At 40.0% G+C, this 57,671-nt stretch carries 55 protein-coding genes and 1 pseudogene (1 of these 56 only partly in view); 11 read left to right on the plus strand and 45 right to left on the minus strand.

Annotation, left to right across the window (positions count from 1 at the left end; genetic code table 11):
• The 3 genes from ctaD to cyoE all read right to left on the minus strand — a co-directional run.
• On the minus strand, positions 1-717 hold the 5' end (the start) of the coding sequence (gene ctaD / locus FZF09_RS05045) for a cytochrome c oxidase subunit I (protein WP_158735495.1). The gene continues 1,155 nt to the left of window position 1, outside the view; 717 of the gene's 1,872 nt are visible here — the first part of the coding sequence; the start codon lies at positions 715-717; its stop codon lies beyond the left edge, outside the window.
• Positions 718-743: 26 nt separating this feature from the next.
• On the minus strand, positions 744-1,832 hold the full coding sequence (gene coxB / locus FZF09_RS05050; RefSeq protein ID WP_158735496.1) for a cytochrome c oxidase subunit II: 1,089 nt from the start codon (positions 1,830-1,832) through the stop codon (positions 744-746).
• A gap of 179 nt (positions 1,833-2,011) precedes the next feature.
• Positions 2,012-2,944 (minus strand): heme o synthase, encoded by a 933-nt coding sequence (gene cyoE / locus FZF09_RS05055; RefSeq protein WP_158735497.1) that lies wholly within the window; start codon positions 2,942-2,944, stop codon positions 2,012-2,014.
• 363 nt (positions 2,945-3,307) lie between these two features.
• Between cyoE and FZF09_RS05060 the strand changes: the two genes are divergently transcribed.
• Positions 3,308-4,219, plus strand: a complete 912-nt coding sequence (locus tag FZF09_RS05060; RefSeq protein WP_158735498.1) for a COX15/CtaA family protein — start codon at positions 3,308-3,310, stop codon at positions 4,217-4,219.
• Between the two features lie 97 nt (positions 4,220-4,316).
• On the opposite strand, the gene FZF09_RS05065 is transcribed toward FZF09_RS05060, so the two are convergent.
• The 4 genes from FZF09_RS05065 to glsA all read right to left on the minus strand — a co-directional run bounded on the left by FZF09_RS05065 (position 4,317) and on the right by glsA (position 10,899).
• Positions 4,317-5,483, minus strand: coding sequence for a GNAT family N-acetyltransferase (locus FZF09_RS05065; protein ID WP_158735499.1), 1,167 nt, complete (start codon positions 5,481-5,483; stop codon positions 4,317-4,319).
• A 183-nt stretch (positions 5,484-5,666) separates the two neighbouring features.
• Positions 5,667-9,116, minus strand: coding sequence for a pyruvate carboxylase (gene pyc, locus FZF09_RS05070; RefSeq protein WP_158735500.1), 3,450 nt, complete (start codon positions 9,114-9,116; stop codon positions 5,667-5,669).
• 475 nt (positions 9,117-9,591) lie between these two features.
• Positions 9,592-9,858 (minus strand): Fpa/YlaN family protein, encoded by a 267-nt coding sequence (locus FZF09_RS05075; protein ID WP_091583199.1) that lies wholly within the window; start codon positions 9,856-9,858, stop codon positions 9,592-9,594.
• A 105-nt stretch (positions 9,859-9,963) separates the two neighbouring features.
• On the minus strand, positions 9,964-10,899 hold the full coding sequence (gene glsA, locus FZF09_RS05080) for a glutaminase A (protein WP_158735501.1): 936 nt from the start codon (positions 10,897-10,899) through the stop codon (positions 9,964-9,966).
• Between the two features lie 257 nt (positions 10,900-11,156).
• Between glsA and FZF09_RS05085 the strand changes: the two genes are divergently transcribed.
• On the plus strand, positions 11,157-11,666 hold the full coding sequence (locus tag FZF09_RS05085; protein WP_158735502.1) for an RNA-binding protein: 510 nt from the start codon (positions 11,157-11,159) through the stop codon (positions 11,664-11,666).
• Positions 11,667-11,936: 270 nt separating this feature from the next.
• Here the strand turns inward: FZF09_RS05085 and FZF09_RS05090 are convergent, their stop codons facing one another.
• Positions 11,937-13,265, minus strand: a complete 1,329-nt coding sequence (locus FZF09_RS05090; protein ID WP_158735503.1) for a PhoH family protein — start codon at positions 13,263-13,265, stop codon at positions 11,937-11,939.
• A 237-nt stretch (positions 13,266-13,502) separates the two neighbouring features.
• Entirely contained in the window at positions 13,503-13,958 is a 456-nt protein-coding gene (locus tag FZF09_RS05095) for a pyridoxamine 5'-phosphate oxidase family protein (protein ID WP_158735504.1), read from the minus strand.
• 223 nt (positions 13,959-14,181) lie between these two features.
• Between FZF09_RS05095 and FZF09_RS05100 the strand changes: the two genes are divergently transcribed.
• On the plus strand, positions 14,182-14,379 hold the full coding sequence (locus tag FZF09_RS05100) for a YlaI family protein (protein ID WP_158735505.1): 198 nt from the start codon (positions 14,182-14,184) through the stop codon (positions 14,377-14,379).
• Positions 14,380-14,488: 109 nt separating this feature from the next.
• Here the strand turns inward: FZF09_RS05100 and FZF09_RS05105 are convergent, their stop codons facing one another.
• The 18 genes and pseudogenes from FZF09_RS05105 to typA all read right to left on the minus strand — a co-directional run bounded on the left by FZF09_RS05105 (position 14,489) and on the right by typA (position 33,915).
• Positions 14,489-15,463 (minus strand): phosphotriesterase family protein, encoded by a 975-nt coding sequence (locus FZF09_RS05105; protein ID WP_158735506.1) that lies wholly within the window; start codon positions 15,461-15,463, stop codon positions 14,489-14,491.
• Positions 15,464-15,474: 11 nt separating this feature from the next.
• Complete coding sequence (locus FZF09_RS05110) at positions 15,475-17,142, minus strand: long-chain-fatty-acid--CoA ligase (RefSeq protein ID WP_158735507.1); 1,668 nt, start codon at positions 17,140-17,142, stop codon at positions 15,475-15,477.
• A 20-nt stretch (positions 17,143-17,162) separates the two neighbouring features.
• Positions 17,163-18,818, minus strand: coding sequence for a class I adenylate-forming enzyme family protein (locus tag FZF09_RS05115; protein WP_158735508.1), 1,656 nt, complete (start codon positions 18,816-18,818; stop codon positions 17,163-17,165).
• Positions 18,819-18,877: 59 nt separating this feature from the next.
• Entirely contained in the window at positions 18,878-19,045 is a 168-nt protein-coding gene (locus FZF09_RS05120; protein ID WP_158735509.1) for a hypothetical protein, read from the minus strand.
• 309 nt (positions 19,046-19,354) lie between these two features.
• Positions 19,355-20,338, minus strand: coding sequence for a quinone oxidoreductase family protein (locus FZF09_RS05125; RefSeq protein ID WP_158735510.1), 984 nt, complete (start codon positions 20,336-20,338; stop codon positions 19,355-19,357).
• Positions 20,339-20,354: 16 nt separating this feature from the next.
• Positions 20,355-21,131, minus strand: coding sequence for an enoyl-CoA hydratase/isomerase family protein (locus FZF09_RS05130; RefSeq protein WP_158735511.1), 777 nt, complete (start codon positions 21,129-21,131; stop codon positions 20,355-20,357).
• A gap of 15 nt (positions 21,132-21,146) precedes the next feature.
• Positions 21,147-22,844, minus strand: a complete 1,698-nt coding sequence (locus FZF09_RS05135; RefSeq protein WP_158735688.1) for an acyl-CoA dehydrogenase family protein — start codon at positions 22,842-22,844, stop codon at positions 21,147-21,149.
• 37 nt (positions 22,845-22,881) lie between these two features.
• Positions 22,882-23,622 carry a 2-phosphosulfolactate phosphatase gene (locus FZF09_RS05140; RefSeq protein WP_158735512.1) on the minus strand — a complete coding sequence of 247 codons (741 nt, stop codon included), beginning with the start codon at positions 23,620-23,622 and terminating at the stop codon, positions 22,882-22,884.
• Positions 23,623-24,091: 469 nt separating this feature from the next.
• On the minus strand, positions 24,092-24,511 hold the full coding sequence (locus tag FZF09_RS05145) for an acyl-CoA thioesterase (protein ID WP_158735513.1): 420 nt from the start codon (positions 24,509-24,511) through the stop codon (positions 24,092-24,094).
• Positions 24,512-24,607: 96 nt separating this feature from the next.
• A complete protein-coding gene (locus FZF09_RS05150) occupies positions 24,608-25,387 on the minus strand; it encodes an enoyl-CoA hydratase/isomerase family protein (RefSeq protein ID WP_199256751.1) in 780 nt (259 codons plus the stop codon).
• On the minus strand, positions 25,387-26,271 hold the full coding sequence (locus tag FZF09_RS05155) for a 3-hydroxyacyl-CoA dehydrogenase family protein (protein ID WP_158735514.1): 885 nt from the start codon (positions 26,269-26,271) through the stop codon (positions 25,387-25,389). The genes FZF09_RS05150 and FZF09_RS05155 overlap by 1 nt, the downstream gene beginning before the upstream one ends.
• Positions 26,272-26,323: 52 nt before the next feature.
• The gene (locus FZF09_RS05160) at positions 26,324-26,902 is read right to left on the minus strand and encodes a TetR/AcrR family transcriptional regulator (RefSeq protein WP_158735515.1); all 579 of its coding nucleotides are present in this window, start codon (positions 26,900-26,902) and stop codon (positions 26,324-26,326) included.
• Positions 26,903-26,988: 86 nt separating this feature from the next.
• The gene (locus FZF09_RS05165) at positions 26,989-28,599 is read right to left on the minus strand and encodes a long-chain-fatty-acid--CoA ligase (RefSeq protein ID WP_158735516.1); all 1,611 of its coding nucleotides are present in this window, start codon (positions 28,597-28,599) and stop codon (positions 26,989-26,991) included.
• A gap of 86 nt (positions 28,600-28,685) precedes the next feature.
• Positions 28,686-29,266: pseudogene (locus tag FZF09_RS23305) on the minus strand (SDR family NAD(P)-dependent oxidoreductase).
• A 76-nt stretch (positions 29,267-29,342) separates the two neighbouring features.
• Positions 29,343-30,119 carry an SDR family oxidoreductase gene (locus tag FZF09_RS05180; protein ID WP_233269403.1) on the minus strand — a complete coding sequence of 259 codons (777 nt, stop codon included), beginning with the start codon at positions 30,117-30,119 and terminating at the stop codon, positions 29,343-29,345.
• A 32-nt stretch (positions 30,120-30,151) separates the two neighbouring features.
• On the minus strand, positions 30,152-31,390 hold the full coding sequence (locus FZF09_RS05185) for an acyl-CoA dehydrogenase (protein WP_158735518.1): 1,239 nt from the start codon (positions 31,388-31,390) through the stop codon (positions 30,152-30,154).
• Positions 31,391-31,664: 274 nt separating this feature from the next.
• Positions 31,665-32,021 (minus strand): YlaH-like family protein, encoded by a 357-nt coding sequence (locus FZF09_RS05190; protein WP_158735519.1) that lies wholly within the window; start codon positions 32,019-32,021, stop codon positions 31,665-31,667.
• A 55-nt stretch (positions 32,022-32,076) separates the two neighbouring features.
• Positions 32,077-33,915, minus strand: coding sequence for a translational GTPase TypA (typA, locus tag FZF09_RS05195; protein WP_370514424.1), 1,839 nt, complete (start codon positions 33,913-33,915; stop codon positions 32,077-32,079).
• A gap of 157 nt (positions 33,916-34,072) precedes the next feature.
• On the opposite strand from typA, the gene FZF09_RS05200 reads away from it, so the two are divergent.
• Positions 34,073-34,249 (plus strand): DUF5325 family protein, encoded by a 177-nt coding sequence (locus FZF09_RS05200; RefSeq protein ID WP_158735520.1) that lies wholly within the window; start codon positions 34,073-34,075, stop codon positions 34,247-34,249.
• 77 nt (positions 34,250-34,326) lie between these two features.
• On the opposite strand, the gene FZF09_RS05205 is transcribed toward FZF09_RS05200, so the two are convergent.
• On the minus strand, positions 34,327-35,136 hold the full coding sequence (locus FZF09_RS05205) for an inositol monophosphatase family protein (protein ID WP_158735521.1): 810 nt from the start codon (positions 35,134-35,136) through the stop codon (positions 34,327-34,329).
• A gap of 1,065 nt (positions 35,137-36,201) precedes the next feature.
• On the opposite strand from FZF09_RS05205, the gene FZF09_RS05210 reads away from it, so the two are divergent.
• A complete protein-coding gene (locus tag FZF09_RS05210; protein ID WP_158735522.1) occupies positions 36,202-37,239 on the plus strand; it encodes a DUF3231 family protein in 1,038 nt (345 codons plus the stop codon).
• Between the two features lie 132 nt (positions 37,240-37,371).
• Here FZF09_RS05210 and FZF09_RS05215 read toward each other — a convergent pair whose 3' ends face one another.
• Both FZF09_RS05215 and FZF09_RS05220 read right to left on the minus strand, forming a co-directional pair.
• Complete coding sequence (locus tag FZF09_RS05215) at positions 37,372-37,536, minus strand: hypothetical protein (RefSeq protein WP_158735523.1); 165 nt, start codon at positions 37,534-37,536, stop codon at positions 37,372-37,374.
• A 104-nt stretch (positions 37,537-37,640) separates the two neighbouring features.
• Positions 37,641-37,829 carry a hypothetical protein gene (locus FZF09_RS05220; protein ID WP_091582649.1) on the minus strand — a complete coding sequence of 63 codons (189 nt, stop codon included), beginning with the start codon at positions 37,827-37,829 and terminating at the stop codon, positions 37,641-37,643.
• A 279-nt stretch (positions 37,830-38,108) separates the two neighbouring features.
• Here FZF09_RS05220 and FZF09_RS05225 point away from each other — a divergent pair, with 279 nt between their 5' ends.
• Complete coding sequence (locus FZF09_RS05225) at positions 38,109-38,741, plus strand: YktB family protein (RefSeq protein WP_158735524.1); 633 nt, start codon at positions 38,109-38,111, stop codon at positions 38,739-38,741.
• Between the two features lie 185 nt (positions 38,742-38,926).
• Here the strand turns inward: FZF09_RS05225 and FZF09_RS05230 are convergent, their stop codons facing one another.
• From FZF09_RS05230 to FZF09_RS05260, 7 genes are all read right to left on the minus strand, one after another.
• Positions 38,927-39,202, minus strand: a complete 276-nt coding sequence (locus tag FZF09_RS05230; protein WP_370514425.1) for a UPF0223 family protein — start codon at positions 39,200-39,202, stop codon at positions 38,927-38,929.
• A gap of 15 nt (positions 39,203-39,217) precedes the next feature.
• Complete coding sequence (locus FZF09_RS05235; protein ID WP_158735693.1) at positions 39,218-40,174, minus strand: NAD(P)H-dependent flavin oxidoreductase; 957 nt, start codon at positions 40,172-40,174, stop codon at positions 39,218-39,220.
• 70 nt (positions 40,175-40,244) lie between these two features.
• Positions 40,245-40,454, minus strand: a complete 210-nt coding sequence (locus tag FZF09_RS05240; protein ID WP_158735525.1) for a hypothetical protein — start codon at positions 40,452-40,454, stop codon at positions 40,245-40,247.
• Positions 40,455-40,543: 89 nt separating this feature from the next.
• Positions 40,544-40,657: a GapA-binding peptide SR1P gene (locus FZF09_RS05245; RefSeq protein ID WP_091582641.1), complete on the minus strand. Its 114-nt coding sequence runs from the start codon at positions 40,655-40,657 to the stop codon at positions 40,544-40,546.
• A gap of 25 nt (positions 40,658-40,682) precedes the next feature.
• The gene (locus tag FZF09_RS05250) at positions 40,683-40,910 is read right to left on the minus strand and encodes a hypothetical protein (protein WP_158735526.1); all 228 of its coding nucleotides are present in this window, start codon (positions 40,908-40,910) and stop codon (positions 40,683-40,685) included.
• Positions 40,911-41,002: 92 nt separating this feature from the next.
• Positions 41,003-41,440 (minus strand): hypothetical protein, encoded by a 438-nt coding sequence (locus FZF09_RS05255; RefSeq protein WP_158735527.1) that lies wholly within the window; start codon positions 41,438-41,440, stop codon positions 41,003-41,005.
• A 21-nt stretch (positions 41,441-41,461) separates the two neighbouring features.
• Positions 41,462-42,298, minus strand: a complete 837-nt coding sequence (locus FZF09_RS05260; RefSeq protein WP_158735528.1) for a polysaccharide deacetylase family protein — start codon at positions 42,296-42,298, stop codon at positions 41,462-41,464.
• A gap of 610 nt (positions 42,299-42,908) precedes the next feature.
• Between FZF09_RS05260 and FZF09_RS05265 the strand changes: the two genes are divergently transcribed.
• Positions 42,909-44,513: a glycine betaine uptake BCCT transporter gene (locus tag FZF09_RS05265; protein WP_158735529.1), complete on the plus strand. Its 1,605-nt coding sequence runs from the start codon at positions 42,909-42,911 to the stop codon at positions 44,511-44,513.
• Between the two features lie 553 nt (positions 44,514-45,066).
• Here the strand turns inward: FZF09_RS05265 and lpdA are convergent.
• The 5 genes from lpdA to FZF09_RS05290 form a co-directional block, all read right to left on the minus strand.
• On the minus strand, positions 45,067-46,482 hold the full coding sequence (gene lpdA / locus FZF09_RS05270) for a dihydrolipoyl dehydrogenase (protein ID WP_158735530.1): 1,416 nt from the start codon (positions 46,480-46,482) through the stop codon (positions 45,067-45,069).
• A 2-nt stretch (positions 46,483-46,484) separates the two neighbouring features.
• Positions 46,485-47,771: a dihydrolipoamide acetyltransferase family protein gene (locus tag FZF09_RS05275; protein ID WP_158735531.1), complete on the minus strand. Its 1,287-nt coding sequence runs from the start codon at positions 47,769-47,771 to the stop codon at positions 46,485-46,487.
• Between the two features lie 118 nt (positions 47,772-47,889).
• Positions 47,890-48,867 carry an alpha-ketoacid dehydrogenase subunit beta gene (locus tag FZF09_RS05280; RefSeq protein WP_158735532.1) on the minus strand — a complete coding sequence of 326 codons (978 nt, stop codon included), beginning with the start codon at positions 48,865-48,867 and terminating at the stop codon, positions 47,890-47,892.
• Positions 48,868-48,870: 3 nt separating this feature from the next.
• Complete coding sequence (gene pdhA, locus FZF09_RS05285; protein WP_158735694.1) at positions 48,871-49,914, minus strand: pyruvate dehydrogenase (acetyl-transferring) E1 component subunit alpha; 1,044 nt, start codon at positions 49,912-49,914, stop codon at positions 48,871-48,873.
• 737 nt (positions 49,915-50,651) lie between these two features.
• Positions 50,652-51,353: a YkyA family protein gene (locus FZF09_RS05290; RefSeq protein WP_158735533.1), complete on the minus strand. Its 702-nt coding sequence runs from the start codon at positions 51,351-51,353 to the stop codon at positions 50,652-50,654.
• 523 nt (positions 51,354-51,876) lie between these two features.
• Between FZF09_RS05290 and FZF09_RS05295 the strand changes: the two genes are divergently transcribed.
• Together FZF09_RS05295 and def are read left to right on the plus strand one after the other, a co-directional pair.
• Entirely contained in the window at positions 51,877-51,996 is a 120-nt protein-coding gene (locus FZF09_RS05295; RefSeq protein WP_158735695.1) for a YjcZ family sporulation protein, read from the plus strand.
• A gap of 272 nt (positions 51,997-52,268) precedes the next feature.
• Positions 52,269-52,814: a peptide deformylase gene (gene def / locus FZF09_RS05300; protein ID WP_158735534.1), complete on the plus strand. Its 546-nt coding sequence runs from the start codon at positions 52,269-52,271 to the stop codon at positions 52,812-52,814.
• A 144-nt stretch (positions 52,815-52,958) separates the two neighbouring features.
• On the opposite strand, the gene FZF09_RS05305 is transcribed toward def, so the two are convergent.
• The gene (locus FZF09_RS05305; RefSeq protein WP_158735535.1) at positions 52,959-53,735 is read right to left on the minus strand and encodes a Cof-type HAD-IIB family hydrolase; all 777 of its coding nucleotides are present in this window, start codon (positions 53,733-53,735) and stop codon (positions 52,959-52,961) included.
• Between the two features lie 510 nt (positions 53,736-54,245).
• Between FZF09_RS05305 and FZF09_RS05310 the strand changes: the two genes are divergently transcribed.
• Both FZF09_RS05310 and rnjA read left to right on the plus strand, forming a co-directional pair.
• Positions 54,246-54,455 carry a DNA-dependent RNA polymerase subunit epsilon gene (locus tag FZF09_RS05310; RefSeq protein WP_091582609.1) on the plus strand — a complete coding sequence of 70 codons (210 nt, stop codon included), beginning with the start codon at positions 54,246-54,248 and terminating at the stop codon, positions 54,453-54,455.
• Between the two features lie 3 nt (positions 54,456-54,458).
• Positions 54,459-56,126: a ribonuclease J1 gene (gene rnjA / locus FZF09_RS05315; protein WP_158735536.1), complete on the plus strand. Its 1,668-nt coding sequence runs from the start codon at positions 54,459-54,461 to the stop codon at positions 56,124-56,126.
• Between the two features lie 48 nt (positions 56,127-56,174).
• On the opposite strand, the gene FZF09_RS05320 is transcribed toward rnjA, so the two are convergent.
• Positions 56,175-56,840 (minus strand): potassium channel family protein, encoded by a 666-nt coding sequence (locus FZF09_RS05320; RefSeq protein WP_158735537.1) that lies wholly within the window; start codon positions 56,838-56,840, stop codon positions 56,175-56,177.
• 81 nt (positions 56,841-56,921) lie between these two features.
• Positions 56,922-57,617 (minus strand): peptidoglycan recognition protein family protein, encoded by a 696-nt coding sequence (locus FZF09_RS05325; RefSeq protein ID WP_158735538.1) that lies wholly within the window; start codon positions 57,615-57,617, stop codon positions 56,922-56,924.
• Positions 57,618-57,671: the final 54 nt, after the last annotated feature.

Consider the following 57,671-nt stretch of genomic DNA (forward strand, 5'->3'; position numbering starts at 1 on the left):
CCAAAGAACAGCGTTTCCTCCCATATCTGGAATGAAAAATTGTCCGCCAAAAATTCGATCGAGCATTAAAAGTGCCAGACCTGCTGCAAGCGGCGTAAAAGCAAATACAATAAGGATCGATACAACAAGGCCTGTCCAGCAGAACAATGGCATTCTCATCATTGTCATACCTGGAGCGCGCATATTAATGATCGTTACAATAAAGTTAATGGCTGATACCAGCGTACCGATACCACTTACCTGGAGGCCTAATACATAGAAATCCAAGCCAAGGTCAGCATATTCTCCGCTTGATAGCGGTACATACGCAGTCCAGCCTGCATCAGGGCCTCCTCCAAAAAACCAGCTTACGCTTAACAAAAGGCCCCCAAAGAAGAAAATCCAAAAACCGAGAGCGTTAACAAAAGGAAATGCCACATCCCTAGCCCCGATTTGTAATGGAATAACAAAGTTCATAAACGCAAAAATCAGCGGAGTTGCTGCTAAAAACAGCATAATCGTCCCATGCATTGTAATTAACTCATTAAATGTCTGTCCGGTAAGAAAATCATTTTCAGCTGACATCAACTGTATTCTCATAAACAAAGCCATCATACCTGCTTTTACGAAAAACAGCGTGCCCGCGATCAAATATAATACCGCCAGCTTTTTATGGTCGACAGTAGTCAGCCAATCCCATAAAACACTTTTATCTTTAGTAGCTGTTGCAGTTGCCACGTGGTTTACCTCCTTTTTAAATTATTTTACTCTTCATCTTCCACGCTAAGAGTATTTAGGTATTCGATAATTGCTTCCATATCCTCGTCGCTCATATCTGGATATGGCTGCATGTTATTACCTTGCTTGAACGATTGTGGATCACGGATCCATTCTTCTAGATTTTCATTATTAAAATCAATTACACCTGCAATATAATCGCGGTCTGCAAAGTTCGTAAGTGTCGGTCCTTGTGCAGAACCTTGTCCTTCTACAGCATGACAGCCAATACAGCCCTGATCTTCAAATACTTGTCGCCCTTCGGCTGCTACAGAATTTTCCTCTGGTGCTTCTTCCTCTTGAGACATACTATCAACCCATGCATCATACTCGTCACGTTCCAAAGCTACAACTTTGAAATCCATTAGAGCGTGAGAAGGTCCACAGAGTTCAGCACATTTCCCTTTATAAACTCCTGGCTCGTCTGCTTGTAACCATAGGCTGTTCTCAACCCCTGGAATAGTATCAATTTTTCCGCCGAGCGCCGGCACCCAAAATGAGTGGATAACATCGTTACCGGTTACATTAAACCAAACCTTTTCCCCAACAGGAATATAGACTTCATTTCCAGCTGTAAATCCTTCTGGATAATCAAATTGCCACCAGTATTGATGTCCCGTTACATCGATGACAACAGCATCCTCACCTTCTGCTGCAGCGTCGGCTGCTTCTTCTGCTTCTTCACCTTCTTCTTCGCCGCTTGATCCTGCAGCTTCCGGAGCTTCCTCAGCTAAATAATATGTACCTGCAATGGTTGGCACAGCAAGAATAACAAGCAATATAATTGGAATAATGGTCCACGTTAATTCCAGTGTCTTACTGCCTTCCACCTGTTTTGGAATCTCATCATCGCCAGGTTTTCTGCGGAACTTTACCACAGCAATAAAGAATAAGGTAAAAACAACAATGATAACTAAAGCCATCACATACAAGCTCAAAATCATATTGTCAAAAATCCATTGAGCCTGCGGGCCATAAGGATCTAATGCTGTTAACCTATCCTCTCCGCACCCTGCCAGAAATAAAAGCATTGCGGACAAAGGAAGGAAACGCAATAAGCCTTTGCGTCCTTTCATAAAGCCATCAAACCTCTCTTTCAAGTAAAATAGTTACAAAATTTATCTTGTATTTATAGTCATTCTCCCTCTCAACCTTTTTTATGAGAAATTGCATTCACAGGACATTTTCAAAAGTAGTATGTCCTGTGAATACAGTAATTCGTCTTAAAGAGGTGAAATGCACCTTGCAGCGACTTTTACATGTGGACAATGACCATAAGTACAAACAGTATGGTTAGGTAATTCAAGGAATACACAAACATTAAACGGGCCCATTTAATATCATCTTTCATTTTGAATCCAGCGAACCCTAAAAGCAGCCAGCCCAAACCTAAAGCAGCTGCTGCAATCGTATATACTAGGCCAAATTCATACAACAATAGTGAAATTGGCAGAAGTGTTCCTACATATAAAACGATTTGCCTTTTTGTCATAGCAAAACCAGCCACAACCGGAAGCATGGGAATTCCTGCTGCCTTATATTCATGAGAGCGCTTCATAGCTAACGCTAAAAAGTGCGGCGGCTGCCAGATAAACATAATAGAAAACAACAGCCAAGCATAAATATGAAGTCCAGGATCAACTGCTGCCCAGCCGATCAACGGCGGAACAGCACCAGAAATGCTCCCAGCGACTGTATTTAAGGTAGACACCCTTTTAAGCCACATCGTATATATCATCACATAAACAACCAAACCGATAATGGCAATAATCGCAGCAACCATTTCCACTGCTGCAAGCATCATAATCCCGACAGCAGACTGTATTAATCCTGCTACCAGAACATTTGTCGGTTTGATATTTCCTGTGACAGTCGGCCTTTCTTTTGTACGCTCCATTAAATGATCGATGTCACGATCAATATAATTATTAAGCGTACACCCCCCTGCCATAACCAAACCAGCACCAATGATTGTCAAAATAAGAATATGCAGATTTTGAACCAATGGAAAACCTGTATATACAGAAGCAAGAAACAGACCTGTAAACGCAGTGATTAAATTTGAAGTTACGATGCCCATTTTAGCAAGGGTTACGTAATCTTTCCAGGATTTCCCCCCAGAAACCGCTCTAGTCTCTTCTGTTTCTATTACTTTTGTAGATTCTATGGCCGTGTTCGTCTTACTCAAACCTTTCACCCCCTTCAAATCTGGCGGTTGCAGACAATCAACATGTCTTTATGAAGAAAGCAAATATATCGACAGCATTTTTCTTGATTCTTCATCAATAAAAAGATTGTACCACATAACCGCATTGTGAGAGAAACTCATTCAATTTTCTTCTCCAATATCATACTACAGACATTATAGCTTAAAATCATTTTTGTTTCATTAGTTTCACAAGTTTCACACTTTCTTCACATTTGTCCATTTCCTTTGAATGTTCATTTTTCTAAAATTGACTTTTTTCGTAGTTTTTCTTTACGATTAGAGTGTTATTGATCCAAAAGTTATTATTTACCGTCTAGAAACTAGACGGGGAGGTGAAAGTGCATGAAAAATAAAGGATTAAAAATATTTGGCATCATCACATCTATTGGTATGTTAATCGTACTCTTGCAAGGTGCACTTGTTACAAAGACTGGCTCAGCTGAAGGATGCGGAGCAACCTGGCCGCTATGTTTTGGAGAAGTAATTCCTGAATCTCCTGCACTTGAAACGATTATAGAATACAGTCACCGGCTTTGGTCCGGATTAATGGGCCTATTCGTTATTATTTTGGCTGTATGGTCCTGGAAAAAGCTTTCACATCTACGCGAAACAAAATTTATGGCGCTTATGGCCGTGTTATTTATTATGTTTCAAGGACTAATGGGAGCCGGCGCTGTTATTTGGGGTAATTCGGATATTGTTTTGGCCCTTCATTTCGGTATTTCAACCATTTCATTTGCCGCGGTTGTTTTATTAACCGTTCTTGCTTTTGAAAACGATCGGCACCATGTTTTGGCACCAATTGTGTCAAAAGGATACAGGACCTATCTCTTTTTTGTGCTGATTTATTGTTACGCTGTTATTTATACAGGAGCATATGTCAAACATACAGAAGCGACGTATGTTTGCGGAGGTTTTCCGTTATGTAACAATGAACTTATTCCAAACATGAACGGCGGATTAGGTTTTGAAATTGGTGTTCATTTTGCGCATCGCGTTTTCGCAAGTCTGTTAGTGATTTTCCTTGTTATTTTGCTAATTTGGACATTGAAGCGATTCCACACGTATAAAAGTTTAGTTTGGACGAGTATTTTAGCTAACCTTCTCGTCTTTATCCAAGTAGCAGCCGGGATATCAGTCTTATATTCCGATAACTACTTAACTCCTGCCTTATTCCATGCCCTTACAGTAACTGTTTTATTTACTATCTTAGGGTACATGGCAATGATTATTACCAGAAACAAAACTTCTTAATCACACAAAAGCAGAGCTTTCCCAATCATGGGAAGCTCCTTTTTTGCTTATGGATAGGATTATATAGCTTTTTGCATGGCAGAAAGTCGGGTTTTTTCTAAAAAAAATCATAAATAAAAGGGGGATTAGTTACTACACTTTGTTTCAGCTTTTGAAATTCTGTCTTGTTCCCTGTAATTTTGCCAGTATCAAAAGCTATATCAACAGGTAAATACCCTAAAAAAACAGCGGCTGCGGTGCGAATGGACATAGAAAGGGCGTTTTCTCCATTTTCTTTTTTTGTCAATTCATTTTTATTTGGGGCAGAGGTGACGCGAAATATACCGTCATTCCAATTACAATTTTCATCTCTTATGTGTAACGTAAGAGAATTTCCTTCTTCCAGCTTTAATGGATATTGTATTAAAAATCCTTTTATATCAATAATTCGTGCCATGAAATAACTGTTTCTTGTTTCAGTTATTTTAGGGTCCGGTAAAAAATAGCGAGTGGGATCATCAATCGGTGGTTTTACATCTGCTTCGTTTATCATCGAGTCATGATTGGCAATAAATCTCCAAATTTGTTGTCTTGTTTCTTCATCTGTTGAAGCGTACTCATGCACAGTCATTTTTTTGTTTTTGACATTATAAATAATGTATCCTTTTTCTTCTCCGTCGCTATTAGAGTAAACAGCAATTTGTGCTTTTTTTATTTTACGGTGGACATAACGCCACCAATTCTCATCGCGCTCAACAGCTCCATTATACCTGTGTGCAAAGGTGTGATATATATTGTTAAGAATCGGCCAATCATCAATAGTAATACGGTCGAAGCTGCCATTTTCGATACCGCCTTTTTCTGGAAGCTGTTCTCTTTTTAAATGCCATGTAAGTGAATCTGAAAACAACTCCCATCCGAACTTACGATAAAATCCAATGGAAAAAGGAAATAAAAAAGAAAGCTGATGCCCTCTTTCGTACATATCTTTTAAAGATTCTTCCAATAGCTTCCTCACAAGACCGTTTCTTCTTGCTTCTGGCCAGGTAGCTACCCCGGAAACTCCCCCCATCTTCATTTTCCTGCCTCCTACAAATACATTGGCTGGCAGTATGTGAAGCTTTGACAGTAACCTGTTTTCTTCTGCAGCAATCCATGTATTCTCCGGTGTCATGACGCGTTCCATGTTGATTCTGTCTTCCTCAGTCATTTCAAATTGAAAGGCAAATTGATTAAGTTCAAGGCTCTGTTCAAGCTCTGTTTCTTTTATTTTTCGAATTTCCATAGCAAGCAGTCTCCTTTAAAGATGTAAGTCTTTTTAGACCCACCCATACCATTCTAAACCATTATGAATTTTCCTTCTTTTGATATGTAGAAAAACTGAAAACTCGGTTGCCGCCGAGTCACTATGGCGGAAGTCACAAAAAGGCTGTCCTCTCACTAGGAGGGACAGCCTGCTGTAATCTAATTAATTTTCAAGTTCAATTAATAGATCGCCGGATTCAATCGTATCACCATCGGAAACATGAACGTTTTTCACTTCTCCATCAAATGGAGCTTGTACAGTCGTCTCCATTTTCATAGCCTCTGTGATCATAAGATGATCGCCTTTTTTCACTTTTTCTCCTTTTTCAACGAGCTTTTTGACAACGGTTCCTGGCATAGATGCACCAATTTGGTTTGGATTCGTTTTATCGACTTTCGGACGATCCGTGTCTGCTGTTTTTACATTTTGGTCTTTAATTACCACTTCACGCGGCTGTCCATTCAGCTCGAAATAAACAATTCGATTTCCGTTGTCCTGCGGTTTAGAAATGGAAATAAGTTTCACAATTAATGTTTTTCCTTGTTCAATTTCTACTTCAATTTCTTCACCTAAACGCAAACCGTAAAAGAATGTTGGTGTGTCAAGTACTGAGACATCTCCAAACTGTTGGCGGAAACGTTCAAAATCCATAAACACTTTCGGATAAAGAGCATAGGAGATCATATCATGGCTCGTTACTTGACGATCCAGTTTATGATACAAATCTTCTTTTACCTCTTGGAAGTTCACCGGCTCTAATCTTTCTCCTGGACGGTGTGTTATTGCTTCTCTTCCTTTTAATATAATTTGCTGTAATTCTTTCGGGAAACCTTGATATGGCTGGCCAAGAAAGCCTTGGAAAAATTCAACGACTGAATCTGGAAAATCAAGGTTTTCACCTTTTTCATAAATGTCATCTTCGGTTAGATCATTTTGAACCATGTATAATGCCATATCTCCGACTACTTTGGAGGATGGTGTTACTTTTACTACATCACCAAACATGTCGTTTACGCGACGGTACATTTTCTTTACTTCATTCCAGCGGCCCTTTAAGCCAACTGCTTTTGCTTGCTGTTGTAAATTACTGTATTGCCCGCCCGGCATTTCATGTTCATATACTTCTGTGTGCGGCGCATTCATTCCGCTTTCAAATCCTTGATAATATTTACGGGTATAATCCCAATATTCACTAAGCTGCTCAAGAGCTTTTATATCAATGTCCGGCTGACGATCTGTTCCCTTTAATGCATAGTAAAGGCTGTTGGCACTTGGCTGAGAAGTAAGCCCTGCCATAGAACTTGCCGCCACATCTACAATATCTACACCTGCTTCAACGGCCCGTGCATACGAGAGAATACCGTTACCGCTTGTATCATGGGTATGCAGATGAATCGGAATATCAATGGTTTCCTTCAACTCAGAAATCAACTGATACGCAGCTTCCGGCTTCAATAAGCCTGCCATATCTTTGATTCCTAAAATATGAGCACCGGAGTCTTGCAATTGTTTGGCAAGATTTTTATAGTAATTCAAGTCATATTTATCCCGTTTCGGATCAAGAATATCACCCGTATAACACATGGAAGCTTCTGCAATTTTGTCTTGTTCACGTACTTCATTGATAGCAAGCTTCATGCCTTCTACCCAGTTAAGAGAATCAAAGATCCGGAAAACGTCTATACCTGCAGCAGCTGATTTTTCAACGAATTCTTTGATGACATTATCAGGGTAGTTTTTATATCCTACCGCGTTAGAAGCACGAAGGAGCATTTGGAAAAGCATATTAGGCATTTTTTCTCTAAGTTCTATGAGACGCTCCCACGGATCTTCATGTAAAAATCTCATAGACACATCAAACGTAGCTCCTCCCCACATTTCAGAAGAGAAAAGATTAGGGAGCAATCTAGATGTCGGCTCTGCTATTTTCTTTAAATCGTGGGTCCGAAAACGAGTGGCAAGCAAGGATTGATGGGCATCACGGAAAGTGGTATCCGTAAGCAATACTTCTTTTTGATTTTTCACCCATTCAGCTAATCCTTCCGGACCTTTTTCGTCTAGTATTTGCTTTGTGCCATTAGGAAAAGGCTCACTATGTTTAATTTTAGGAATCTCAGGCTTTTCAAATATTGGTTTTTTCTCTTGTTCAAGACCTGGATAACCGTTAATAATCGTTTCACCAATAAAGGTCAGCATTTTCGTTCCGCGGTCTTTTCGTTTCGGAAATACGAACAGTTCTGGAGTAGAATCGATGAAAGATGTATTGTATTCACCGGTTAAAAACTGTTCATGCTGAACGACATTTTCTAAAAATGCTATGTTTGTTTTAATACCGCGGATTCGGAATTCGCGAAGGTTACGGAGCATTTTAGCTGCAGCACCTTCAAAAGTAAGCGACCATGTTGATACTTTTACAAGCAGCGAGTCGTAGTGCGGTGTAATCACGGCACCTTGAAAACCGTTACCCGCATCAAGGCGTACACCAAAGCCGCCGCTGGAACGATAAGCCATGATTTTTCCTGTATCCGGGAAGAAATTATTGGCTGGATCTTCCGTTGTTACACGGGACTGAATCGCATAACCATTTGTAGTGATCTTATCCTGGCTTGGAATCCCAATTTCAGCACCGTGAAGGGATTTTCCAGCTGCGATATACAACTGTGTTTGGACAATATCCACCCCGGTTACCATTTCTGTAATTGTATGCTCTACCTGCACACGTGGATTTACCTCGATAAAGTAAAATTCGCCGTCTGGGTTGACGAGGAATTCAACGGTTCCAGCGTTTACGTAATTAATGTTCTCCGCCAGCTTTAATGCTGCGTTACAAATGTTTTCTCGAAGTTCCTGGCTTAAAGACACACTTGGAGCGATTTCAACTACCTTCTGGTGACGGCGCTGCACAGAACAGTCTCTGTCATATAAGTGAACGATGTTGCCTTCTTTATCCCCAAGAATCTGTACTTCAATATGTTTTGGATTTTCAATGAATTTTTCAACGTAGACTTCATCGCTGCCAAATGAAGATTTCGCCTCAGAGCGAGCGCGGTCATATGCTTCCTCTAATGCTTCGGGACTGCGAACAATACGCATCCCGCGGCCGCCGCCGCCAAGAGCCGCTTTAATAATAAACGGAAAACCATTTTCATCAGCAAATTTCTTTACTTCTTCCAATCCTGATACTGGTCCGTCACTTCCCGGAATGACAGGCAGTTCAGCTTTTATAGCCGTTTCTCTGGCTCTTACTTTATCCCCGAACATATGAAGGTGTTCGGTACCTGGTCCAATGAAAATGATTCCTTCCTCTATACAACGTTCTGCGAAATGAAGGTTTTCTGATAAAAAGCCGTAACCTGGATGGATTGCATCCACGTCATTGCTTTTCGCTGTTTCAATAATGCTTTCAATATCCAGATATGCATCGATCGGCTTTTTTCCTTCACCGATTAAATATGCTTCATCTGCTTTGTAGCGGTGAAATGCACTGGAGTCTTCTTTGGAATAAACCGCAACAGTACGAATATGCAATTCTGTACAAGCCCGGAAAATCCTGATTGCTATTTCTCCGCGGTTAGCTACTAGTACTTTTTTTATGTTGCCTATGCCATTCATACAATTCCTCCTTGGTATAATTGCTCTCCACTCAGTCAATAATTCATTCAATTAAATTTTGTGTTTTTATTTTCGTTGACTGACAATTCTAAATATAAATTATCATAACACGTCTTGAGAATCTGTCAAAAAGTTAGTTTGTAAAAATAGGCGTAAAATATTATGGTTACATGCATTTTCATGCCTTTTTCAAACTTTTTTTAAAAATATCAACGCACAGGTCATTCTATCGAAGCTTTTGCTATTTCTATCTGCCTGCTTATTATTTAACATTAATAGGAGTTTAATTATAATTCCGCCGGTTTCCTATTCGTTTCTCATGCACCCTTAATGTATTATCACGTTTAGTTCTTCAAAAAAGAAGGATGAAGCTAGATGCAGATTAAATATTTTCAAGATCGTTATTCACCATCGAAAAAATTATTTCTTGAAAATAAAAAAACCAAGCTACTCTTTAGAATAGCCTGGCTTTTTTCTATTTACCAACGGTGGCTTCATGAAATGCTGCCAGTTTCCGTTCAAGTTCAGAGAGGATATACTTTCCAGTTTCCTCATCAATTAAATTTAAACGAATGGCAAAGTCAATTTCACGGGAAAGGCCAAACATTTGCGTATCCAAAACCTCTTCATAAAGAGGACACTGGGGCATAGTGAGATTATCCATTTGTACTTCGATTAATTTCCGGATCTTTTCTGCGTCGGCTTTAAGCAGAGCGTATGCTTTCTCGCTATGTTCGGTCATCGCCTTCACGCTCAAGGTGATCCCTCCTACTCGTTAACTCCCTGTCCCTATCTTATCCGTTATGTGAAAAAAATGCAAGATAACTCTTATTGTTCGAGAAAATTTTTACGAAAATATGCTCAAGCTATATTTTTCTGCTAACGTTTCTAACAGCTTCAACCCGGCTGCGCTGTTGCCTTTTTTATCTAGCGGAGGACTGATGATTCCCATTCCTGTGCCATCCGGAAGAGCAGCAACGAGTGCTCCAGATACGCCGCTTTTCGCTGGTATACCTGCTTTAATTGCAAATTCTCCGGATGCATTATACATACCGCACGTGACCATAAACGTTTTAACAATTCTGGCTATCCGCGGAGGTATTATATTTCTGCCGCTATTTGGATCCCTGCCTTTCTTACCAATAACACTCCCTATACGAGCCAGATCTTTGCAAGTTAACTGAATCGAGCATTGTTTAATATATACGTCAAGAAGAGACTCCATATCACCATCAATCACATCATGACTTTTCATGAAATAACTTAATGCTCTATTTAAATCAGCATTTTCCCGCTCCGATGCTGCTGTTTTTTCGCACACGGAAATAGAGGGGTTATCTGTCAATTCATGAATAAATGTTAACAGCCTGCCAATTTTTTCGTCTCCTGAATTTCCCGCTATCAAGCTAGTTACGGCTATAGCTCCTGCGTTAATCATTGGATTAAGTGGTTTCGATGGTTTTTCTTCTTCTAGTGCTTCAATGGTGTGAAACGGATCGCCAGTCGGCTCCATTCCTACTTTCGAAAAAACCTTTTTTTCTCCGTGGTCCATTAGCGCGAGAGCTAAACTAATTATTTTCGAAACACTTTGAAGGGTAAATAAATAGTCGGCGTGACCAGCAGCAACGATATGCTCATCTTTATAAACCGCACATCCAAAAAGATCTGGGTTCATTTGATTTAATTCTGGTATGTATGTCGGCATGCTGCCTGTTTTTGCATAAGGTTGTATCGTTTGCAGCAATGATTCTAATTCATTTTTTTCAATAAAAAGACGGCTCATGGGTCCCCTCCTTTTGAGTCGTAAGGAAATAGTATATTGCTTGTATATTGTAAACGAGTTTGCTTGTTCTCATACTCTCTTAAAATTATGTTAGGATTAACAATGATGTGTTTTTACATGGTTTGAAAAGAATACGTTTTATTGGTAAACCGTATAAGCAATCAGCGGCATTCAGATAACATATGAATGCCTTCGCTGCCTGGCGGTTCCCTTTACAAGGCGACAAGCTAAGTTTTTTATTTAGGAGGAGAGAAGACATGGACTTTATCGTTATGATTAATGGAAACGTTAAACATACAATAACGATTGACCCGACTGTGTGGATATTTGATGACCGCAAAATCGACCTGAACACATGGACGGGGGAAGAAAACAGGAAAAGTGATGAAATGGAACAGTATAAAAAAGACATCTCTAAACAGTGGGATAAAGAAATAACCGAAGGAGCACAGCTGCCAAAACGCAACCAAACCAATCGCATTCGAACAAAAAAGGAAGAACTGATCAATGGTACGTTTGGTATCCCTTTTGCTTCCTTTTTAAAAAATGCTGAACCTGCTTCTGATGCAGCAAAAGTAGTAGTAGAGACAAACGGCGGTAATGAGACCGACCATATCGTCTCACTTGAAGAGGCATCTCAATTTGTGATTGGTTTTTCCGAAGATGGTAAACCATTAAAAGAAACAGGACCGGTTCACGTATACTTTGGCGACGGCAGTAATAAAGAAAACCCCATCACGCATGTAAATGGATTTAAGATTGTTTAATGGAAATCATGGTCTGCATAGAAAATAAAAAGGTTATCCTCACAAGACGTTTTTCTAAAGTGATAACCTTTTTTGAAACTTTTCGCCTAGCAGTGGAATATCAACGAAACCTCATTTAGGACTTTCGACACATTCCTATTCACCCGAAATTGAAACCAGCCATCACGATGTCTGTTTCAAACAAACAAAAGCCTGCTGTGATATTTATGTCACAACAGGCTTTTCCACTTAAGGGCTTTTAGGTCCACACTTATCTCGTCTTTTAAAAGATTATAAAAGATCTGCTGCAAGCTGCGCTAATCCTGATCTTTCCCCTTTTTCAAGCTTAACATGACCACTGATTGCTTGATCTTTAAACATTTCCACTACATACGCAAGACCGTTATTTAATTCATCGAGATAAGGATGATCAATCTGAGCGGGGTCTCCCATAAACACAATTTTACTGCCTTCTCCAACTCTCGTTAAAATGGTTTTCACTTCATGCTTCGTTAAATTTTGTGCTTCATCGATGATGATAAATTGATCAGGAATGCTTCTTCCGCGTATATACGTTAATGCTTCGACCTGGATAGAACCCATCCCCGCTAATATTTGATCGAGCTCTCCAGGTTTTTTCGTATTAAACAAATATTCAAGATTATCAAATACCGGCTGCATCCACGGCCGAAGTTTTTCTTCTTTTTCTCCAGGCAAAAAACCAATATCTTTTCCCATCGGAACAACCGGTCTTGCAACAAGCAGTTTATTGTATCTGCCCATATCTTCTGTCTGCAGTAAACCCGCAGCAAGAGAGAGCAGCGTTTTACCTGTACCAGCTTTCCCAGTCAAAGTTACAAGCGGTATATCTTCTCTTAATAAAAGTTCAAGCGCCATTTTCTGTTCTACATTTCGCGGTTTAATCCCCCACACATGTTCAGGCTCTTTGGCAAAAGGCTTGACCAACTTTCCTGTTTCATCCACTTTTGCCACAGCAGAAGCAGGAGTGCCCAAGGCATCTTTTAAAACGATAAATTGGTGGGGATACAGTCTTTCTTTTTCTAACATACTGACAGGCAATTCTTGGTTTTCGTAAAATTGATTGAGAACATCTTTTGATACTTCCTGATAGAGCTTGCCTTTATAAATATTGTCATACTCGGTGACACGATCGCTGAGAAAATCTTCGGCAACCATTCCAAGCGCATCGGCTTTCACTCGTACTAAAGCATCTTTACTTACAATAATAACTTTTTTTGCTGGGTCAGAAGCTTGCAGCTCTGATTGTAAATTCATCGCCACAGCTAAAATTCGATTATCATTCGTTACCTCAATAAATGTTTCTTTGAGATATTGAAGAGAACGGTGATTTAGTTCTACTCTTACCGTGCCTCCATTTTCTAAAGGAATACCTTCATGAAGCTTTCCTTGATTACGGAGCCGGTCCAGCATTCTCGAGAATTGTCTTGCATTCCTTCCAATTTCATCCATATATCTTTTTTTGGAATCAATTTCTTCTAATACAACCGCTGGTATAACCACCTCATTATCTTCAAATTGAAATATGGCACGGGGATCCTGCAAAAACACGTTTGTATCTATCACATATACCTTTTTCAATATATTTCCTCCCCACTGGATAATAAACCTCTTTTCCCTTTTATCGGGGGACTCTAAAAGAGTTACTTCGGAGGATGCGAAAAAAATTGTACTTATTCTTTCTTATGCTTCAACTTGGACAAAGTTGACGGCAAAAAGGAGATAGATGAAAGAAATCTTTATATTATTTTATTCTTTTACCTTTTACTTTAAACTCATTGAAATAACAAAAAGGACCTAACCTGGTATAAAGCCGGACTAAGCCCTTTTCATTTCTTCCATTACTTGATTATCTAATTTAACAGCTGCTTCTGCATCATACGTTTTTTCATAATTTGGTTTAGAAATCATTTTAGCTCCATAAAACATAACATCCCGTACTTCTTGAACGGTACATTCCACCAATGCTAATTTGATAGGTACATCATCCATTTTTTCTTTTAGAATAGTGCCCTCGCCTGAAATGGCATACGTCGTACCATCGGCAATAAATGAAATAACTAATCCACTATTGTTTTTTAAATTTTCTACGATTCTCGAACGATTGTCTACCGAAAAACGAATAGTGGACTCATCGGGGGCATAAACCCAGGATATCGCGTTAACATTTGGGGCACCTGATTCATAATCTACGGTTGCAATCGATACAAATGTTTCTTGACGCAATAATGTGAGTAATTCTTCAGATAGTGAAGTATCTACCCTATTTGCCATGTCTAGACCTCCTGTCTTATCCAGGTTCATTCAGTGAAGACGAAAATGAAGAAAACTCCATTTTACTTATCATATTACGACAGACAGCCGGTTAATTCCTTTTTTTATGCGGGAATTTTCTTTTAAGGCAAGTTATCAGTGTGTTATATATTTTCTGCACGTGCCCATGTTATAATGAAGCATGCTTAGGAGTTTCTTTCACGTAATATTGGAGTGTGAAAAAATGAAAGTGAAATGCGTATTGTGTGATAGTATTAACGACCTTAATGATAAAAATCCGCTTGCGAAAAAACTGCGCAATCGGCCTATTCATACCTATATGTGTGATGATTGCAATGAACGTATTGACAAACGAACAAAAGAAAGATGGGAGAGCGGATTTAAACCCTACCGGGACCCCAAACAAAATGATGATTGGTAAGAACTGCCAGCTTATATCCTGTTAAGGTAAACAGAAAACATCGTGTTCGAAACCAGGACTGCAAATTGCAGTCCTGGTTTTATATACAAGAGCAAAAAGGGAAAAGGCGTTAATTAAAAAGAACTGCTGCATTTTTTTCGAATATAGTATCTAAAGTTTTTTCAGAAACTCCTCTTTTTTTTAGAGCAGGAGCAATGTTTTCAAATAAATGATCCGGACGCCAATGTTTGAGCTGCTGCTGCAGTTCTTCTGACAGGACCGGCGGACGCCCCCACCACACATTGACGGTGTCATGAGACAAAAATAGTTTGTTTTCGTACCCAGCTCCAAGAAGTTCAAGTAATACAGCCATTCTTTCCTCATCTTGGGGAGTACCGACAGCACCTTGCAGTCCAAAACGGTCTAATGCGATAAAAACACCTTGCTCTAATGTGTTAAGATGGTTCTGTATATTGGTTGTACCGCACATATGCCCAATGACAATACGAGCAGGATCTGCCCCTTTTTCTATAAGAAGTTCGGCCTGTTCAAACCCCATCGTTCCTTCCTGGGTGTGAGTCAGAAGTACAATGCCTGTTTCTTTCTGAACTTTAGCAGCTGCTTTAAAAAACATTTTTTCGTAATCTGTTATTTCTCCTCTGCTTGAGGCTAGCTTGATAATACCAGGCTTTATTCCTGTGCCTTCAATGCCATTATTAATTTCTTCCATGAACAATTCATATATTTCTTGTTCTGCATAACCGAGCGACTGGTGGAACTTAAAATAGGGTGTCGCTCCTTCGCCTTCATAATAATATCCGGTTGCACAAATAATATTCAGCCCTGTTTCCTCTGCAACAGCTTTTAGCAGCTTGACATCTCTTCCGCATTCATTTGGAGTTGGGTCAACTACCGTTTGGACACCATGTTTTTGCATGATTTCAGCAGCAGCTGTACCTTGTTTTACTTTTTCCGTAAAATTATACGTTCCTAATGTCATATCCCCTTGAAAACCAGGATAACCAAAGAAAAAATGTTCATGAATTAACGTTTTTCCGAGCTCGTTGGCATCCACCGGACCTATTACTGTTTCTATTTTTGCCATAATTAGCCCCCTTATTTTTGAAACTCTTTATCTTGCAAATGACGCCAAAGAATTTTTCCACTTGCCGTTTTCGGAAGTTCGTTAATAAACTCGATAATGGTGGGACTTTTATAGGCTGCCATTTTTTCTTTGGTCCACGCTATAATTTCTTCTTTTAGCTGTTCTTCATTTGAAACATTCTCTTTTGGAACAAGATAAGCTTTTACTGTTTCCCCGCTTCGCGGATGCGGGGCACCGACAATGCAAGCTTGTTCAATCACGGGATGGCTGTAAAGTTTTGCTTCCACTTCAGCCGGCCACACTTTGTACCCGGAAACGTTGATCATTCGCTTTTTTCGATCCACCATGAAAAAATAGCCATCCTCATCTTGATAGCCAATATCTCCTGTCCGGAAAAATCGTTTGCCATCCGCTTCAAAAAAGACTTTCTGATTTTCATCTGGCCTTTTCCAATATCCATCAAATACTTGCGGACCGTTAACCGCAATTTCTCCTTCAGCTCCAGCAGGGACTTCTTCTTCTGTTTCCTGATCAATAATCTTTACTGACACATCAAAGGAAGGAATACCTAAACATTGCAGTTTTGGCCGATCAGGAGGATTAAAATGAGTCTGCGATATTGTCTCGCTTAATCCATACCCTTCGCAATACGTAATTCCAGTTAATCTTTCTAGTTTTTCCCCTATTGCTTTTGGAAGCGGAGCTCCCCCGCCGCCTACAATCTTAAGAGAATGTAAATCTTTTTCTTCAATATCTGGCTTTGAAAGAAAATCAACAACCATTGTGCTGATGTTTATCCAATTTGTACATTGATAATATCCTAATAAATCTACAGCTGTGTTCCTATCCCAGCGCGTCATCAGCACCATGCTTGAACCTGTGTAAATAGGAGCATTCATACTATGCTGCATACCGGTTACATGAAAGAGCGGCAAAGACGTTAAATGTACGGCATCAGAAGTCATGCTCATCCAAGCAGCCGTACCGATAACATTGGCTTGAATGGTGCGATGGGTATGCATACACCCTTTTGGATTGCCCGTTGTACCAGACGTATATGGAAGACATGCCAGCTCATCTATATCAATTGGCACCGTTTCATACGTCAGGTTCGCTTGTTTTAGTGTATCCCAGCTGATAATTCGATTTTCTTTCTTGAGATGAGAAGAAGTCAGCTGCACTTCTTTTGGCAGGGAAAACCCTGAATCATTTGACTTAATAAAGTCACCATAAGAGGCCACGATAGTACATTTCAGCTCATTTTCTGTTAAAAGAGGGAGAACATTGGAGAGCAATTCCTGCCCGGCCATGACATAGCGTGCTTCACAGTCTTTTCGATAAAAGGAGATTTCTTCGGTTTTGTTCATTGGATTGACCGGTACCACTACTGCGCCTGCCATTAAAATGGCATAGTAGCTAATAATAAAAGAAGGCGAATTTTGCATATACAGTAAAATACGTTCTCCTTTTATGACATCGAGTTGTTTTTGCAAAAATGCAGCAGCTTCTAAAACTTGATCATATAATTCCTGGTACGTATACGTTGTCCCATAATAATGAAGAGCTGGTTTATCCGGATATTTTTCAACGGTTATTCGTAAATTATCGTGTATCCCAATGTTTGGAATGGTAAGAGTATGAGGCAGCCTTTTTGGCCAGAATTCTTTAAAGACTTCCATGTCACATGCTCCCTTCTTTATTAAGCTTTTTCGTTCTGCAGCGCCCTGCGAAGAATTTTTCCTGTACTGGTAGTTGGTAAAAATGAGCGAAATTCAATTTCGACTGGAACTTTATAAGCAGCCATATTTTCTTTAGCCCAGCGTTTGATATCTTTTTCATTAAGCCTTTCTTCTTTTCCAGGCTTAAGAACGATAAATGCTTTCACTGATTCTCCCTTTGTGTCATCTGGGATACCGATTACAGCCGACTGAGAGACAGCTGGATGCTGTTTTAATAACGTTTCTACCTCTTCTGGAAATACACTGTTTCCGGAACATTTAATCATTTCTTTTATTCGTCCTTCAACGAACAAGTATCCGTCTTCATCGACATAACCAACATCTCCTGTATAGACCCAGCCGTCTTTCAACGTTGCTGCTGTTGCTTGAAGACGATTCCAGTAACCTTTGAAAACCCCTGGATTTTTCACCGATATTTCGCCGTGTACGCCTGGTGGTAATGGCTCTTTCGATTCAAATCCTCTAATCACAATATCTGTATCTATAATTGGTTTGCCAACAGATCCAAATTTCACTTTTTCTTTTGGCATGTACGTATCTACGGTATGCGTTTCACTGAGTCCGTAAGCAGCTTCGAATAAGGTACTATTTGGCGCCAGTTTTTTCCAACGATAAGCCAGTTCTTCCGTAACCGGCATGCCAAAACTCGTACACATGTTGATACGTAAAGAAGTTAATTTTGGAGTAGTATTGTCTGTTAAAGACAAAATAGCTTCATTCATTGATGCAATGCTGTACCAGACCGTCACTTTATATTTTTGAAGCGCTTTCAAAACATCTTTCGGGTGAAAACGGGAAAACAATACACATGGCGAACTATTAAAGACGGGAATATTCACTCCCATGGTCATGCCAGCAATATGACAAAGCGGCATTACAGCAAGCCAGCTTTCTTCTTTTTGGATTTCGTTTGCTTGTACAAAAGCGGCAGTTTTAAAAAGAGCGTTTTTGAACGTCAGCATGGCAGCTTTAGGTCTCCCTGTCGTGCCAGAAGTAAATGCCATTAAAGCAATATCTTCATTAAAATCGATTTCTGCCGGCTTAACAGACAATAAGTCGTTTTTTTCCATGTCCGACCACGTTGTTTCTCTGCCTCTTTTTTTACATTTTATTGCCTTGAGTTCTTCGGGAAGCGAAAACTCCGTCTGTTCTGGTAAATAATCCGCATAATGAGCAACAAGCGTCCAATCTAAATAGGAAGAAAGAGACCGCACGACAGGAAGGAGTTCTTCTGAACAGCAAATTGCTCTTATTCCCGCTTCTTCGATTAAATATTCTAATTCATTTTCTTTATACATCGGGTTTAACGGACATACAATCGCACCAATATACTGCACTGCATAATGTGAAATGATATACTGTGGACAGTTTTGCATAAACAACCCAATACGGTCGCCTTTTTTCATGTTTTGCTTTTGAAAAAAACGAGCCGTTTTCTGCACCTCCTGCCATAATTCTTCCCAGCTTAATTCATATCCGTAATAAATATAAGCTGTTTTTGCAGGATGCTGCTGGGCATTTTTTTGTAAATAGGCATGCAAGGGTTTTGGACCAAAAGGGTAGAACGCTGTCTTGTTTTCAACCTCGGTCTGATTTTGCTCAGACGATAAAGACATAAGGTTACCTCCTTTTTCTTTAGAAGGACATTGTCCAATTGTCTAAACATCTTTTACTTTTAGGGGCGTCGCCTGCATTTGCTGTTTTTATGAACTATTATAAGAAAAACGCAAGCGCCTTGCTCACGAGCGACAAGTCCTGGAGGGTCGGCATATGGAAAGCTGATCTTTGCTTTCCATTGACGGACCGAAGGAATCTCGAGCGAGTAGGCGCTTGCGCTAGACATCAAAAACGCCAAATCTTTATCATTTCTTACCTTTTAAAAAGACCTTGTCTGCTGTAGTTCTTTTATTTCTCTATTAAAAATTAGCTGGCAGCTTTATAAGGAGTACTGTTAAACGTCCAATATTCCAGAAGAACCAGGGTCTTCTGTGTGCTGAAGATGCCTTCCATAAACGACATTAACCCTAACTTCCGGTCTAGTATCTGCTGCCGGCCTTCTTTCGAATACTAAAATAATATGAAATAATATAATATTATATTAGCAGTTTACCTTACCTTCCATAAACAGATATTTAATAGGGCATGTTCATTGTTAGGGAGTGAGAATAAGCTTCCCTTTTGTCTGCCGGCCTTGAAGTTTGCGGTGGACATCTACTGCCTCTTCTAATGGAAATACACCGCCAATTTCTAGTTTGATTTTACCGTCTTGAATATATTGTAATATCTCCTGAAGACTTTGCTGAAAGAGCTGCGGCTTTTTCATAATCTGCGGAAGAAAAAATCCGATGACACTTTTGTTTTCCGCCATTAATCGCGCTGGATTAAAACGCGGCTGTTTCCTGCTTGCTGTACCAAAATAAACCAACCGGCCAAAAGCAGCTAAGCAATCAATGGTTTGATGAAAAATGTCTCCTCCGACCATTTCGAGTGCTACGTCCACCCCTTTGTTATCCGCTGCTTGAAGAATTTCTTTTTCCCAGCCGTCTTTTGTGTAATCAACCGTCACATCAGCCCCAGCTTCTAGCGCAAGGTCACGCTTTTCGTTGGTGCTTGCGGTAGCAATAATTTTGCCTGCCCCAAAAATTTTTGCAAGCTGAACAGCAAAGAGACCAACACCACCGGCTGCGGCATGAACAAGTATAGATTCTCCTTGTTCCATTCGTCCCATCGTTTTAATCACGTGGTAGGCACTTAAACCTTGCAGCGGAATAGCAGCTGCGTGATTATCATCTACTCCTTCAGGAATAGGAATTAACCCTCTTTCATCAGCTATGGTGTATTGTGCATAACCGGTGGCATGTTTACCTCCCAGTAATGTGACAACCCTGTCGCCTTCTTTGAATCGAGTCACACCAGGTCCCGTCTTTTGAATGACGCCTGCTACTTCTGAGCCCGGCACATGTGGAAGAGGAACATCGGTTACATATTGTCCCTCTCTTCGCGCTGTATCCGCATAATTAACGCCAATAGCATTAATTTTTATTACTACTTGGTTTTCACCTGGATCCGGATTTTCAAGTTCAACAAGCTCTAGCACTTCTGGTCCGCCATACTCTGTAAATTGTATTGCTTTCATACTATCAACCCTTCACTTATAAGCCTGAAAAAACCGGCTTTCTCTTTTCTTTAAAGGCATTGACCCCTTCTTGATGATCTTCACTTGATGCAAGCAATGTTTGGGAAATTCTTTCTTCTTCTAAAATTTCATCAAGACTAGCGTTTAATGAGTGGTCCATTGCTTTTTTCATCATGCCAAATGCGCGCACAGGGCCGGTCGCTGTTTTTAGAGCATACGTCTTCACTGAAGCTTCCATCTCTGTTTCATCAAATAACTGATTCACGATTCCCCATTCTTTTGCCGTTTCAGCCTTAATAGGCTCTCCATTGAACATGCATTCTTTTGCGCGATGAATGCCGATCAATTTAGGAAGAAAGTAAGACCCGCCCCCATCAGACATTAACCCAACCTGGGTAAAACTTAATGCAAATTTGCTGGATGCTGCAGCTAAAACGATGTCACATGCCATAGCAAGATTGAAAGCAGCCCCGGCAGCAAATCCATGGACCGCAGCAATAACTGGTTTTTCTAATGATTTAATACATCGAATGACATCGTTTAAACGTCCGATATGATCATATATTTGCTGGGGCGTTGTGTTCCCCATTGTCTTCACGTCACCGCCAGCGCTGAATGAGCGTCCTGCGCCGCTTAACACGACCACTTTTACATCATTGTTTTCCTTTGCCTTTATCAATTCCTCTTCTAATTCGCTCATCATTTCTGGACTAAATGCATTTAAACGATCAGGACGATTCAGTGTCAAATAAAGCACTCCGTTTTCTTTATTAGTAAGTAAATGATCGTTCATTCATTTTTACCTCCTCTAAAAAGTATAAGATCCTTTTTCATATAACCTTTCAGCGATGGTTCGATTTCTTTCCACCGACGGAGAAAAGTGTTTCTTCCATAATACATCGAGGAGAAGCCGGGCTAATTCCCGATCAGCGTGAAGCAATGCCCCTTCAAGTTTTCTAAGGAGAATGAGAGTTTGATCAAGTGTCTCCTCAAGCATTGTTTCCATTAAGAGATGCGAAAGAGAATCCGATGCGGCTTCTTTTTTATGCGTACGCAGGACAGCGGATTCAGCAGCATACAAATGTATAGCAAAATCTGATAAAGTCATGAGGATTTCTTGTTCGGTCTGCAATCCTTTACCAAATTGTTGATTCGCTTTATCTGTCAGCACTAAATAGATAGAACGGAGATCTTGAACAAAATCGAGAGGTTTTTCTTGAGATTGCCCATTATTTTTTAAACGGCTATACGCTTCACGGACTCCTTCTTCAAATGGCAGTTCCCCTTTTAATGATTTTTTCAAAAATTGTCCTGTTAACAATAAACGATTAATTTCATTTGTACCTTCAAAAATTCGATTAATTCTTGAGTCCCTATACATCTGCTCAATTCGATATTCTTGTATAAAACCTGTACCACCGTGCAGCTGAACTCCCTCATCTACCGCATAGTCCAAAGTTTCAGAACCATAGACTTTACAAACCGCACACTCTAATGCAAATTCAGACATAGCACTACTTACTAAATCCATGTCATTTTCCTTATCGATTCCATGTAAAGACGTTTCTAGCATGTAAGAAGTCCGGTATTGAAGGGATTCAGCCGCGTAGATGCGCGCTGCTATTTTAGCTATTTTTTCTTTCGTGGCCCCAAAGTCTGCCAGTTTCGTACGAAATTGTTTTCTTTCCTGAACATGGTCTAGTGTTAATTTTAACGCTTGCTTGGCTGCACCCGTACACGCTCCCCCTAAATTAAAGCGGCCAAGGTTTAATACGGTAAATGCAATCACATGGCCTTTTCCGATTTCTCCTAGTAAGTTGTCAGCAGGTACCTCGCAATCTTCTAGTATTACCGATCTTGTAGACGAACCTTTAATACCCATTTTCTTTTCTTCGGGTCCTAAAGATAGTCCTGGGAAATCTTTCTCTACTATAAAGGCACTGAAATGTTTACCGTCCACTTTTGCGTAAACAATGAAAGTATCAGAAAACGATGCATTCGTAATATAAATTTTAGTCCCGTTTAGGTGATAATGAGTTTTTTCCTCATTTAATACTGCATTCGTTTTGCTGGACATGGCATCTGACCCTGCTTCTGGTTCTGTTAAACAATAAGCTCCGATATATTCTCCACTAGCAAGCTTTGGCAAGTATTTTTCCTTTTGCTGTTTTGTTCCGTAATACGTTATGGGAAGCGTTGCAATACAGGTATGGTTAGAATGAGCCACACCATAGCTTCCCGTACCGCCTAGCTGTTCACCAACTATTCCTTTGCTGATTTTATCAAGTCCAAGGCCGCCATAAGTTTCAGGAATACTGTGTGCTAAAAGCCCAAGATCTCCTGCTTTTTTCATTAAACGAACAACCGTCTCAAAATTTTGGGATTCTATTTCGTCTAAAACCACTTCTACTTCCTGAATAGCAAATTGTCTTGCCGTCTTTTGAATCATGCTATGCTCTTCGGTTATATCTTCTGGAAAAAATGCTTCCTGTTCACTGGTTTGCATAACCAAATAAGATCCTCCGCGCGGATTTGCGGTTGTCTTACCCACTTAATACGCCTCCCTTATTTGTCATCCACCCGTTTGGCTGCATCATTGGCAATACAGGATAGATATCTTGATTTGCCGCATAAATAATATCTTTTTCGTATCCAAATCGTTTCAGCATTTTGCCAACTGCTGTATCTTGTAATATACTAACTGCATCTTGGTTTCCTTCATATAATTTCCAAGCACCAATTGCTGCATCGCTTAATTCTAGGGATTTATCTAAGCGAGTTAAATGACTAATTAAATGACCTGCGCCATAATAATCCTCAAGACAGAATTGACCATCAGATCCTGCACAAATAATTATTATATCTTGGTTTTGTTTTTTCAAAAGCTCTTTGGCTGCAGAAAAATTGTTTAGTAGTGATGAAGCATACGTCCTATCTGCGGCTTCAGCTTTTCTTAAAGCTACGGTTCCATTCGTGGTGGATAAAATTATATGCTTATTTGCTGCTTCCTTTTTCAATACCGATGGACTAGGAGGCTGAAATCCTTCCAATGGCAAGCCTTTCTTCTCTCCAACAAGCAGGGGGCGTTTCGGTTTTTCTTTTTCATTTACAGTTAATCCTTCTTTAGCATCAAGAACGGGATAAAGTGCTGCCGCTCCTCCTGCAAAAAAAGAAGTAATCACTGTCGTAGCAAGAAGTACATCGAATACTACCGCTTGTTTTCCTTTTAAACGATCCGCAATAATATCTTCCTTTTTCATAATCACATGTAATTTTTTACTCATAGGCTTCCCTCAATATCCATATTTGGCAACATGTTTGGCGTGTTTCATTAAAGCGGAGACTCTATTATCAAACTGGGCAAATCTCGCATCATCGATAATAGATTGCTGAACAATAACTGCTGCTTTAAAGTAAGCAAAGGCCTGATGAAATGATATTCCGTAAATTCCTGTCTACTGTAATATCCATCTTTCACCGTGCTCGGCGGTTTGCCTAACCCTTGGTTTTAAAGGTCAGGGTCTTCTTTTTATATCCAATAAGAAAGTGCTGTTCCAAGATCGGACAGAAGATCCCTGTAGTCATTTCCCAATCAAATAATCCTCTCATTTCTTGCAGATTTTCCGGATTTAACATTACATTGTTGCACTTGTAACCATAATAGATGACAGTTAACGCAAATCGTTTTTAATCGCCTGAAATTAATCTATTCCCCTTTCTGGACAGGAATAGTGTCCTAATATTAATTGGCACTCACACGTTTCTCTCCTTGATCACCTCGCTTGACTCAAAAGCGGACAGCTTTTGTCGAATCTCAGGAGGAATCGATTCGCTTTTTTGTGTTTCAAAGTTAAAATGTACAACAGCCGCTTTTCCTCTCGCTATAACTCCACGGCTGCTTGAAATTTCATGATCTATTTCAAAACTTTTGTTCCCTATACGGGAAACTGTTGTAGAAATGGTAAGACGTTCATCAAAGTAAGCTTGCTGAACAAAATCACAACTTGTCGACGCCAATATAAATGGCCATTTATCCATTTCCATCATCGTGTCAAGCTCACGAAATAATTCTATCCTTGCTTCTTCTAAATAAATAAAATAACTTATGTTGCTGACATGACCGAGACCGTCTGTTTCACATGCTCTTACCTTTACCTTCCATTCGTGTGCCACCTGTTACATGCACCGCCTTTCTGATTCGCAGTAAATAATCCATTCGTCAAGCTGTTCCTAGCATGACGCGCTCTCTTTACTAACAGAAGATAACGCTTATCGGTGCTTAAAATTGGGTTTTCTTTTTTCGATAAATGCATTTACTCCTTCTTTGACATCTTCGGTTTGAAAAATGTCCACAAACAGATCTGCTTCTTTTTCCAATCCATCAGGCAGGTTCATTTCTATTCCTTCGTTTACAGCTTTTTTGATCCGGGAAAGAGCTTGCAACGACTGATCTGCCAAATGGGACGCTGCTTGTCTTGCCATTTCCATTCCTTTTCCGCTTGGTACCACTTTATTGACGAGACCGATTTTTTCCGCTTCCTCTGCGTTAATAGGTTCACCGCTAAACATTAACTCTTTTGCTTTTGCAGTTCCTACCAATCTTGGTAAACGCTGGGTGCCTCCCCCGCCGGGAAACAATCCGAGTTTTACTTCAGGAAGACCTAATTGTGCATGGCCCTCTGCAATTCTCATATCACACGTTAAAGCTAACTCACATCCACCACCGAAAGTCATACCGTTTAATAGAGCTATGGTTGGTTTAGGTAGATCTTCTAATTCTTGCAGCATGTGATGAGAATTCATAACATAGTTTTTCATATCGGGATTTCCCATCAGCTCTGGAAATTCTTTTATATCTGCGCCAGCCATAAATGCTTTATCACCAGCTCCAGTTAAAATGACGCAGACAATCTCGTCGTCTTGACGAATGTTCTCAGTGATTTCTTTTAAATCAGATGTCACTTGTTTACTCAACACGTTTAAAGGCGGATTATCTATTGTAACAACTGCAATACCGTCTTCTTTCTGTAGTTTTACTAATTCAGCCATTATACTTTCGCTCCTTTTTCGTCATAGTTATACCAGCCTTTTCCGGTTTTCCTTCCTAATTCGCCAGCTTTTACTTTTTTTTCTACGGATTTAGCAGGTTTATCGGCAGGATTTCCTGTTTCCTTATATAGCTGCATATTGGCGTAATAGCCTACATCGATTCCAGAAAGATCCATTAAACCAAATGGCCCCAAAGGGTGATTTAAGGCTTTTTCACAAATCACATCAATATCTTCAAAGTCAGCATATCCTTCTTCATACAAGGAAAGAGCTTCTTTTGTAAGCGCAAACAAAATTCGATTTGCGATAAAACCATATATCTCTTTTTGTAATAGTACACCTGTTCTTCCAATGCGTTCGCAAACGTCCATTGCCGTTTGAGCTGTTTTTTCAGAAGTAGCTTCACTTTTTACCACTTCTACGCAGTCCATTACAAGCGGTGGAAAGAAAAAGTGCATGTTGCACACTTTATCCGGACGGCTTGTAACGTCTGCAATTTTAGAGTTAACAATAGTAGAGCTGTTGGTTGCTAAAATGGCATGGGAAGGTGCGAATTGATCAAGTTTTTCAAATACTTCTCTTTTCACTTCAAGTTTTTCTACGACAGCTTCAATGACAAAGTCCGTTTCAGCTGCCGCTTCTTCTAAACTAGTTGTCATATAGAGTCTGGAAAAAGCTTCTTCTTTCTTTTCTTCAGATATTTTTTCCTTTTTTACCCACCTGCTCATATGTCCTTCAAGCTGTTCTCTTGCTTTTTGTAAAGCATCTTCATTAATATCTTGCAAATAAGTAGAAAACCCGCCGAGCGCACATAGCATCGCAATTTGATGGCCCATCGATCCAGCGCCAAGCACTGTTACTTTATTCACGTTTTCTGCTTTCATATATATCCTCCTTTATGCTAACTAGTCAGTACGTTACTTTCACAAACAGTTTTTAATTTTTGTTTTGTTCTGTGCTGATTCCGTTAAGAATCATATCAACATATATAGATGCTACTTCTTTGTCAGATGTTTTTCCTTCAGGATTGAACCACTGGTACGTCCAATTACAAGCTCCTAGAATTCCTAGAGTTATAATATCGGGTTTTAAGTTTTGTCGAAATACACCAGCTTGCATTCCATCAATGATCACTTTTTCAATCGCGTTTCGAATTTCATCCCGCTTTGGCCTTACTTCATTTAAATGGGATTCGCTTAAATGACGGAATTCGCGGAAGAATACTCTAGCACTTTGGCCTCTAGGAGAAATGTTAGTGATAAGCATATCAATAAGCTGGTGCAGCTTTTCTACGTGGCGAAGGTGTTTATTTTTTAAAATTGTCTTCTGCTGCTCTAGCACGTTATCAATATATAAACTGTGTATTGTCATCAAAACCTGTTCTTTACTGTTAAAATAGTAATAAAAAGTCCCTTTCGTCACACCGAGTGTCTGGACGATATCTTGGATTGACGTTTCACTGAACCCTTGTTGTTCAAATAATTGAATACTTGTCTTAATAATGTCTTCTTTCATCGTAATAGCCCCCTTGCTGCTAAACCTACAGTTGCATAGTATATCACAGCGGCCGTCTTCTTGGGGGCGGTCCTATGCTGTGGGTTTTATGCTCTTTTAGCAGACTCCTCCCTAATAGCTCGTCTTAAAATTTTACCTACATTGGTTTTCGGCAGTTCTTTGCGAAATTCAACTTCACTTGGAACTTTATAAGAAGCCATATATTTTCTGCAATAAGCAATGATGTCTTCTTCTGTCGTATGCTGCCCTTCTTTACACACGACCACAGCTTTGACAGTTTCTCCTCGGTATGCATCAGGCACACCGATGACAACTGCTTCTCGAACAGCTTGATGCTGATAGATGACTTCCTCAACATCACGTGGATAAATATTAAATCCGCTCGCGATGATCATATCTTTTTTCCTGTCGATAATATAGAGATAGCCGTCTTCATCCATTTTTCCAATATCGCCAGTGTACAGCCAGCCATCTCTCAACGTAGAAGCGGTTTCTTCCGGCATATTCCAATACCCTTTCATGACTTGCGGTCCTTTAATAACTACTTCACCGCTTTCTCCAGGCGGCATTTCTTTTGATCCTGTCGCTGTATCGACAATTTTGTAATCTGTTGATGGCACACCGATGCCAACACTGCCCACTTTTCTATCAGCAAACGCAGGGTTGCAATGAGTGGTAGGAGATGTTTCTGACAGGCCGTAACCTTCTAATATTCGAGCTCCCGTTCTGCTTTCAAAACTGCGCATCAATTCACCAGGCATAGGCGCGCTTCCGCTATTGCAAACACGAATAGAGTCCAGACCGTATCTATCTGCATCCGGATGGTTTGTCAATGCAACGTACATCGTAGGAACTCCCGGAAACACAGTTGGCTGAAGTTCTTTGATCGTCTCTAATACTTCATCTAATTCAAAACGGGGCAGCAAAATGTTCATCGAGCCCGTATAGACACACATGTTCATACAAGAAGTCATACCGAATACATGAAATAGGGGAATAACGGTTAAATATCGTTCCGCACCCTTTTTCATTTCATCTTTAAAGTATTCATCAATTTGAACAATATTGGCTATCATATTACGATGTGTAAGCATGGCACCTTTAGAACGACCTGTTGTCCCACCGGTATATTGCAAAACAGCAATATCTTCCTGCGGATTTATCGAGACAGGGGCTGGCGGTTTTTCTGCGTGTTTTAAAAACGCCGAGAATTCTATTTCACCATATTTCGATGCGTATTCTCCGTTGAAATCAACAGCTATTACTTGTTTAATAGAAGTGTTTTGTTTAATATTCTCTAAAACAGGCACTAGAGGAGCGTAAATCACAATTGTTTGTGCCCCGGAGTCAGTCAGTATGTGTTTGAGCTCTCTTTCTACGAGCATCGGATTCACTTGCGTGACGATAGCACCAGCTTGTAATGTTCCATAATAGCTTATGGCGTATGGAGGACAGTTTGGCAGCATGATGGCAACCCGGTCGCCTTTTTTTATTCCGTTTGCTTGAAGAGAAGCTGCAAAAGCTTCTGTTTGCATCCCTAATTCTTTATAGCTGATGGTTTTTCCGTAAAAATATAAGGCAGAGTTATTTGGATAGCTTTCAATTGTTTGCTCAAGCATCTCCGATAATGTCATTTCCGGAACCGTAATTTCTGATTGGATATGGTCTGGATAATGCTTTTTCCATATATTTTTCATTTCTGCCGCTCCTTTCGAAATCCTAGTAGAAAGTTAATCCTCCGCCATCGACTATTAACGTTTCACAAGTAATAAAGGATGCTTCTTCACAAGCTAAAAATAAGACAGCTTCTGCCACCTCCTCCTCTAGCTCCCCAATTCTTCCAGTCGCATTCGCAGATGAAATAATCTTTTTTCTCATCTTTTCTCCAAGCATCGACAATTGGCGTATCCATGACCCCAGGGGCGTTGGCATTCACTCGGATGCCGTAACGGCCATATTCTAATGCTGCATTTTTGGTAAGAGTGACAAGCCCTCCTTTAGCTGCGTTATATGGGCCCGTTCGTTTTTTCCCTTTAAACCTAGCCCGCTTGACGTGTTTATCATCGTTTCTTTCCCCTGGTCCAGCATGAAAGGAATCACATATTTTATTAATAACCTGGTCCCATTCTTCGGCTGACATTTGGTGGAGCTTTCTTGTCCACTGACACCTGCATTATTAAACAAAAAATCGATAGCTCCCCATTGTTTCAAAACATATTGCAAACACTTATGCACATTGTCTTCATCCGTTTTCCTTGAAAAGAGCAGTTTCCCCGTCTGCTTGAATACGTTCAAGAGCCCCTCGCCTTTCGTTACATTTTTATCACATAAAAGGACAGAAAATCCTTCTTCTGCTATTCTAATGGCAGTGCTTTATCAATACCGCTTGCTGTGCCCCGGTGACTACCGCGGTTTTTCCTTGCAGCCGCCCCCTTTCTTATTACACAGCATTCATGCCGCCGTCCACCGCAAGAATTTCCCCGGTCACGTAGTCAGATGCTTTAGAAGCAAGGAATAAAGCAGCCCCCATTAAATCTTCATCGCCCCCTAATCGCTGTAGAGGAGTTCGTTCTAAGACTCTATCCCCTCCCATTTCTAAGACACCTTTTGACATTTTCGTAGGGAAAAATCCCGGAGCAATCGCATTTACGTTCACATTGAAAGCTCCCCATTTCGCAGCCAAGTCTTTTGTAAATGTTACTATTGCACCTTTGCTTGCATTGTAGCCGATCGCGTCCATAATCTTGGGATCTACTCCATTTAAACCCGCTACAGAAGCAATATTTATTATTTTTCCTGACTTTTGATCTACCATATGTTTTCCAGCAGCTTTTGTCATTAAAAACGTACCGGTTACATTAACATTCATTACTTTGTGCCAAGCGTCTATTGGCATCTCCAATGTCGGAGCCCCCCAAGAAGCACCACTGTTATTTACCAAAATATCCACCGCACCAAATTCATCTATCGTTTCTTTCACTGTGCGGTCCACTTGTTCTTGGTCGGTTACGTCGCAAGGTAAGGCTAGTGCTTTAGCTCCTTTTTTTGTTATTTCTGCAGCAGCTTCTTCGCATGCTTGAACCTTTCTAGAACATATAACTACATTTGCACCTGCATCTGCGTATGCCAAAGCCATCTGACGGCCAAGTCCACGCCCGCCCCCCGTAACAATAGCGGTTTTGTTTTCTAAGTTAAATAACTGTTGAATGATACTCAAAGTTATACCTCCCTTTTTGTTACCGCTTTCAATCAATTGTATAAGTAACTGTTTTCTCTAATTGCCGCTTGTTCTCTTAATTCTAATTTAGCCACAGCTTGACGATGTACTTCATCTGGTCCATCCGCAAGCCGCAATGTTCTAATATTCGCATATTGATTAGCCACAGGGAAATCTTCACTCACACCTGCTGCTCCTAAGGACTGAATTGCTCGGTCAATGACTTTTAAAGCCATGTTCGGAGCTACAACTTTTATCATAGCAATTTCTTTTCGTGCTTCCTTGTTTCCTACTTTGTCCATCATATCAGCAGCTTTTAAAACGAGCAGCCGAGCCTGTTCTATCTCCATCCGTGAGTTTGCAATCCATTCACGAATCACACCTTGTTCAGAAAGCTGTTTGCCAAATGTTTTTCGTTCCTCCACTCTTTTGCATAAAACCTCAAGCGCTCTTTCTGCGGCTCCAATGATTCTCATACAATGGTGGATACGCCCTGGGCCAAGCCGCCCTTGCGCAATCGCAAAGCCTTCTCCTTCTCCAACTAGTATATTTTTTGCGGGCACCCGGACATTATCAAAGGTAATCTCGGCGTGCCCGTGCGGTGCATCATCATATCCAAACACCGGCAGCATCCGCTCTACTTGTACTCCTGGTGTGTTTAACGGAACTAATATCATGGATTGCTGTCTATGTCTTTGTGCATTTATATCGGTTTTCCCCATGAATATTAATATCTCACATCTTGGATCTCCCGCTCCGGAGGACCACCATTTTCGACCGTTTATTACATATTGATCTCCATCTTTTTTTATATCAGCTTCGATATTAGTGGCATCAGAAGAAGCTACTTGCGGTTCGGTCATACAAAAAGTTGAACGAATTTTTCCTTCTAGCAAAGGCTTCAGCCACTTGTCCTGCTGTTCTTTTGTGCCATAGCGCACTAAAACTTCCATATTACCCGTATCTGGAGCTGCACAGTTGAATACTTCCGGCGCAATCGGTGAGCGGCCCATTATTTCACAAAGCGGTGCATATTCCAAGTTAGTTAAACCGCTTCCGTATTCACTATCTGGCAAAAACAAATTCCAAAGTCCTGCTTTTTTAGCTTTTTCTTTCATTTCTTCCATAATGGGAGGAACGTCTGCAAATCGATCTGGCTGCGCATCAAGCTGTTCTTTAAATACCTTTTCATTTGAATAGACTACCTCTTCCATAAATTGAATCAGTTTTTCACGCCAAGCCTCTACTTTTTCAGAATAAGTAAAATTCATTTTGCTTCCTCCATTCTCAAAATACTAACCGGTCAGTATGTTATGAAACAAAACAAGCTGCTGTGCTTATTTTGTTTGTACAGCAGCTGCTACTAACTAATATAACTTACTTTTTCAGAAAATTCAACATACTTTAGAAAAACTACCGGCTGCACTTAGTAAAATGAAAGACATAAAAAACCACCCTTCTGCTAATAGAAGGATGGTTTTCTCTATTGAGGCTGGGACAAAGGTTTTTAAATGAAAGATACATGAATGAATTTCATAATTGGGATTACGTTACGCTTCCTTGACTTTCCTGTTCTTGTTTATGTCTCTTTAAGCGGATTTTGTAAATACCGAGAACAATTGCTGCAGCGATGAGAGATTCTACGACCGCCATACCGATTGCAAAAATAGTCAGCGGCAATGCTCCGATAAATAACGCTGCATATACAATTATATTTTTTAATAGGGGGAGTTTTCTGGCAAACCCTAAATTAAAAACGACAATACACATGAGAACGACAGCAGCATACAGCAGCCAGAACCCCACTACTGGATGCTCGTGTACATTCAACAATCCTGCCGTCCAGCTTAATTGATCTTTTGTTACATTGACTTCATTCACATTCGCAGCTGCTGTAATCATCAATTTCTTTCACCTCTATGCTGCTCTGCTGCCATTTAGACGCAGAGAGATCTGCTTATTGCTTTGCTGCTAATTTTTTACGCTTTTCTTCTCGTTCTCTTGTACTCTTATCGAGAATTTTTTTGCGTAAGCGAATTGATTCCGGTGTTACTTCACAATACTCATCATCGTTTAAAAACTCTAGCGCTTCTTCTAAAGTCAAGATACGCGGGCGTTTCATCGTTACAGTAGTCTCTTTTGTCGCTGAACGAACATTGGTTTGCTGTTTAGCTTTTGTAATATTAACCGTTAAGTCATTGTCTCGTGTATGCTCTCCTACAATCATCCCTGCATATATTTCTGTACCGGGTTCAACAAATAATGTACCGCGGTCTTCTACTTGCATCATACCATATGGTGTCGTTTTTCCATTTTCCATAGAAACAAGTACACCTTGACGGCGTCCGCCGACTTGCCCAGTATGCACGGGCTGGTATCCATCAAATGAATGGTTTAAAATCCCATACCCTTTTGTTTGTGCCATAAATTCAGTAGTATATCCTATCAGGCCGCGCGAAGGAACGAGAAAATCCATTCGAACCTGGCCATCTCCTTTATTGACCATATCAAGCATTTCGCCTTTACGTTCTCCAAGCGATTCCATAATGTTTCCTGTATATTCTTCTGGCACGTCTACTTGAGCCCGTTCAACTGGTTCAGACATTACTCCGTCTACTTCTTTTACGATAACTTCTGGTTTGGACACTTGAAGCTCATAGCCTTCACGGCGCATGTTTTCAATTAGGATGGACAAGTGCAGCTCTCCACGTCCGGAGACTGTCCAAACGTCAGGAGAGTCTGTATGCTCCACGCGCAAACTTACATCTGTTTCTAATTGAGTCATTAAACGTTCTTCAAGTTTTCTGCTTGTTACATAATCGCCTTCGCGTCCGGCAAATGGGCTGTTGTTAACGAGAAATGTCATTTGCAGAGTCGGTTCATCAATTCGCAGTGCCGGCAGCGGTTCTTGATGTTCAGCCGGGCAAATCGTTTCCCCCACGTTAATATCTTCTACACCCGCAATCGCAATTAAGTCACCAGCCTGAGCGCTGTCAATTTCCATGCGTTTTAAACCCATAAATCCAAACAGTTTCGTCACACGGAAATTTTTCTTCGACCCATCACGTTTAATAAGAGTAGCCTGGTCACCAGTACTGATGGTACCGCGGAAAACTCGCCCTACACCAATTCTTCCGAGGTAATCATTATAATCAAGCATCGTGACCTGAAATTGAAACGGTTCGTCCCTGTTGTCGATTGGGGCTGGCACGTTGTTTATAATCATTTCAAACAGAACTTCCATATTGTCATCTTGTTTTGCAGGATCTTCACTTGCTGTTCCATTGATAGCTGAAGCGTACGCTACCGGAAAATCAAGCTGATCTTCATCAGCTCCTAACTCGATAAATAAATCGAGCACTTCATCGACTACTTCTTCGGGCCGCGCCATGTCACGGTCAATTTTGTTTAAAACAACTAAAGGGGTTAATTTTTGTTCAAGAGCCTTTTTTAAAACAAATCTCGTTTGCGGCATACAGCCTTCGTATGCGTCCACTACAAGCAGTACACCATCGACCATTTTCAGTATGCGTTCAACTTCACCGCCAAAATCAGCGTGGCCTGGTGTATCCATAATATTAATACGGGTGTCACCGTAGCGTACAGCCGTATTTTTCGCTAAAATTGTAATGCCTCGTTCTCTTTCAATATCGTTATTATCCATTGCACGTTCGTCTACTTGTTCATTTTCGCGAAATGTCCCGGACTGTTTTAACAATTCATCCACCAAAGTCGTTTTTCCGTGGTCCACGTGGGCTATTATCGCGATATTTCTTAAGTCTTTGCGTATATTCATTATTTTTATATCGCTCCTATCCTGTTCGTTACACTTCTTCAACTTATCTATTGTATCATACATTTCCTTATTATACATTAAAGATAAGCCGCATCTTTTCATTTATATACATTCATTGTACACTGAAATAGTGGACAAGATGATGGAAGGTGAAACAATGAACTGGGAAAAAGTTTGTTTTTTATTTTTAGCGGTTTTCGCAACGTTATGTATTGCATCACTCGGTGTTGCTGTGGCAGAAAGGTCTTTGCTCATTGCTGCTTTCTGTTTAATGGGATTGTATTCTACCTTTTTACTATCACGAAAGCTTCGTGCGAGGGCAGAAACAAATTAAAAAATGGAGCGTCCCAAATAAATACGTTGGGACTGCTCCATTTTTTATGTCACTGTAACGGTAAATCAGCTTTTTTCTCAATAATCAAAGCCTTCATGATTGTGTACATAGTGAAGAAGTTGATCATGCAGTCCTGGCCGAGCTGCTAAAATTTTGCTTTTTTCTAAAAAGGACGGTTTTCGTTTTTGAAAATCTGTTGTAATGATCCCTACTTCATCCAACATAACCAGTCCAGCTGCATAATCCCAAGGAGACAAACGAAAACTGATGTAACTATCTAGACGACCGCAAGCAACATAAGCCAATTCAATCGCAGCCGATCCATACGAGCGCACACTTCGAGATTTTCTTACCATAGTATGCAAGGATTGTTCTCCACTTCTCTTCTCACGTGCGAGCCATCTCCCATTCAATCCAATAACTGCTTCAGGAAGATCTGTCTCAGTCACGCTGGCCAGTTTTTGTCCATTTAAATACGCTCCTTCACCCGCTATCGCCGTAAACCATTCATCTTGCATGACATTAAAGATGATTCCAATTTGTCCGATACCGTCTTTTACGACAGCAACGGAAATCGCAAAGTTAAATTTTTGGTGAACAAAATTTGTCGTTCCATCAATCGGATCAATAATCCAAAGAACTCCATCCGTTGATTGAATATCAGCTCCTGCCTCTTCTTCTCCTAACACTTTGTGATCTGGAAAAGTATGTAGTATCCGATCAGTTAAATATCTTTCGATTTTGTAATCCATTTCTGTGACAAGGTCATTCGGATTTGATTTTGTATTCACTGATAAAGAATCATGCAAGGAATCTTTCAGCATCTCACCTGCTTCTTCGATCCATTTTAAAGCTGTATTCTTTACTTCCACCCAATTTTCATTCATCCAACCACTCCTGTAACGATCTATTATCCCATTATCACACATGCAAAGTAAAATTAATACTCCTACCTAAAATGAGCTGCAGTGGTGCAAAAAAATTGGAATGCTGCTCACCTCACACAGGAAAGACATCATACCGATGATGAATTGCGGCCGTGTGCCGCAATATATGGAGGGCCAGACCGGAACAGGAAATGCACTGAAGTCTAAGAATGCGCAAAAACAGCAGAAAGTGCACGTGAACTGAAGAAAGTGGTTCAAAAAGCCCGGAAAGGTGCTCAAACCAGGCATAATTGAACCTGCACTTCAAAGAGTGGGGGTACGGCCCAAAAGTGAGAAAGACGCTGAATTAGAGTGGTGTATAAAGTGTTGAAAGAGATGCATAAGACTAGGAAATCTTTTATAAAAGATAGAAAGTGATTCGTGATAGTAAAAATTGGAACATACCCTGCGAGAATTCAATCGTTACAAAAAGGATGCATAACTTAGGAGACTCCGACGCAAAACTACAACCTCGAATCAAATATAGACAACTCTTTCACCAACTACTTACTTCTAAACACCTTCTTTTGGACGCAATAAACTGCCAACCCTGCGTATTCACTGTAAATCAACCCAAAACGTGTTCATAAACCAATAAACTTATTCCAAAATTATGAGGAGCCTAGCCCACAAAAAATACCAGCCCCTGCGCAATATATGCAGAACTATTATAATTAATCTTGAGGCTTCTCTCGGCTGCATTGCATCGCCGGCAAAATTCGACGTCGGTGCTGTTTATTTTCCTCACTCCGCGTAATCCCTTCACTTGATTCGTTTTTCATCGGTTTTGTACATATGTTTACGAATTTTATTTTGACGATATGTAGCCGTATTTTTCCAATGAACAATCCTGGATTTTAAAAAATAGTTGTTTCTTTTTTTATTTTTTTCATCATTACGAATAAGATTTGTGTGATAAAAAAGTTGTTTATATACTCCACAATCGCGCCCGAAGAACCCTTAAGCAATAATCCTGTGTTTATAATAAATAATATTCTGGAGACCCTTTAATTTAGAGGTGATTTTTTGGACAAACAGGATTTAAAACTTACATCTGCGGAAATTGGGACATTGTGGTCACAATATGTAAATGGAACGGCAACTGATATCGTTAATAAGTATATGGTATCGATTATTGAGGATGAAAAAATAAGAGCTCTTTTTGAGGATGCTTTACAGATATTTGAAAAACAAAAGAATCAGACAGCTACATTTATTGAGCACGAGGGATTCCCAGTTCCCAACGGGTTTACGGAACAAGACCTTAATAAAGGAACAAAAAGACTGTTTTCGGACATATTCTGTTTACACTATTTACATGTCATAACGTTACACGGTTTATTAGGTCATACAACATCACTGAGTTCTTCCGTTAGAAAAGATTTACGAGATTTTTATGACTCCTGTGATAATGACGCGAAATGGATGTACCATCAAACCATTGAATTATTACTAGAGAAAGGGCACTTTCAAAGAGACCCCTATTTTTATCCTGAAGCAACTCCTGAATTTGTTTCAGGTCAACAATTTTTAGATGGTTTTTTTGGTGACCAACGCCCCTTAGCAGCAACAGAAATAGTCGCTCTTTCGTTTAACATCAAGAAAAAAATATTGGAAAAAACACTCTCCATTGCATTTAGTCAAGTAACACAGTCAAAAGAGGTAAGAAAATTTTTAAAAACATCCCAAAAGACCTCAGATGAGCAAATTCAAACATTGAGTAAAATATTACATCAAGACAATTTACCTGTGCCCACGTCCTGGGAATCAGAAGTTACAACTTCTCAAGACGCTCCCTTTTCAGACAAATTAATGCTATATCATATTGGTTTTTTATTACAAACTTCACAAGGATATCACGGAACAGGACTTGCGGTCGCGATGAGAACAGACCTCGTCATGCATTATGAAAAAATCATTTTAAAAAACTTAATGGTTACAAAAGATTGGTTCGATTTAATGACAAAATTTAAGTGGTTAGAGCAGCCGCCACTTGCTCCTAACCGAAAAAAGATTGCAAAAAAGACAAATAAGGACTCTCTCCCTTCAATCAACGAAGGGTAAAATACATTATTCAAGAGCCTAGCCGTTTTCTTAAACAACTGAAGTACAGGAGCTATTTTTTAAAGGATTTTTCACCACATCATTTATTTTCAAATGAAAACAGAGGAAGCAGTTGTCAAACTATAGATATTTTCATATCCTCCAAAAGCTTCGACACATTCGTTTCCCCATAAGAAAAGCGCAAGCGCCTTGCTCACGAGCGACAAGTCCTGGAGGGGCGGCATATGGAAAGCTGATCTTTGCTTTCCATTGACGAACCGAAGGAACCTCGAGTGAGTAGGCGCTGAAGCTAGACATCAAAAACGCCAACTATTTATAATTTCTTACCTTTGTACAAAAAAAGGCTGGACGAAGTTTTCTTCTGTCCAACCTTCTATTATTTTGACTAATCGCATCTTATTTTAAGCTTCTAAACATATTAGTTCCTGTCTTAATTCCTCTAGCCGAGATTTGCATTGATTCATTGCCTCTAGGTCCTCGGCCCGCATGGCATCATGCAAACTGACGAGCTCATAATCAATTTCGATGCGTAATACAGGTATTCTCTCTTCTGCATCTTTTCTCTTGAATGTTTGAATCACTTGTTCCATGGCCACCCACACCCCTTTGTGATTTCAATGTACCCTAGACAGGCTGACAGTCGATAAATTGGTTTGACTAAATATTCTGATATTTATGTTTCTGATATTATACCATATGATTTTAATTTTTCAAACGATACTTTTTATTAACACATTTGGGCGGACAAGAACTAAAAATATTTTTACCCTATTATTGCGCTAATTGTATGAGTTGATTTTCGTTTTCCTAGAAGGATATTATAGATATTAGAAATTAATTTTCGAACGAATGAGAAAGGAGAAAGAGCTATGGCTTTTCAAGGATTTCAACCATCTGATTTTGAAACATTTCAAATTGACGGACTAGATGAAAGAATGGAAGCAATTCAACAGCGCATTCAGCCTAAATTTAGGGAAATTGGCGAGTATTTAACCGATGAACTATCCATGATGCTAGGAAAAGAAATGTATTTGCATATCGCAAAACATGCTAGACGGACAAAAAACCCTCCAACAGACACGTGGCTTGGCATAGCCGATAATAAACGCGGCTATAAAAAACATCCTCACTTTCAAGTAGGATTATTTGATGACCATGTATTTTTATGGCTTGCTTTTATATATGAAATGCCGGATAAACAAGAAGTGGCGGCCTCATTTTTAGAAAGGAAAGAAGACCTTCTGCATCTACCGTCTGACTATGTGATTTCACAGGATCACACGAAAAAAGATGCGTTTCTTATCGGGGAAATTGACGAAGAGAAACTTACCGATGCATTAACGAGATTTCGAGATGTGAAAAAGGGTGAATTTTTAATTGGGAAACACATAAAAAAAGATGACCCGATCTTAAAAGATGGAGATGCTTTTTTGAATGAAGCAAAACAAACTTTTGAAACACTCATCCCTTTTTACAAGCAATCTGTCCAGCAAACTTCGTAAAGATAAAAAAGTGAATAGGTACAAACGGCTCAGATGGATTTGTTTATCATTTAATCAATGATCTTATGGGTTTATCTCCTCGGCTGACAGAAGCCGGCTTCCCAAATGTTCGAACGTCTTCTTTCTACTAGCAGATGTAGACTAAACGAAGAGCTGTCTCCATATTAAGAGACAGCTCTTATTTGTTACATTTTGATTTTTTCACCAGCCTCTGCGGCTTTTGCTTTTTGTACCGTTTTCCAGCAAGAAACGCCTGCTCGTTCGTCAAATTGGCGAAACAGTTGTTTTTCCTCACTCTTGGATGGAGCAATTTCTTTAAACCGGTAGTAAAGAGCAAGGATATCTTCCCTGTGCACAGCTTTGTGATGAGCTCTTTCTATGGTTTGAAAAAAATTCACTGCGTCAATGACTTCTTCTTTGCTCCAGTCCATGGAAATGGGCATATGCAATTGTTCTTCCACAGTCTATCTCTCCTCTCAACACCAGCGGCTTCGTACGTCATTTGCTTCTTTTTTCATCCGATCAAAAAGCTCTTCAACGCTCGGGCAGTCTTTAATTCTTCCTATAACCTGGCCTGCCCAGCCAAACCCTTTTTGATCGTTCCCTTCATATATATAATTACGATTTGCTTTTCCGCTAATGTACTCTTTTAAGTTCTCATAATTTGGAGTGTGACGTTCCACTTCTATTATTTTGTCCGTCCATTTATTTTTTAACGCACGGCCTGGTGCTCCTATGGAACGTTTGATGATTACCGTATCACTTTCCTCTCCCTTCATCAATGCTTCTTTGTAGCTTTCGTGGGCATGGACGCACTCTTTTGTAGCAATAAATCGAGTTCCCATTTCGATCCCTTCTGCTCCAAGAGCGAACGCCGCCATCATCGCCCGGCCGTCTCCAATTCCCCCTGAAGCAATAACTGGAATAGATACACTATCTACGACCTGAGGAATTAACACCATCGTTCCTGTATCATGTTTTCCAATATGCCCGCCGCCCTCTTGACCAACAACCATTACTGCATCCGCACCTAGTTCTTCTGCTTTTTCTGCTTGACGTCTTGCAGCAACAAGTACGAGCTTTTTCACATCCGCTCCATTTAATACCTCAAATACAGGGGCTGGATTTCCCCCTGTCATTGAAATGACTTCTACTCCTTCATCAAGGGCTGTTTCTACCATTTTTTCAAAAGGTCTTCTATATTGACCAATAGCAAAATTCACACCGAATGGCTTATCCGTTTTTTCTTTCACTTTACGAATTTCCTGTTTTAATGCTTCTTCATCTGGTAAAGACATAGCTGTAATCTGCCCAAGTCCCCCTGCGTTTGAAACAGCAGCAGCAAGGTCCGCATACGCCAAATAAGCCAATCCGCCTTGGATAATGGGATATTTAATATGTAAAGATTCGGTAACTCTTGACTTCCATTCCATCATCTTTTCCTCCATTTTTTATTGTCACCGTTATGATTTCTCGATAAATGTAATATTTCCCTGCTTTTGGTTAGAGGAAAAACACATCACCATCACGTGACATATATTGTTCGGCTACTTTTTTACAGTTTTCATCACATGAACCAATCAGCCTAAGAAAAGCGCAAGCGCCTTGCTCACGAGCGACAACTCCTGGAGGGGCGGCATATGGAAAGCTGATCTTTGCTTTCCATTGACGAACCGAAGGAATCTCGAGCGAGTAGACGCTTGCGCTAGACATGTAAAACGCCAACTATTTATAATTTCTTACCTCTGCAAAAAAACATCCCCATCTTTTAAAAACTGGGGATGCTTTACTTTCGTGCTATTTTATTTTTTTGATTTCCCACACTTTTTGCAGCTTGTAGAATACAAAGTGGCCACTTTTTCCCCGTCAAAATGCTCGATTGTACGGTTACAGCTTTGGCATACGATAATTCCCACCGGAATCCTCTCCTTTGAAAGCGTTTTATCGTTTTACTGTAATTATATAATATGATGTCACATTTAAAAAGTCAACCCTAAATTGTATAACACATTTAAAATAAGCCCTGCATATTTTCTTACCTTTAAGAAAAGCGCAAGCGCCTTGCTCACGAGCGACAACTCCTGGAGGGGCGGCATATGGAAAGCTGATCTTTGCTTTCCATTGTCGAACCGAAGGAATCTCGAGCGAGTAGGTGCTTGCGCTAGACATGTAAAACGCCAACTATTTATCATTTCTTCCCTTTTTAAAAAAACTGACTTACACAGGTAAGTCAGTCATCTTTATGAACGATAATTTTTATTTTATGTTAAGAAATCAGCTGATGCCGCTCCTAAAAAACGGCTTACTTCATTTAAAAATGCAACATCTTCTTCTTGCATGACATAACGTTCGGGCCGGACTTTTAATACTAAAATACCTTTTAAAAGGGAGCTTAAATAAAAAGGAACAAATAAGTACGTACTGTCTATCGTAAAATAAGAAGTAGTTTTCCCATGAATGGCGCAATGAACTACCGGGCTTTCCTGCAACGTTACAACCTTTTCTTGTTCCTTTTCATGTAGTGTAATGACATGAAAATGATCCCAATTGTTTTCGTATATCGCAGTCATTTCACAAAAGTTCCATTTAAATTCAAATGTTTGTAATACTTTTATATAAAAGTCATGCAGTGAGACAGCCACGTCTGGGGCCCGGCCAACTTCCATTCTCATTTCATCCAGAAATTCTGACTTATTCATGTCACTCCCCCCAATTATCACCTACTGTTCAATCTCACCGGGGTGAATAAATCCATACCCTTTCTCCCGAAAACCTTCAATTATGCTAGGAAGAGCTTCTTTCGTCCATTCTCTATCGTGCATTAGCAAATTAGCTCCATTTTTCAGCAATTCTGTATCTACCATAATGTCGGCCAGAGAATCAGCCTCCATATACCCTTCTTCCCAATCATAGCCATACGTCCAATTCATCCATATCATTTCTTCTTCTTTTAATATCTCTTTTGAATGGTCCGTGTTTATACCAAACGGCGCTCTAAAGAAAGCAGGTCTTTCACCGGTTATATCTTCAATTAAATCATTTAAATCATGAATCTCTTTTAACGTTTCTTGTTCTGAAATGGTATTTAAAGAAACATGATTCATTGTATGGTTCCCTATTTCAAAACCTAAATCATGAATTGCTTTTAAATCTTCTCTCCCTTGTTCGTCCTGTAAAAAGTGGCCATTCACAAAAAAGATTGCTGGTACATCTTCTTCTTTTAACGTTTCTGCCATTTCAAGACTGTAAGAATCCGGGGCATCGTCAATGGTAATCAAAACATTACGATTTTCTGCATCATCAATCGGCTGCAAGGACCAATCACTTTCTCGTAATTGATACTTAGGTTCGTGTTCTTTATTATTTGTTTCTTCTATTGTTTCAACATTTTCAGTATCATTAGTGTCTTCGTCTTTTGATGATTCTTCTTGTTTCGACTGGTTGTCTGCTTCTTCTTTCTCTAGTTCTATATCTTCTGGATTCGATGAAGTATCCTCCGATTGAAAGCTGCAAGCAGTCAACAGCAAAATTACCCCCAATGGTAAAAGTGCTTTCAATCCTATTCCCCCTTCAATTTCCCTTTTTCTATCATACCAAAAATGTTAAAAATACGGGGTAAAAAATGGAAAAAATATAATTATATTTATAATGATATGAAATTTCCTCATTACCGTTCAATTTTCGCTTCAGGCGGACGCTTTCACCCTCGTGGGACAAGCGCGACATCTACTCCAACTCCCTTTGTTCGTTATCGTAGTGTCTTCTTTGCCGCAGGCTTGGCTTCAGCCCGCAGGAGTCGCCGCCTTCCGCTACAATCGATATAATATTCGTCTTTGATAATCAAAATAGCACTTATGAAATTGATTCAATGCCATGTGTATTTCTTTCGTATCACTTCTTCCATCATATAAATAGTCTTTTCTTCTCATTTTCTGATTAGTATAATGTTTTGGTGGGTATATAAAGTTGTTAGACGTTTCTGTTGATTCCCGCTCCTGTCATGTTATAATGTCCTTTGTGGTTTTTTCAGGTATCATACAGTATGCTTTCACAAATAATAAAGCATATTGGTTGTAGTGAAGAGAATCGAGTTTGTTCATTCTGACACATAAAAATTATGAACTAATTAGAGACCTTAATTCAAAGGAAAGGTGGTTTTCGCTTGAGATGAGAAAGTTAACACCTGTTTTTTACATTTCATTCGTCATTGCTTTACTTTTCATCATATGGGGCATTATCGCTCCTGATAATGTTGAAAATGTACTAGGTAACGTACAAGCCGTTATTTCTGAACAACTCGGATGGTTTTACCTGTTATCTGCAACGGCATTCGTCATTTTTGCTATCTACCTTATTTTTAGTCCATATGGCAAAATTAAATTAGGTAAACCTGATGAGAAGCCGGAGTATAACTACTTTACTTGGTTTGCTTTTCTCTTCACTGCTGGTATGGGGATCGGCCTTGTATTCTGGGGCGTAGCGGAGCCTCTTTACCACTACTATGGACCACCTACTGGTGAACCTGAAAGTGACGCAGCTGCAGCGGATGCCCTTCGTTATTCATTCTTCCACTGGGGTATTCACCCTTGGGCAATCTACGCTATTGTTGCATTATCACTAGCTTATTTTAAATTTCGCCATGACGCACCAGGTGTAATCAGTGCTGCACTTCGCCCGGTATTTGGTGATAAAGTGGACGGCCCTATTGGTACATTAATTAATGTATTAGTTGTTTTTGCTACTATTTTTGGTGTGGCTACATCTCTTGGTTTCGGTGCTGCCCAGGTTACTGGCGGTCTTAGTCACTCCTTTGGCTTTATATCAAATAACATTGGAACACAAATAATCGTTATTGGTATCATCACGGTCCTTTATCTTATTTCAGCGGGAACAGGGTTAAACCGTGGTATTCGAATTCTTAGTATGACTAATATCGTTCTTGCAGTTGGTCTGATGCTATTCTTGCTTGTAGTAGGACCTACCGTATACATTTTTGATGTATTCACAACCACGCTCGGTAGTTACCTTCAAAACTTGCCAAGCATGAGTTTTAGCACGGCAACTTTTACCGGAGACAGAGACTGGCTCGAAAGCTGGACGATTTTCTATTGGGCATGGTGGATCGCATGGTCTCCATTTGTTGGTACTTTTATTGCACGAGTATCCCGCGGGCGGACGATTCGTGAGTTTGTACTTGGAGTACTTGCCGTGCCAACGATTTTCGGTGCCATCTGGTTTTCTGTATTTGGCGCAACAGGTATATCTCTAGACAATGCGATGAACGGAATGCTGTATAGCGTAATGAGTGAACAAGGAGAAGAGATTGCTTTATTCTCATTACTAGAAAATTTCCCATTAGCGTCTATCATGATTACGCTAGCGATTTTGCTGATTGTTTCCTTCTTTGTTACATCTGCAGACTCTGCAACGTTCGTATTAGGGATGCAAACAACAAACGGAAGCTTAAATCCTCCAACCTCTGTAAAAATGGTCTGGGGTGCGATTCAGTCTTCTGCAGCAGCTGTTCTATTGTATTTTGGCGGACTTGCAGGTCTTGAAATGGCGATGATTATTGCAGCGTTGCCATTCACTTTTGTGATGTTGTTAATGGTTGTATCTATTTTCAAAGCACTGAAAAGCGAACGGCATATTTTGCAAACGGATAGAGCTGCTGTTCAAGCCGAACGCAATCGCCTTCGTGAAGAAAAAGAACGCTTAAAAAAAGAAAAAGAAGAGTTGAAAAAACAAGTGAAGTCTCCTAAAAATCGGTAATTCCTGAAACCCTCTTTGGTTGTTAACACAATCATAGAGGGTTTATTTTTAGACTGATACGTTTATTAGATATTTTAATGGTGAATAGTCGATTGGATAGTAAGTCATCTCTTCCAGCTGGATTGCAAACCAGGTAGCCCCTCGTCTTTGGCTCAGCTAACATTTTATTCTCCATGCTTCATACTTATGTCTCATATTCAACTTTCCTGCGCCTATTTTACACTCTTTTAAAAAACTCGGTTTGCCGCACAGATGAAAAATTTTGGGTCTTTATATGGGATAAATATAAGGGCTAGTCCCAATTTTTGATCCGTTATTACTGTTTACCCCCACGGACGTTTATTCCGCTATAGACGATATATATGGTTCAGAGGATATTTATTTTTGTTGTCATAACGATGGTATTGCTTGATTTTGAGGTGACTCCCACAAGTTTTTAAATCATACCGTTTCCACCGCCTCGTTACTATACCGCCAAGATTTTTTAAACTTTCTCTACATCAAAAAAGTGCCCTCCTTATATGGAGGACACTTCTCAGTTCATTTGATTCCATTATTTTGTAATATGAATAGGTGTTCCCAGTGCAACTTCTGCTGTTTCCATTGTAATCTCGCCTAAGGTTGGATGCGCATGAATAGTCATGGCCAGATCTTCAGCAGTCATTCCTGCTTCAATTGCAAGACCTGCTTCTGCTATCATATCAGAAGCATTTGGACCTGCGATTTGTGCGCCAATGACAAGTCCATCTTCTTTACGAGTAACCAGTTTCATAAAGCCTTCGGAATCGTTAAGTGAAAGAGCTCTTCCGTTAGCTTGGAATGGGAATTTCGCGCCGACAACATCATATCCTGCTTCTTTCGCATCGCTTTCCGTGTACCCCACGCTAGCTAGTTCTGGTTCTGCAAACACGACCATCGGAATCGCTAAGTAGTCAATTTCGGAAGCTTCACCAGAAATTGCTTCTGCTGCAATTTTACCTTCATAAGAAGCTTTGTGTGCAAGCTGCGGTCCATCGATGATATCACCGATTGCATAAATGTTTTTATTACCTGTTCTGCATTGCTTGTCAACATTGATTAAGCCATTGTCCCCAATTTCAACACCGATTTGTTCTAGACCAAGTTCATCGGTATTTGGCTTACGTCCTACTGATACAAGTACATAATCTGCGTCAAACGTTTTTTCTTTTCCTTTAACTTCAGCTTTAATTTGAACGCCATTGTCTGTTTCTTCAACGGATTGAGCAAATGCTTGTGTTTCGAACTTCACGCCATTTTTCTTTAAACGGCGTTGTACAAGCTGTGCCATTTGTTTTTCAAAGCCGCCAAGGATACGTTTTTCACCTTCAAGCACCGTTACTTCTGAACCGAGGTTTGAATACGCCCCAGCAAGTTCAATTCCAATGTAGCCGCCGCCAATCACCACCAGCTTTTCAGGAATTTCTTCAAGGTCAAGTGCACCAGTGGAGCTGATAACACGGCTGCTGTATTTAAAGTTTGGAAGTTCGATTGGACGAGATCCAGTAGCAACGATACAATTTTTAAACTTATACGTTTGAGAATTATATTCATCCGTTGATACTTTCACGGAATTTTCATCGGAAAAGTACGCTTCTCCTTGAACAATATTTACGTTGTTTCCTTTAAGGAGTCCTTGAACACCGCCAGTCAATTTTTTCACTACTCCGGCTTTCCATTCTTGGACTTTAGAAAAATCTACGTTTACATTTTCAGCTGTGATCCCCATTTCTTCTCCGCCAGATTTTGCTTCATGTGCACGATGTCCTGCTTGGATAAGCGCTTTAGAAGGAATACATCCGACATTTAAACAAACACCGCCGATACTTCCTTTTTCTACAATCGTTACTTTTTGTCCTAGCTGAGCTGCTCGAATTGCCGCAACATAGCCCCCCGGACCTGAACCTATAATTAGCGTATCCACTTCTTCTGCAAAATCTCCAACTACCATTCTTACCCCTCCATAACTAATAATTCTGGATCGTTTAATAAGCGTTTTACGTGGTTTAACGCATTTTGAGCTGTGACTCCATCAATCAGACGGTGGTCATAACTTAAGGATAATGCAAGCATAGGTGCGATGACAACTTCTCCATCACGAACAACCGCTTTTTCTTCAATTCTTCCGATACCCAAAATTGCTACTTCTGGATGGTTAATAACTGGTGTGAACCATTGACCTTGTGCGGAGCCTACATTTGAAATCGTGCAGGAACCGCCTTTCATTTCTTCAGAAGAAAGTTTGCCATCACGTGCTTTGCCTGCTAGCTGATTAATTTCATCTGCAAGCATAAAGATGGATTTGCGGTCTGCGTCTTTTACGACTGGAACAACAAGTCCTTGCTCGGTATCAGCAGCAATACCTACATTATAATACTTTTTGTACACGATTTCTTCATTTTCATCATCAATAGACGCATTCAATGCAGGGAATTCACGCAACGCAGAAGTCAACGCTTTTACAACATAAGGCAAGTACGTAAGTTTGATATCTTTTTCTGCTGCTACTGGCTTAAACTTCTTACGATTAGCAACAAGGTTTGCTACATCTACTTCATCCATGTGGGTTACGTGAGGTGCAGTTTGTTTAGAGTTCACCATTGCTTTTGCAATAGCTTTGCGAATGCCTTTCATCGGTACGCGCTCTTCAAGAGCACCTGTATCTTGAGCAGCAGCTGGTGCAGATGTATCTTTTGATGCTTCATCTTTAGAAGCTGTATCTTCTGCCGCTTCTTGGCCGCCATCAAGATAAGCATCCACATCCTCTTTTAATACACGGCCATTTTTGCCGCTTCCTTGCACTTTTTGAATAGCTATGCCTTTTTCACGTGCGTATTTACGAACAGATGGCATCGCAATAACACGCTTGCCGTCATCTTCTTCAGCTGCAGGTGTTTCCTCTTTTTTCTCTTCTTCTTTCTTCTCAGAAGTTTCTTGTTTTTCTTCCTGCTTTTCTTCTTTTTCGGAATCGTCTCCGCTTTCTTCTTCCGGAGTATCTTCGCTTCCGTCATCGATGGTTAAAATAACATCGCCTACTACGGCAGTTGTTCCTTCATCTACTTTTACATCTTTAACGGTACCTTCTACTGGAGAAGGAATCTCAACTACTGCTTTGTCGTTTTGCACTTCACAAAGTGTATCGTCTTCTTGTACGCTATCTCCAGGCTTTACAAACCATTTAACAATTTCACCTTCATGAATACCTTCACCAATATCTGGAAGTTTGAATTCGAAAGCCACTTCATTTGCCTCCTTTATTTGTCTCAATCTTGTTGCTTATCCATATCGAACATACTAAGAGACTGAAAAAGAAACGGTTCATTGCTTCTTTTTCAGTCTAAATCCTATTTAAGCAACATTAGAAATTAATTACTGTTTTTGCCCGTTCTACAACGTCTTTGTGATCTGGCAACCATACATCTTCTGCTGCTGCAAATGGATATACGGTGTCTGGTGCAGTGACACGCAGTACAGGAGCTTCTAAGTGCAAGATAGCATTATCGTTGATGTCGGCTACAACACTTGCTCCAACACCAGCTTGTTTTTGTGCTTCTTGAACGACAATAGCACGGTTCGTCTTTTTCACTGACTCAACAACTGTATCCATATCAAGCGGACTTACGGTACGAAGGTCAATCACTTCTGCTTCAATACCTTCTTCGGCTAGTTCTTCTGCAGCTTTCAGTGACGTATGCACCATGGCTCCATATGTCACGATTGTAAGGTCTTTCCCTTCTCTTTTAATATCTGCTTTTCCAATTTCAATTGTATACTCTTCTTCTGGTACTTCTTCCCGGAAGGAACGATACAATTTCATATGCTCTAAGAAAATAACTGGGTCATTGTCACGGATAGATGCAAGTAACAGTCCTTTTGCATCATAAGGTGTAGAAGGAATGACCACTTTTAGACCTGGCGCTTGCGCCATCAATCCTTCAAGGTTGTCAGCATGAAGCTCAGGTGTTTTCACACCGCCTCCAAACGGAGAACGAACGGTAATTGGTGAATGATAATGTCCGCCGGAACGATAACGCATACGCGCCATTTGGCCGGCAACTCCATCCATTGTTTCAAATACGAAACCGAAGAACTGAATTTCCATAACCGGACGAAACCCTGTTAAACCAAGTCCTATTGCTAGACCGCTTATTCCTGATTCTGCAAGCGGTGTATCAAAAACTCGTTCTTCCCCAAATTCTTCCTGAAGTCCATCTGTGGCCCGGAATACTCCACCATTTTGTCCAACGTCTTCACCGAAAACAAGAACATTCTCGTCGTTTTTCAGCTCCGTACGCATCGCATCAGTTATTGCTTGAATCATTGTCATTTGCGCCATAGCTTACTTCGACTCCTTCTCTCTATATTCTTCAAGTTGCTGCTGTAAATTCACAGGCAGCTTTTCAAACATGATTTCAATTAAGTCAGACACTTTCTGCTTCGGTGTATCGTCTGTTTTCTTAATTGCAGCTTTTATGTCATCTTTAGCTTGATCTACAACCTCATTTTCTTTTTCTTCAGACCATAGATCTTTGCTTTCAAGGTACTTGCGGAAGCGCACAAGCGGATCTCTTTTTTCCCATTCATCATCAAGCTCAGACGTACGATAACGAGTAGGATCATCACCGGCCATAGTGTGCGGGCCGTAACGGTAGCACATCGTTTCAAGCAATGTAGGTCCATCTCCATTTACGGCATTTTCCCGTGCTTCTTTTGTTGCTGCATATACAGCCAGCACGTCCATTCCGTCGACTTGAACTCCGTTAATACCAGCCGCTACTGCCTTTTGAGCAATTGTTTTTGCTGCAGATTGCTCTTCTACTGGAACAGAAATTGCAAACTGATTGTTTTGTACGACGAAGATGGCTGGTGCATTATACGCTCCAGCAAAGTTCATTCCTTCATAGAAATCTCCTTGTGAAGCACCGCCGTCCCCTGTATAAGTAATCGCAACACTATTTTTTCCTTTTCGTTTCAAACCAAGTGCTACACCAGCTGTTTGTACAATCTGAGCACCAATAATAATTTGCGGCATGAGCGCATTTACTTCTTCTGGAAATTGACCGCCGTGAAAATGGCCGCGGGAATATAAAAAGGCTTGGTAAAGCGGAAGACCGTGCCAAACGATTTGCGGCACATCACGATAACCCGGTAAAATCCAATCTTCTTTTTCCAATGCAAACTGAGAACCGAGCATAGATGCTTCTTGGCCCGCTACAGGTGCATAGAAACCTAAACGGCCTTGTCGATTTAACGAAATGGCACGCTGGTCCCAAATGCGCGTATACACCATACGTCTCATCAACTCTTGTAACTCTTCATCTGATAGATCTGGAAGGGCGTCTTTGTTAACAATTTCCCCTTCTTCATTTAAAATCTGAAACATTTCAAAGTGACCTTCAACTTGCTCCAATGTTTTGGTAGCCACAAATGTTCACCTCTTCCTTTCTTTCCGTGGTTGAATATGCTGGCTTGTGATTTAACACTATATTGAGAAAGAGAACCAGTTTATGAAATACTAACCCTTCAAACATCCCGGTCTCTTACCATCACCATTAGCTAAACAATGAATCCATTGTTCTGCCGTTTACTTACAAACCTTAGGGTAACCAGATACCGCAGAAAACATCAATTTTTGATGTTTTACTTACCTTTTATCTTCATATTACCCTTCACCACTTATCAATAATCAATTGACTTTATTAACAGTTTTCAGATTCTGTTTCACTTATGCTTATATAAAAATGAAACAACCCTGCCCACTGATAAGAATATACTAAAACAAAAAGATTCGTCAATCCTTTTTGCTTAAACGTTTTTAAGACTTTTCTCGTTTATTAATTATTGTATCATTTTAAATACTGTTATATATCATTCAACATTTTGCTATAAACAGGTTTTACGATTGTAAGCGTATTCACAAAAATTTCTTTCTTATAACACAAAATCATTCACTGAATTCTTAGAAAAAACTAGATTTGCCGCCAAGTCCTTATGGGCAGATACTGTTGGTTTTCTTATACGTTGAACCTTTAACATTGTTAAACTAAAAAATGAAAAAAGCTGCTAAAAAAGAGAGGGGATCTCTTCATTTAGCAGCTTTTCATATACACGGGCTGTTCTTTATTCTTCTGTTTCTTCATCGTTATCCTGAGCAGACTCTTCTTGTTCAGAGGCTTCCGTTTGTATGTCTAGACCTGCAGCTTCGTAAAATGCTTGTTTGGCTTCGTTATATTCATCTGTATAATCATTAAACAAATTTCTGTTATCTATAACTTGTTGATACGCTTCATTTACTTCATCAATGTAGGTCTGTAATTCTTCAATAGACAAATCTTCCTTTGTGAAAGCTTCATATAGGGCAATGTCATCACTTATTGCTGATTCGTAACTGTTATAAAGAGACTGATAAGCATTGTAGCGTTGATCCATCGCCTCTCGTACGGCGTCTGCTTCTTCTTCTACACCTTCTACATTATTCATTTCTTCTTCACCTAGTTTATACTCTTCATATGCTTCTTCAATGCTTTCTTTTTCTTTATCTAATAGCTCTTTTCGTTCATCTGCATAGTTGATTGCTTCATCTGCAAGCTCTTCTATTTCTTCTAGATCCTCTGTCCCAAGCGAAAGCATTTCCTCATATATATTTTGTTCTTGTTCTTCTAATTCCATTAATGGCTCTTGTTGTTCTTCAAATGTCTCTTCTAAAGAAACCGCTTCTTCTAAATGAGAATATACACGTTCTTCTGGATTGTTTCCACATGCACTTAAAATGAATAAAATAATGGCAGCTAAAAAGAAAGTCTTTTTTTTATGTACCAGCACGGTCATACCCTCCCCATTCTTAAACCGCTTTCAGTCGAATATTGCTCCTTCGCATTTCCCATACTTTATTTACCCCACAATCATATAGCAATACACACACTAAATCAATATTAGAGCTTATCACCGAGCCCTAATGGCTGCAGCCGTAATTTTGCTTATACTTTGATCCTTAAACATAGTTAAAGAATAAGAAAGCTGCTCCTCTCCTCATTTGAAGTTCGATCCACATACCGAACCTTCAACAATGAACGAAAAAGCATAAGATTTTTGGGTTTAATTGAATGTATGCTTATTTATTTTTCTTCATAACATCAACTTTTTTGGGTTTTTGCCCAGCCACTTTATTTTTTTTTACATAAGGTATTAGGGAAATGCCCCATACAAGGCATTCCACGTTTAAAGGAGGGTATAAGCTATGTGGGGAAACCATTGTTGTGATTACGGACCAGGTATGGTCGGCGGTGCCCATCATAATGCCGGACCAGGGATGGTCGGCGGCGTTCAAAATAATGTCGGCCCAGGCATGGTCGGTGGATATGGCGGAGGCTATGGTTATGGACGCGGAAGAGGCTTCGCGCTAATCGTAGTGTTGTTCATACTTCTTATTATTGTCGGAGCATCAAAATTGGGTTATAAAGATTAATTTTTGAACCCCTGAAAGGTCCGCATTTTATACGGACCTTTCTTTTTCTTTTGAATGCTCTGCTTTTTTGATATACTTATTTCACGAAAAGATGATGCTTTTACCTTTTATTCTTTTAAAATTTATTGCTCAACAGATAAGCAAAACAACGGCATTCAACGGGACTTACGAATGCTGCCGCAGGACGTGGGATTTTTAGGGCTTCTTTTACATGGCAGCCACCAAATTTTTCTAACGATCTATATATTGTTGCAGCAAGTGGAGGGATGCACATGATTACAATGAAGGATATTGTCCGTGAAGGTCACCCGGCGTTACGGGAGGCAGCAGAAGAAGTTGCTCTTCCGCCAGCGTCAGAAGATAAGGAATTATTAGAAAAGATGCTGGAGTTTCTAAAAAACAGTCAGGACCCTGAAATAGCAGAAAAATATAATCTACGCTCCGGTGTCGGACTTGCAGCTCCTCAGCTTGGAGTTACAAAGCGGATGTTTGCCATGCATGTTACCGATGATAAAGATAATTTATATAGCTATGGTTTTTATAATCCTAAAATTATCAGCCATTCGGTAGAGACCACTTTCTTAGAAGGCGGTGAAGGCTGTTTGTCGGTAGATCGCGAAGTTCCTGGAAATGTTCCTCGTTATAAAAGGATTACGATCGAAGCTGTTACCTTGGAAAATGAAAAAATAAAATTACGACTTCGAGGACTTCCTGCTATTGTTTTTCAGCACGAACTAGACCACCTCAACGGCATCATGTTCTATGACAGGATTGAAGGCTATAACGATTCCTTTACAAAAGAGCTTCCAAAATTATAAGGCTTATATTAGAAAAAACTCTGCTTGCCGAACCCTTATGACGAAAGCTGTAGTTTTTCTTATACTTTGATCCTTTACAAATTTTAACTTTCCAAAAGTACAAAAAGCGAGCCGGAAAATAATCCATCCAGGCTCGCTTTTTTCTTATAATAAACCGATTCGCTTTAATCCTTGCTGAACACCGTTTTCATATACCGGGGACGTCACGATGTCGGCTGCTTGTTTCACTTCTTCTAAAGCATTGCCCATCGCTATTCCGATCCCTGCTTCCGTTAACATTTCCATATCATTTAAAGCATCGCCGAAAGCTGCTGTATCTTCCATTGTATAACCTAAATGATTAGCAACGGCCCGGATTCCTTCTGCTTTTGAGCCGCCTGCAGGAAGTACATCAAGTGCTCGTTTATGCCACCTTACAAAATGAAAGGTTCCATAGTTATTTTTATACAGATCTTCGTCTTCTTTTCCGCAAAACAATAAAGCTTGATAAATTTCTTTTTGTTTATAAAAATTTTCACTCAGAGGTGGGTACGGCATTTTCAGATCCCCTAAACTCTCCAAAATATGAGAATGATTTTCAACGTTTGCAGCTGCTTGTTCATGGTCTAAAAAAACCATCGGGTGACTTTCAGAACCTGCAGCCAGCTGAAGCTCCTCTACTTTTTCTGTTTCTAGCGGCCGTTTTTCAATAACTTCTCCTTCAGCAACAACATAGGATCCATTAAAACTAACAAACGTTTCAATGTCTAATTCTTCACGCAGCGATTCAAACATAAAAGGAGCTCGTCCCGTTGCGATGGCTACATAAATGCCGTCATCTTTAATGGCTTTAATCGCTTCTTTTGAAGATTCAGGCAGTGTCATTTCTTGCGTATACAGCGTTCCGTCTATGTCAAAAAAGACGATCGATGGTTTTTTCATTACTCCTCATCCTATCCATTTAATCTTTTTCTTTCTCTCTTATTTTCACCATGTTCATTTTAACATACCTCTTTCCTTTTGTTCAGTTCAGCAGTTACCAAAATTTGTACCGACGTAATTCATTTTAATTAGGCAAAATATAATTAAGATGAAATGGAAAGGGGAATATATATGTTCAAAAGATGGCGGAAAAAACTCCTTAAGCGGTGCAAAAACTTGTTACCAAAACACCGGTATTTTCCTGTGTAAGCGGAGGCCTATTGAAAAAATGCTTTAAATCGATTACAATTTGTTAATTGAGTCTTACGGGTTATCCAGATTCTTCATGAAGCACTTATTAATGGCAGAGATGAAAATATCGGATGTTTGATTTATAATATATAGTAGGATGTTTTTCATGAACGTTTATACGAAGTTACTGCACCTGCTGTTTCATAACAGTTGCAGGTGACGTTTCTTTATGTATATAGAAATCAGAAAGAAGACGACAGAAAGAGGAGAGATTGAGCGATGATCTACAAAGTTTTTTATCAGAAAAACTTTCAAGAAGTACCAGTTAGAGAGAACACGGATGCAATGTTTATTGAAGCGGAAACGGAACGAGAAGTACGGCGGAAATTGGCGGATAAAAATTATAATATCGAACTTGTTCAACCGGTTTCTGAAAACCTCCTGAAATTTGAAGAAAAAAACGAAGACTTCAAAGTGGAGAAACTTTAGAGAATGAAACAGATAAAAAAACATCAAGTTGCGGTTTTCGCCCTCGGAGGTTTAGGCGAAATCGGTAAAAATACGTACGCCATACAATATCAAGATGAGATTATTCTCATCGATGCCGGAATTATGTTTCCAGAAGACGAACTTCTCGGGATTGATTACGTTATACCTGATTATACCTACCTCGTCCGTAATAAAGAAAAAATTAAAGGCCTTTTCATTACTCACGGACACGAAGATCACATTGGCGGCATCCCCTATCTGCTCCGTGAAGTAAACGTACCGATTTATGGCGGAAAGCTTGCCGTCGGTCTATTAAAGGGTAAACTCGAAGAACACGGACTTCTTCGACGTGCCAAATTAAATGTAGTGAGAGAAGACCAAGAAATTAAATTTAAAAAAACAAAAATTTCTTTTTTCCGGACAACCCACAGTATTCCAGATTCACTAGGTATTGTGGTAAATACGCCGGAAGGGAATATTGTTCATACTGGTGATTTCAAATTTGATTTCACACCAGTTGGTGAACCAGCGAATTTATCAAAAATGGCTCAGATCGGTGAAGAAGGTGTACTTTGCCTTTTATCTGACAGTACGAACAGCGAAGTACCTGGATTTACAATGTCTGAACGAAAAGTCGGTAAAAGCATCGATAACATTCTTCGTCAAGCGGAAGGCCGGCTGATCTTTGCTACATTCGCTTCCAATATTTACAGACTGCAGCAAGCCGTCGAAGCAGCTGTCAGGGATGGGCGTAAAATTGCAGTGTTCGGAAGAAGTATGGAGTCTGCGATTACGATTGGACAGGAATTGGGATATATTAAAGCGCCAAAAGGAACATTTGTAGAACCTTCCCAATTAAACCGGATTCCTGATGACCAAGCGGCGATATTATGCACAGGCAGCCAGGGCGAGCCAATGGCTGCGTTATCTAGAATTGCCCACGGTACACACCGGCAGATCCAAATTATTCCAGGAGACACTGTAGTGTTTTCGAGTTCTCCTATTCCAGGAAACACGCTATCCGTAAATAAAATTATAAATCAATTATTCAGAGCCGGGGCAAACGTGATTCACGGTTCACTAAATAACATCCATACTTCCGGACATGGTGGCCAAGAGGAACAAAAGTTAATGCTTCGCCTGATGAAACCAAAGTACTTTATGCCAATTCACGGTGAATACCGGATGTTAAAAATGCACACCGTTCTAGGGAAAGACTGCGGCATTCCATTAGAAAATTCATTTATTATGGAAAATGGAGAAGTATTAGCTTTAACGAGAAAAAGTGCTGCAGTAGTAGGAAAAATTCCATCCGGATCGGTTTATGTTGACGGAAATGGAATCGGAGATATCGGGAATATCGTGCTGCGCGACCGCCGCATTCTTTCAGAAGAAGGTCTTGTTGTTGTTGTTGTAAGCATAGATATGAAAAACTTTAAAGTCTCTGCTGGACCGGATATTATTTCTAGAGGATTTGTATACATGAGAGAGTCAAGTGACTTAATCAACGATGCCCAGGCTCGGCTGACTAAACATCTTGATGAAGTGATGAAACGAAGAACAACACAGTGGTCCGAAATTAAAAATGAAATAATCGAGCAGCTCTCGCCATATTTATATGACAAAACAAAAAGAAAACCGATGATCCTTCCTATCATCATGGAAGTATAATCAACAAAACAGGCCGGCATAGTCATTTCTATGCCGGCCTGTTTTATCTTAGGTTGCATCAATCCAGTGATTTTCCAGGCGGTTTATATCATTATCCGCACCGATTACAATTAAGACATCTCCGTCTTTAATTACTTCTTCTGGTCTCGGTGAAACACGAATATCATCATTTCGTTTGATCGCTAATATGTTACAGCCATACTTTGAACGCAGATCAAGGTCAATGATAGTTTCTCCGTCTATGGTACGGCCAGCTGCAAGCTCTACGATACTATACTCATCAGAAAGTTCTAGATAATCAAGAACATTTTTAGACACCACATTGTGAGCAATTCGCACTCCGATATCTCTTTCCGGATGGACAATCTCATCTGCTCCTAGACGAGCTAATACTTTTTCATGATAGTCGTTTTGAGCCTTAACGGTAATATGTTTCACATTCATTTCTTCAAGAATAAGTGTTGTTAAAATGCTCGCTAAAATGTTATCTCCGATCGCCACAATCACGTGGTCAAAGTTTCGAATACCGAGGCTTCGCAGTGCTTTTTCATCGGTACTGTCAGCAATCACTGCTTGCGTGACGATAGGTGCAAATTCATTTACTTTGTCTTCATCTGAATCAATAGCCAGCACGTCCATACCTTCTGAAGCCAGTGATTTACATATACTGCCTCCAAAACGCCCTAGCCCGATTACAGCAAATTGCTTTTTCATCGATTTCTCCTCCGTTGTTTCAATGTGCCAGCTGCTCTTTATTGTATCATTTTAACTGATTCTAACACCATGCGCAAAACATTATTGTAACAGCATCTCCCACGTGTTAGGACCTGCTATCCCATCTACTTGCAAGTTTTTTCTTTTTTGAAATATACGAACAGCTTGTTCGGTTTGTGTACCAAATATCCCATCTATTCCTCCGGGGGAAACGTTTTTTTCCTTTAACCTTTTCTGTAGTTCTCGAACATAGTGCCCGGCAGCTCCCCTTTTTAGAAGAGGACGAGTTCTTTTTTTTGAAACGTCGTCGCTGATGTTGCTACGAAATGCTGACATGCTAAAACCTGGACATATATTTGTTTCATGTCCCTTACACTCTCTATGACCGAGAACGTTATTTTCTGAAATCCTTAATGTTAACATTAATTGCCTTACAAGCTCATAGGCTGCCGATAACTGCGGCTTTGGGGGAGTGGAATGAGAAAAATCACCAGACAAACAAATGCCAACTGTCTTTGTGTTGAAATTGCCAGTATGATAAGAAATCGTAGTTAGCTGTTGACATTTATAAATAGTCCCTTCTGGCTGAATGACATAGTGGTACCCAATGCCCGGCCAATTATTCGTGTGAACGTGATACTGTGCATACGATGCAGGAGTGCCAGAAGAAACACCACTATGGTGAAGAATTAGATGGTCAACAGCTGAAAGGGATCTTGTCTTAAAGGTTTTAACAGGATGCTGCGCCCAGTGCCCGATTCGATTTACTATTTTCATATATACACGTCCATCACATATATGAACGGTGTAGATGTATATAGTGGAATTAAA

The sequence above is a fragment of the Alteribacillus sp. YIM 98480 genome (genome assembly GCF_009765375.1).
Lineage (GTDB): Bacteria > Bacillota > Bacilli > Bacillales > Marinococcaceae > Alteribacillus.

Excerpts from the sequence above, each read along its gene's own strand:
- coxB (WP_158735496.1), bottom strand. The coding sequence starts at position 1,832 with ATGAAAGGACGCAAAGGCTTATTGCGTTTCCTTCCTTTGTCCGCAATG.
- FZF09_RS05060 (WP_158735498.1), top strand. The coding sequence starts at position 3,308 with ATGAAAAATAAAGGATTAAAAATATTTGGCATCATCACATCTATTGGT.
- FZF09_RS05065 (WP_158735499.1), bottom strand. The coding sequence starts at position 5,483 with ATGGAAATTCGAAAAATAAAAGAAACAGAGCTTGAACAGAGCCTTGAA.
- pyc (WP_158735500.1), bottom strand. The coding sequence starts at position 9,116 with ATGAATGGCATAGGCAACATAAAAAAAGTACTAGTAGCTAACCGCGGA.
- FZF09_RS05075 (WP_091583199.1), bottom strand. The coding sequence starts at position 9,858 with ATGACCGAACATAGCGAGAAAGCATACGCTCTGCTTAAAGCCGACGCA.
- glsA (WP_158735501.1), bottom strand. The coding sequence starts at position 10,899 with ATGAGCCGTCTTTTTATTGAAAAAAATGAATTAGAATCATTGCTGCAA.
- FZF09_RS05085 (WP_158735502.1), top strand. The coding sequence starts at position 11,157 with ATGGACTTTATCGTTATGATTAATGGAAACGTTAAACATACAATAACG.
- FZF09_RS05095 (WP_158735504.1), bottom strand. The coding sequence starts at position 13,958 with ATGGCAAATAGGGTAGATACTTCACTATCTGAAGAATTACTCACATTA.
- FZF09_RS05100 (WP_158735505.1), top strand. The coding sequence starts at position 14,182 with ATGAAAGTGAAATGCGTATTGTGTGATAGTATTAACGACCTTAATGAT.
- FZF09_RS05105 (WP_158735506.1), bottom strand. The coding sequence starts at position 15,463 with ATGGCAAAAATAGAAACAGTAATAGGTCCGGTGGATGCCAACGAGCTC.
- FZF09_RS05110 (WP_158735507.1), bottom strand. The coding sequence starts at position 17,142 with ATGGAAGTCTTTAAAGAATTCTGGCCAAAAAGGCTGCCTCATACTCTT.
- FZF09_RS05115 (WP_158735508.1), bottom strand. The coding sequence starts at position 18,818 with ATGTCTTTATCGTCTGAGCAAAATCAGACCGAGGTTGAAAACAAGACA.
- FZF09_RS05120 (WP_158735509.1), bottom strand. The coding sequence starts at position 19,045 with ATGTCTAGCGCAAGCGCCTACTCGCTCGAGATTCCTTCGGTCCGTCAA.
- FZF09_RS05125 (WP_158735510.1), bottom strand. The coding sequence starts at position 20,338 with ATGAAAGCAATACAATTTACAGAGTATGGCGGACCAGAAGTGCTAGAG.
- FZF09_RS05130 (WP_158735511.1), bottom strand. The coding sequence starts at position 21,131 with ATGAACGATCATTTACTTACTAATAAAGAAAACGGAGTGCTTTATTTG.
- FZF09_RS05135 (WP_158735688.1), bottom strand. The coding sequence starts at position 22,844 with ATGCAAACCAGTGAACAGGAAGCATTTTTTCCAGAAGATATAACCGAA.
- FZF09_RS05140 (WP_158735512.1), bottom strand. The coding sequence starts at position 23,622 with ATGAGTAAAAAATTACATGTGATTATGAAAAAGGAAGATATTATTGCG.
- FZF09_RS05150 (WP_199256751.1), bottom strand. The coding sequence starts at position 25,387 with ATGGCTGAATTAGTAAAACTACAGAAAGAAGACGGTATTGCAGTTGTT.
- FZF09_RS05155 (WP_158735514.1), bottom strand. The coding sequence starts at position 26,271 with ATGAAAGCAGAAAACGTGAATAAAGTAACAGTGCTTGGCGCTGGATCG.
- FZF09_RS05160 (WP_158735515.1), bottom strand. The coding sequence starts at position 26,902 with ATGAAAGAAGACATTATTAAGACAAGTATTCAATTATTTGAACAACAA.
- FZF09_RS05165 (WP_158735516.1), bottom strand. The coding sequence starts at position 28,599 with ATGAAAAATATATGGAAAAAGCATTATCCAGACCATATCCAATCAGAA.
- FZF09_RS05185 (WP_158735518.1), bottom strand. The coding sequence starts at position 31,390 with ATGAATTTTACTTATTCTGAAAAAGTAGAGGCTTGGCGTGAAAAACTG.
- FZF09_RS05190 (WP_158735519.1), bottom strand. The coding sequence starts at position 32,021 with ATGATTACAGCAGCTGCGAATGTGAATGAAGTCAATGTAACAAAAGAT.
- typA (WP_370514424.1), bottom strand. The coding sequence starts at position 33,915 with ATGAATATACGCAAAGACTTAAGAAATATCGCGATAATAGCCCACGTG.
- FZF09_RS05200 (WP_158735520.1), top strand. The coding sequence starts at position 34,073 with ATGAACTGGGAAAAAGTTTGTTTTTTATTTTTAGCGGTTTTCGCAACG.
- FZF09_RS05205 (WP_158735521.1), bottom strand. The coding sequence starts at position 35,136 with ATGAATGAAAATTGGGTGGAAGTAAAGAATACAGCTTTAAAATGGATC.
- FZF09_RS05215 (WP_158735523.1), bottom strand. The coding sequence starts at position 37,536 with ATGTCTAGCTTCAGCGCCTACTCACTCGAGGTTCCTTCGGTTCGTCAA.
- FZF09_RS05220 (WP_091582649.1), bottom strand. The coding sequence starts at position 37,829 with ATGGAACAAGTGATTCAAACATTCAAGAGAAAAGATGCAGAAGAGAGA.
- FZF09_RS05225 (WP_158735524.1), top strand. The coding sequence starts at position 38,109 with ATGGCTTTTCAAGGATTTCAACCATCTGATTTTGAAACATTTCAAATT.
- FZF09_RS05235 (WP_158735693.1), bottom strand. The coding sequence starts at position 40,174 with ATGGAATGGAAGTCAAGAGTTACCGAATCTTTACATATTAAATATCCC.
- FZF09_RS05240 (WP_158735525.1), bottom strand. The coding sequence starts at position 40,454 with ATGTCTAGCGCAAGCGTCTACTCGCTCGAGATTCCTTCGGTTCGTCAA.
- FZF09_RS05250 (WP_158735526.1), bottom strand. The coding sequence starts at position 40,910 with ATGTCTAGCGCAAGCACCTACTCGCTCGAGATTCCTTCGGTTCGACAA.
- FZF09_RS05255 (WP_158735527.1), bottom strand. The coding sequence starts at position 41,440 with ATGAATAAGTCAGAATTTCTGGATGAAATGAGAATGGAAGTTGGCCGG.
- FZF09_RS05265 (WP_158735529.1), top strand. The coding sequence starts at position 42,909 with ATGAGAAAGTTAACACCTGTTTTTTACATTTCATTCGTCATTGCTTTA.
- lpdA (WP_158735530.1), bottom strand. The coding sequence starts at position 46,482 with ATGGTAGTTGGAGATTTTGCAGAAGAAGTGGATACGCTAATTATAGGT.
- FZF09_RS05280 (WP_158735532.1), bottom strand. The coding sequence starts at position 48,867 with ATGGCGCAAATGACAATGATTCAAGCAATAACTGATGCGATGCGTACG.
- pdhA (WP_158735694.1), bottom strand. The coding sequence starts at position 49,914 with ATGTTTCAGATTTTAAATGAAGAAGGGGAAATTGTTAACAAAGACGCC.
- FZF09_RS05295 (WP_158735695.1), top strand. The coding sequence starts at position 51,877 with ATGGTCGGTGGATATGGCGGAGGCTATGGTTATGGACGCGGAAGAGGC.
- def (WP_158735534.1), top strand. The coding sequence starts at position 52,269 with ATGATTACAATGAAGGATATTGTCCGTGAAGGTCACCCGGCGTTACGG.
- FZF09_RS05305 (WP_158735535.1), bottom strand. The coding sequence starts at position 53,735 with ATGAAAAAACCATCGATCGTCTTTTTTGACATAGACGGAACGCTGTAT.
- FZF09_RS05310 (WP_091582609.1), top strand. The coding sequence starts at position 54,246 with ATGATCTACAAAGTTTTTTATCAGAAAAACTTTCAAGAAGTACCAGTT.
- rnjA (WP_158735536.1), top strand. The coding sequence starts at position 54,459 with ATGAAACAGATAAAAAAACATCAAGTTGCGGTTTTCGCCCTCGGAGGT.
- FZF09_RS05320 (WP_158735537.1), bottom strand. The coding sequence starts at position 56,840 with ATGAAAAAGCAATTTGCTGTAATCGGGCTAGGGCGTTTTGGAGGCAGT.
- FZF09_RS05325 (WP_158735538.1), bottom strand. The coding sequence starts at position 57,617 with ATGAAAATAGTAAATCGAATCGGGCACTGGGCGCAGCATCCTGTTAAA.